The 41,462-nt window shown below is 43.3% G+C and carries 40 protein-coding genes; 17 read left to right on the top strand and 23 right to left on the bottom strand.

What is annotated here, in order from left to right:
• Window positions 1-117: 117 nt before the first annotated feature.
• Window positions 118-369 (bottom strand): hypothetical protein, encoded by a 252-nt coding sequence (locus OU792_RS14720; RefSeq protein ID WP_026948008.1) that lies wholly within the window; start codon window positions 367-369, stop codon window positions 118-120.
• Between the two features lie 105 nt (window positions 370-474).
• Window positions 475-1,437 (bottom strand): sugar-transfer associated ATP-grasp domain-containing protein, encoded by a 963-nt coding sequence (locus OU792_RS14715; RefSeq protein ID WP_274670568.1) that lies wholly within the window; start codon window positions 1,435-1,437, stop codon window positions 475-477.
• Window positions 1,438-1,810: 373 nt separating this feature from the next.
• Here OU792_RS14715 and OU792_RS14710 point away from each other — a divergent pair, with 373 nt between their 5' ends.
• Entirely contained in the window at window positions 1,811-2,302 is a 492-nt protein-coding gene (locus OU792_RS14710) for a thermonuclease family protein (protein WP_274670567.1), read from the top strand.
• An 84-nt stretch (window positions 2,303-2,386) separates the two neighbouring features.
• On the opposite strand, the gene leuB is transcribed toward OU792_RS14710, so the two are convergent.
• The 9 genes from leuB to ilvD form a co-directional block, all read right to left on the bottom strand.
• Complete coding sequence (leuB, locus tag OU792_RS14705) at window positions 2,387-3,454, bottom strand: 3-isopropylmalate dehydrogenase (RefSeq protein WP_026948005.1); 1,068 nt, start codon at window positions 3,452-3,454, stop codon at window positions 2,387-2,389.
• Complete coding sequence (locus OU792_RS14700) at window positions 3,423-5,009, bottom strand: alpha-isopropylmalate synthase regulatory domain-containing protein (protein WP_274670566.1); 1,587 nt, start codon at window positions 5,007-5,009, stop codon at window positions 3,423-3,425. Before OU792_RS14700 ends, leuB begins: the two co-directional genes overlap by 32 nt.
• A gap of 8 nt (window positions 5,010-5,017) precedes the next feature.
• Window positions 5,018-5,608, bottom strand: coding sequence for a 3-isopropylmalate dehydratase small subunit (gene leuD / locus OU792_RS14695; RefSeq protein ID WP_026948003.1), 591 nt, complete (start codon window positions 5,606-5,608; stop codon window positions 5,018-5,020).
• Between the two features lie 106 nt (window positions 5,609-5,714).
• Window positions 5,715-7,121, bottom strand: coding sequence for a 3-isopropylmalate dehydratase large subunit (leuC, locus tag OU792_RS14690; RefSeq protein ID WP_134201463.1), 1,407 nt, complete (start codon window positions 7,119-7,121; stop codon window positions 5,715-5,717).
• Between the two features lie 2 nt (window positions 7,122-7,123).
• Window positions 7,124-8,632, bottom strand: coding sequence for a 2-isopropylmalate synthase (locus OU792_RS14685; protein WP_134201462.1), 1,509 nt, complete (start codon window positions 8,630-8,632; stop codon window positions 7,124-7,126).
• Between the two features lie 24 nt (window positions 8,633-8,656).
• Window positions 8,657-9,700: a ketol-acid reductoisomerase gene (ilvC, locus tag OU792_RS14680; RefSeq protein ID WP_274670565.1), complete on the bottom strand. Its 1,044-nt coding sequence runs from the start codon at window positions 9,698-9,700 to the stop codon at window positions 8,657-8,659.
• 39 nt (window positions 9,701-9,739) lie between these two features.
• Window positions 9,740-10,240, bottom strand: coding sequence for an acetolactate synthase small subunit (gene ilvN, locus OU792_RS14675; RefSeq protein ID WP_026947999.1), 501 nt, complete (start codon window positions 10,238-10,240; stop codon window positions 9,740-9,742).
• Between the two features lie 12 nt (window positions 10,241-10,252).
• Window positions 10,253-11,935, bottom strand: coding sequence for a biosynthetic-type acetolactate synthase large subunit (gene ilvB, locus OU792_RS14670; RefSeq protein WP_134201606.1), 1,683 nt, complete (start codon window positions 11,933-11,935; stop codon window positions 10,253-10,255).
• A 20-nt stretch (window positions 11,936-11,955) separates the two neighbouring features.
• Window positions 11,956-13,638 carry a dihydroxy-acid dehydratase gene (ilvD, locus tag OU792_RS14665; RefSeq protein WP_134201461.1) on the bottom strand — a complete coding sequence of 561 codons (1,683 nt, stop codon included), beginning with the start codon at window positions 13,636-13,638 and terminating at the stop codon, window positions 11,956-11,958.
• 510 nt (window positions 13,639-14,148) lie between these two features.
• Between ilvD and ispE the strand changes: the two genes are divergently transcribed.
• From ispE to OU792_RS14650, 3 genes are read left to right on the top strand one after another with little or no spacing between them, the layout of a single operon-like run.
• On the top strand, window positions 14,149-14,955 hold the full coding sequence (gene ispE / locus OU792_RS14660; protein ID WP_134201605.1) for a 4-(cytidine 5'-diphospho)-2-C-methyl-D-erythritol kinase: 807 nt from the start codon (window positions 14,149-14,151) through the stop codon (window positions 14,953-14,955).
• Between the two features lie 41 nt (window positions 14,956-14,996).
• On the top strand, window positions 14,997-15,242 hold the full coding sequence (locus OU792_RS14655; RefSeq protein ID WP_026947995.1) for a ribbon-helix-helix domain-containing protein: 246 nt from the start codon (window positions 14,997-14,999) through the stop codon (window positions 15,240-15,242).
• The gene (locus OU792_RS14650; RefSeq protein WP_134201460.1) at window positions 15,229-15,561 is read left to right on the top strand and encodes a type II toxin-antitoxin system PemK/MazF family toxin; all 333 of its coding nucleotides are present in this window, start codon (window positions 15,229-15,231) and stop codon (window positions 15,559-15,561) included. The genes OU792_RS14655 and OU792_RS14650 overlap by 14 nt, the downstream gene beginning before the upstream one ends.
• On the opposite strand, the gene OU792_RS14645 is transcribed toward OU792_RS14650, so the two are convergent.
• From OU792_RS14645 to tgt, 3 genes are read right to left on the bottom strand one after another with little or no spacing between them, the layout of a single operon-like run.
• Window positions 15,558-16,469 carry a DMT family transporter gene (locus OU792_RS14645; RefSeq protein ID WP_134201459.1) on the bottom strand — a complete coding sequence of 304 codons (912 nt, stop codon included), beginning with the start codon at window positions 16,467-16,469 and terminating at the stop codon, window positions 15,558-15,560. The two genes, OU792_RS14650 and OU792_RS14645, sit on opposite strands and share 4 nt — an antisense overlap.
• The gene (locus tag OU792_RS14640; protein ID WP_134201458.1) at window positions 16,470-17,543 is read right to left on the bottom strand and encodes an LptF/LptG family permease; all 1,074 of its coding nucleotides are present in this window, start codon (window positions 17,541-17,543) and stop codon (window positions 16,470-16,472) included.
• Window position 17,544: 1 nt separating this feature from the next.
• A complete protein-coding gene (gene tgt, locus OU792_RS14635) occupies window positions 17,545-18,675 on the bottom strand; it encodes a tRNA guanosine(34) transglycosylase Tgt (RefSeq protein WP_134201457.1) in 1,131 nt (376 codons plus the stop codon).
• Between the two features lie 109 nt (window positions 18,676-18,784).
• On the opposite strand from tgt, the gene OU792_RS14630 reads away from it, so the two are divergent.
• The 8 genes from OU792_RS14630 (at window position 18,785) to OU792_RS14595 (ending at window position 29,189) form a co-directional block, all read left to right on the top strand.
• On the top strand, window positions 18,785-19,918 hold the full coding sequence (locus OU792_RS14630) for a glycosyltransferase (RefSeq protein ID WP_134201456.1): 1,134 nt from the start codon (window positions 18,785-18,787) through the stop codon (window positions 19,916-19,918).
• Window positions 19,909-20,520: a sigma-70 family RNA polymerase sigma factor gene (locus tag OU792_RS14625; RefSeq protein ID WP_026947989.1), complete on the top strand. Its 612-nt coding sequence runs from the start codon at window positions 19,909-19,911 to the stop codon at window positions 20,518-20,520. The genes OU792_RS14630 and OU792_RS14625 overlap by 10 nt, the downstream gene beginning before the upstream one ends.
• A complete protein-coding gene (gene rsmG / locus OU792_RS14620) occupies window positions 20,520-21,164 on the top strand; it encodes a 16S rRNA (guanine(527)-N(7))-methyltransferase RsmG (protein ID WP_274670564.1) in 645 nt (214 codons plus the stop codon). The genes OU792_RS14625 and rsmG overlap by 1 nt, the downstream gene beginning before the upstream one ends.
• 198 nt (window positions 21,165-21,362) lie before the next feature.
• Complete coding sequence (dnaE, locus tag OU792_RS14615) at window positions 21,363-25,655, top strand: DNA polymerase III subunit alpha (RefSeq protein WP_274670563.1); 4,293 nt, start codon at window positions 21,363-21,365, stop codon at window positions 25,653-25,655.
• A gap of 119 nt (window positions 25,656-25,774) precedes the next feature.
• Window positions 25,775-26,095, top strand: coding sequence for a thioredoxin (trxA, locus tag OU792_RS14610; RefSeq protein ID WP_026947986.1), 321 nt, complete (start codon window positions 25,775-25,777; stop codon window positions 26,093-26,095).
• A gap of 68 nt (window positions 26,096-26,163) precedes the next feature.
• Window positions 26,164-27,198 (top strand): tRNA 2-selenouridine(34) synthase MnmH, encoded by a 1,035-nt coding sequence (gene mnmH / locus OU792_RS14605; RefSeq protein ID WP_274670562.1) that lies wholly within the window; start codon window positions 26,164-26,166, stop codon window positions 27,196-27,198.
• Window positions 27,191-28,231, top strand: coding sequence for a selenide, water dikinase SelD (selD, locus tag OU792_RS14600; RefSeq protein WP_274670561.1), 1,041 nt, complete (start codon window positions 27,191-27,193; stop codon window positions 28,229-28,231). Before mnmH ends, selD begins: the two co-directional genes overlap by 8 nt.
• Before the next feature lie 46 nt (window positions 28,232-28,277).
• On the top strand, window positions 28,278-29,189 hold the full coding sequence (locus OU792_RS14595) for a TolB family protein (protein WP_274670560.1): 912 nt from the start codon (window positions 28,278-28,280) through the stop codon (window positions 29,187-29,189).
• Here the strand turns inward: OU792_RS14595 and OU792_RS14590 are convergent, their stop codons facing one another.
• The 9 genes from OU792_RS14590 to cmk form a co-directional block, all read right to left on the bottom strand.
• Window positions 29,190-29,744 carry a DUF502 domain-containing protein gene (locus tag OU792_RS14590; RefSeq protein ID WP_274670559.1) on the bottom strand — a complete coding sequence of 185 codons (555 nt, stop codon included), beginning with the start codon at window positions 29,742-29,744 and terminating at the stop codon, window positions 29,190-29,192. It lies immediately after the preceding gene.
• A gap of 169 nt (window positions 29,745-29,913) precedes the next feature.
• Window positions 29,914-30,534, bottom strand: coding sequence for a 3-keto-disaccharide hydrolase (locus tag OU792_RS14585; protein WP_274670558.1), 621 nt, complete (start codon window positions 30,532-30,534; stop codon window positions 29,914-29,916).
• A 206-nt stretch (window positions 30,535-30,740) separates the two neighbouring features.
• A complete protein-coding gene (nqrE, locus tag OU792_RS14580) occupies window positions 30,741-31,352 on the bottom strand; it encodes an NADH:ubiquinone reductase (Na(+)-transporting) subunit E (RefSeq protein WP_026947981.1) in 612 nt (203 codons plus the stop codon).
• Between the two features lie 15 nt (window positions 31,353-31,367).
• Entirely contained in the window at window positions 31,368-32,051 is a 684-nt protein-coding gene (locus OU792_RS14575) for an NADH:ubiquinone reductase (Na(+)-transporting) subunit D (RefSeq protein WP_026947980.1), read from the bottom strand.
• A 29-nt stretch (window positions 32,052-32,080) separates the two neighbouring features.
• Complete coding sequence (gene nqrC / locus OU792_RS14570) at window positions 32,081-32,848, bottom strand: NADH:ubiquinone reductase (Na(+)-transporting) subunit C (protein WP_274670557.1); 768 nt, start codon at window positions 32,846-32,848, stop codon at window positions 32,081-32,083.
• Complete coding sequence (locus OU792_RS14565) at window positions 32,835-34,034, bottom strand: NADH:ubiquinone reductase (Na(+)-transporting) subunit B (RefSeq protein ID WP_026947978.1); 1,200 nt, start codon at window positions 34,032-34,034, stop codon at window positions 32,835-32,837. Before OU792_RS14565 ends, nqrC begins: the two co-directional genes overlap by 14 nt.
• Before the next feature lie 3 nt (window positions 34,035-34,037).
• A complete protein-coding gene (locus OU792_RS14560) occupies window positions 34,038-35,390 on the bottom strand; it encodes a Na(+)-translocating NADH-quinone reductase subunit A (RefSeq protein ID WP_274670556.1) in 1,353 nt (450 codons plus the stop codon).
• 132 nt (window positions 35,391-35,522) lie between these two features.
• Window positions 35,523-36,419, bottom strand: coding sequence for a 4-hydroxy-3-methylbut-2-enyl diphosphate reductase (locus OU792_RS14555; RefSeq protein ID WP_026947976.1), 897 nt, complete (start codon window positions 36,417-36,419; stop codon window positions 35,523-35,525).
• Window positions 36,400-37,107: a (d)CMP kinase gene (gene cmk / locus OU792_RS14550; RefSeq protein WP_274670555.1), complete on the bottom strand. Its 708-nt coding sequence runs from the start codon at window positions 37,105-37,107 to the stop codon at window positions 36,400-36,402. The genes OU792_RS14555 and cmk overlap by 20 nt, the downstream gene beginning before the upstream one ends.
• A 119-nt stretch (window positions 37,108-37,226) precedes the next feature.
• Here cmk and ade point away from each other — a divergent pair, with 119 nt between their 5' ends.
• The 5 genes from ade to OU792_RS14525 form a co-directional block, all read left to right on the top strand.
• Window positions 37,227-38,855, top strand: coding sequence for an adenine deaminase (gene ade / locus OU792_RS14545; protein WP_274670554.1), 1,629 nt, complete (start codon window positions 37,227-37,229; stop codon window positions 38,853-38,855).
• 146 nt (window positions 38,856-39,001) lie between these two features.
• On the top strand, window positions 39,002-39,241 hold the full coding sequence (locus tag OU792_RS14540; RefSeq protein ID WP_134201445.1) for a hypothetical protein: 240 nt from the start codon (window positions 39,002-39,004) through the stop codon (window positions 39,239-39,241).
• A gap of 62 nt (window positions 39,242-39,303) precedes the next feature.
• A complete protein-coding gene (locus tag OU792_RS14535) occupies window positions 39,304-40,488 on the top strand; it encodes a DUF4221 family protein (protein ID WP_274670553.1) in 1,185 nt (394 codons plus the stop codon).
• Between the two features lie 255 nt (window positions 40,489-40,743).
• On the top strand, window positions 40,744-40,941 hold the full coding sequence (locus tag OU792_RS14530) for a hypothetical protein (RefSeq protein WP_274670552.1): 198 nt from the start codon (window positions 40,744-40,746) through the stop codon (window positions 40,939-40,941).
• Window positions 40,942-41,015: 74 nt separating this feature from the next.
• The coding region (locus OU792_RS14525; RefSeq protein WP_274670551.1) for a hypothetical protein at window positions 41,016-41,462 on the top strand (447 nt) is incomplete at its 3' end.

Raw genomic sequence — 41,462 nt, 5'->3', positions numbered from 1 at the left:
CGGAAAGATATTAGCTCTGATTTTCCCAAATAATTCTCCATTGCAAACCTAAAGGCGGAAGGCAGGCTCGATTTCATATCGGCAGAAAGGCGGATAATCATAGAAAAAGTCAACTGATCATAAAACTCTCGACTCTGAAAACAGGTCATAAGCAGCTACCAGCAATTGCCTTTCAGGCGAGGTCCCATATCGTGAATAGGAATGTATCTGTGATCGCTCCTCTACATATATTGGCACATAGGTATTTTCGATTTCATCCCAAATTACTAGTAAATAGGCATACGGAATCGGCTTTTCCCGGCCGATTTCAAGCCATTGCTCGAAGAGGTCTTCAGAAAGTGATTGGGGATATTCGGGACTATCAAACATGAATTTTATTCTAAAAGCTGATTAAGAATATTTTATCAGGAAACTTTTTCAAAACCTAAAAGCCCCCTATAGGAGAGCTGTCATCTAGGTGAGGCAAATACAGCATCACATCTTTTTCCAGAGATTTTCCCAGCCTAAGCCCTTGAAATGAGGCCCTGTACTTGCTTCTGAATAGATAATTCCGGGATAATCTGTATTCCACTCCATAATTTTGATTTCTCCGGTATCAGTTACCGCAACATCCCAGGCGATCAATTGAAGGTGTGGAATTTTATCGTGTAGTTTTTCGCAGCATTCAACCATTTTCCTGTAGTATGGAACCGCACTGTCTGAAAAAGGAAGTCCACTTTCGGGATGTGAGGAATAGCTTTCCCAACCTGAAGTGATCCCCACTCCAATAAACTCACCATTCTCCAAATTAATAGGAACTCGAATGGAGTCTTTACTATCGATGACATCTACCCCTTTTTGCCCTACTCTCAGACCAGATAGTATATTCCGGGCAGGATTTGCATTGCGCTTAAGCGTCGTAATGCGAATGGTGGCAACAGCACTTGGACTCAATTCCTGCAAAAAGGAATGCTGGATAATGGGTGCTTGGATTACCGAATTTCCAAAGGTCTTAAAATCAAAAGCATCAAACTCTTTCGACGTTAATTTAATAACTCCCTGTCCCTGAAAAGAGAGATCTTGCTTGATAAAAATATAGGGATAATCTTTGAAGCAGGCTGCCTTAATTTCTTCTAAAGAGACCTGTTCTCCAGAAAGCAAAACCCAAGTTCCATTGACAAAATAGGCTAAGTCAGGAATTAAGTCTGTTTCTATGATGCGTTTGGATAAGGTTTTATAAAGCGAAATACTCCTGAGGTCACCATTCACCATCCGGGGAATGATCCTACCCATGTAATTATCAGGAATCCACCCTTCTAGAAATTCCCCGCGAAAAGAAGTGTAAACCTGAAGCCAGGGAGAAAAGGATTTCGATCCTAGAACATCTTGGGAGTACTCATCACATTGTCTCACCAGGTCATCGGAAAGTCCTTTACCCTGCTTAGCCAGTGAATCCAAGGCAAGTTTTGCTTTCTTATTAATTTTCTTGTCGAAAAGAGCATTCCATCTCTTTTGCCTTGACTTTCTATATTCTCTCTTTATGAGCTGTATGAGTTTCAAAATCAAATGCCTTTAGGTTGGATCTGAAGATTTCTTATTCTTTCTCAAACATAGAGAAAATCTAATTTATCACATCTCTAAATCTTTTGATTGGACTTATTACTCTCGATTGATTCATTTGAAGAAAACAACACTATCCAGATGACAACTATCAATACAAACCTTATTTCATCTATCGACACTCATCTTTAGTTTGGCTTGATTGTATGACATTTAATGACCAATTCCAGGGAAAATTTTTATTCAAAAACCCAGATTAGTAATTTTCAGCATGCAAGAAAACCGACGAAAATTTCACCTTCTCTACCTCCTACTTTTTATAGGTTTATTCTTTTCAAATGAGTTAAACGCCCAGCAAAAAACCGGTCTACTACGGGTGAGCAAGGTAGTTGACGGAGATACTTTTTGGCTAATCAATGCCCGGGGAGAGGAAGAGAAAATCAGGCTCATCGGAGTGGATAGCCCTGAGGCTAGGAATACAGGTCGGGTAAAAAAAGAATATTTCGGTGCCGAAAGCTCTGCCTTTGCCAAGCGGATGCTAGATGGAAAAAGGGTCCGACTGGAATATGACGCCCAACGCAAAGACCGCTATCAGCGCACTTTAGCCTATGTCTATCTGGAGGACGGCACTTTCTTCAATGCCCTACTCGTCCGGGAAGGCTATGCGACAGTAGCCACCTTCCCTCCCAATGTGAAATATGAGAAGCTATTTATCCGCCTACAACGGGAAGCTCGATCGAAAAGAAAGGGGCTTTGGAAGTGATAAAACCACCCCGTTTCGGAGGTGGTTTTCAATGAGACTCGAGACAGCAAATTTCGAACAGCTACACTATTGCAAGAATTGGAATTACCCCAAAATCTTCGCTGCCAGCCAGTCGCCCACTTGGGAGGTTTTGTAGGCAGTCCCTCCGTCAGCAATATCCTCGGTCACATAGCCTTCAGCCAAGGAAAGATTGACCACATCAGATATGGCATCTGCCTCAGCTTTCATATCAAAGGCATACTCAAACATCATCGCAGCAGACAAGACTGTAGCCAATGGATTAGCGATGTCTTTTCCGGCAGCCTGAGGATAGGAACCGTGAATCGGTTCAAACAATTTCACCTTGGATCCCAAAGAAGCCGATGGCATCAAGCCCATAGAACCGGAAATCACCGAAGCTTCGTCAGTCAAAATATCTCCAAATAAGTTTTCTGTAATCAAGACATCATAGGCTTTGGGCCACTGAATCAGGCGCATTGCCACCGCATCTACAAATTCATATTCCACTTTCACATCAGGATACTCAGCTGCCAATTCTTGCACGGTTTCCCTCCACAATCTGGAAGTGGCCATGACATTGGCTTTGTCCACACAGGTCAGCAATTTTCTCCGTTTTTGTGCAGCTTCAAAACCCATTCTGGCCAAGCGTACAATCTCTTCTTTGCTATATACATTGGTATCGAAAGCCTTGGTGCCCTGCTCATTGCGACCTCTAGGCTCACCGAAGTAAACCCCACCAGTCAATTCTCTGAAGAAAACAAAATCCACTCCGTCCACCCGCTCCAATTTCAATGGAGACTTATGAACCAAGGAAGGAAAAGTAAAGGTCGGTCGTACATTGGCAAAAAGCCCTAATTTCTGTCTCATTCGAAGCAAGCCTTGCTCTGGACGAACCTTTGCTTTTGGGTCATTGTCATATTTCGGATCGCCGATGGCTCCGAAAAGTACGGCATCTGATGCTGCGCAAATCTCATGTGTGGCATCTGGATATGGGTCTCCTGTCGCATCGATAGCGCAGGCGCCTACCAGACCTTCCTTGAAGGTGATTTGATGTCCAAATTTTTGGCCAACAGCCTTCACAACTTTGACAGCCTGAGCAATCACCTCAGGTCCGATGCCGTCACCCGGCAACAGCGCGATATTCATTTCCATAATAAGTGGATTCTTCTTTATTGGGTTGGTAATTCATGTTTTCGATGATGTTGAGCATTTTTTCAGTAGCCATCATCGCCGCTACGGTTTGGTCAGGGTCAAGTCCCTTGGTCTTAAATATTTTTCCATAATCCCAGGTGACTACCGTCTCCACAAAGGCGTCGGTCTTTCCTCCCGGAGGAATAGAAACATGGTAGTCGATCAATCTTGGAAGTTCACGACCAAGAGATTTATAGATTTTTTTGAGTGCCTTCATGAATGAGTCATACTGCCCATCTCCTGTGGCACTTTCATCATAAAACTTCCCGTGGACATTCATCCGAAGTTGCACCGTGGGCTTTAATCCCTTCGAATGAGTCATGTGATAGCCCTCGATACTGATGTGCTTGGAAATGGAGTTGTTTTGTAGGACATCCGAAATGATATAAGGCAAATCCTCCGTGGTCACTCGCTCCTTTTTGTCGCCGAGTTCAATAATTCGCTGAGTTACTTTGGTGAGTTCATCTTTCTCTAAAGAGATACCCAGCTCCTCCAGATTCTTCAGAATATTAGCCTTCCCGGAAGTTTTACCCAAGGCATATTTCCGTTGCCTGCCAAATCGCTCTGGCATCAAATCGTTAAAATAGAGGTTCTTTTTATTATCTCCGTCTGCGTGGATTCCCGCGGTTTGGGTGAAGACATTTTCACCCACGACAGGCTTATTTGCAGGAATATGCTGCCCAGAAAACTGCTCCACTAGTTTCGAGACACGGAAAATCTTCTGCTCCTGAATACCGATTTCTAATTCAGTAAAATCCTTGATAACAGCCACTACAGACTCCAAAGGTGCATTTCCTGCTCTTTCCCCTAATCCATTGACCGTCGTGTGAATTCCCGCTGCACCATGAAGAATCGCCTCCATGACATTGGCCACAGAAAGATCGTAATCGTTGTGTGCATGAAAGTCAAAATGAGCCTTGGGAAAGCGGGAAACGATCAGCTGAAAGTAATCTTTGACCTCTTCCGGAGAAAGCAATCCCAAGGTATCAGGAAGCATGATTCGCTTCACCGGCTGATGATCAAGAAAATCGATCAGATCTAAGGTGTATTCCTGGGAATTCCGCATCCCATTTGACCAGTCCTCGAGGTATACATTGACAGCAATCCCCTTCTCCTGGGCATAGTTAATACAATCTTCGATTTCTGAAAAATGCTGCTCAGGAGTCTTTTTCAGCTGATGAACCAAATGATTGAGTGATCCTTTCGTGAGTAAATTCAGCACTTTGGCGCCAGCCTCCTCGATCCAATCTACTGAAACCGGTGTATCTACAAAGCCCAAAACTTCCACCTGATGGAGATATCCTTTTTGACCAGCCCATTGAGTGATTTTTTGCACTCCTTCCAACTCACCTTCAGAAACTCTGGCAGAAGCGACTTCAATCCGATCTACTTTGAGTTCTTCCAACAGCAACTTGGCTATTTGGAGTTTTTCCGAAGGCAAAAAGGAAACCCCTGAGGTCTGTTCGCCATCCCTCAGCGTGGTATCCATGATCTCTATTCGTCGATTTGCCTTCATAGGTACAATTATCTTGAAGCTTCGAATGCTTCGATTTCGGAAGACATATTTAGCAAGTAATCGATATCATCAAAGCCATTCTGCATGTTGGCTTTCTTGTATTCATTGATGTCGAAGGACTCAGATTCTCCTGTGGAAAGCAACGTGATTTTTTGCTCAGGCAGGCTGACTTCGATCTCGGTCTTGGGATCTGCCTCAATCGCATTGAATAGTTTATCAGCAAATTCGGGCGAAATTGTAACCGGGAGGACTCCAATATTCAGACAGTTATTTTTGAAGATATCTGCGAAAAAGCTGGAAACCACACAGCGAAAGCCATAGTCATATAGTGCCCAAACGGCATGCTCCCGGCTGGAACCGGAGCCGAAGTTTTTACCAGCAACCAGAATTTTACCTGAATAGGTAGGATCATTGAGTACAAAATCCTTTTTGGGATTTCCCTCCACATCATATCGCCAGTCGCGGAAAAGATTGTCTCCAAACCCCTCTCGTTCAGTTGCTTTCAAAAAGCGAGCAGGGATGATTTGGTCGGTATCCACGTTTTCGGTCGGCAAGGGAACTGCCGTATCGCGGAGTATGGTGAATTTATCGTAAGCCATTTTTTGATAGTTCAAAGGTGATAAAGTTGGAAGGTGGAAAGGTTAGCTCAGGCTTTAGGTAAAACCTTAGCTCAATCCCGTATTTCGTTTTTCCAACCTCGTATTTTCAATTTGTAAATACTTCCCGGGGATCAGTAATTCGGCCAGTAACCGCTACAGCCGCTACGGTCAACGGAGAGGCTAGCATCGTTCGCGCACCTGGCCCTTGACGACCTTCGAAGTTTCGATTAGATGTAGAAACCGCATATTTTCCGGCAGGAATCTTATCATCGTTCATGGCTAGGCAGGCAGAGCATCCCGGCTGACGAAGTTCGAAACCAGCTTCTTCCAAGATTTTCACCAAACCTTCTTCATGAGCGAGCTTTTCCACTTCTCTGGAGCCCGGAACAATCCAAGCGGTGATATTATCCGCTTTTTTCTTGCCCTTGACGAATTGTGCTACTGCGCGGATATCTTCGATTCGTCCATTGGTACAGGATCCGACAAATACATAATCGACTTGCTTTCCTTTGACTGGTTCACCCGGCTGGAAGCCCATGTAATCCAGAGATTTGAGGTAGGACTTTTTATTGGAGCCTTCCATCCCATCTGTAGTCGGAATAGAGTCTTTGACCTTGATCCCCATTCCCGGATTGGTTCCGTAGGTGATCATCGGCTCAATATCTGCTGCATCAAAGGTCAGTTCCTTGTCAAAAACCGCTCCTTCATCCGTTTTGAGTGTTTTCCAATGAGCGACAGCCTTGTCCCAATCTTCTCCTTTAGGGGCGTATTGTTTCCCTTTCAGAAAAGCAAAAGTGGTCTCATCCGGAGCAATCAAACCTCCTCGAGCACCCATTTCGATGGACATGTTGCAAATGGTCATCCGGGCTTCCATGGATAGGTTTCGGATCGCCGAACCAGCATATTCCACAAAGTAACCGGTGGCCCCAGCTGCAGAGATTTTAGAAATGATATAGAGGATAATGTCTTTGGAGGTCACTCCTTTTCCAAGTTCTCCTTCTACAGAGATTCGCATTTTCTTGGGCTTGGACTGCATGATGCACTGGGTAGCAAGTACCATTTCCACTTCTGAAGTACCGATACCAAAGGCAATCGCCCCAAAGGCCCCATGCGTGGAAGTATGTGAGTCTCCACAAACGATAGTCATCCCGGGTTGAGTAACTCCCAGTTCCGGTCCGATTACATGGACAATTCCATGATGAGCAGATCCCAAATCATGAAGCTCAATGCCATATTTTGCACAATTCTGGCGAAGCTTCTCCACCTGCATGCGAGAAAGCTTATCCTTGATCGTCTGATCCTGATCTATTGTCGGGACATTATGATCGGGGGTGGCAATCGTCCGATGCGGATATTTTACCCCGATCCCTCTTTTTTCCAAATTCAAGAAAGCTACAGGGGAGGTCACTTCATGGATAAAATGCTTATCAATGAAGAATACATCTGGCCCGGCTGGCACCGATTTGACCACATGGGAATCCCAGATTTTATCAAATAATGTTGTCTTTTCCATAATTAGGCAGTCACGTATTCTTTGACTGGTATTTTGTTTAATGCATCCACAAACGCTTGAGCAGATGCCAATACAATGTCCTGGTTTGAAGCAAAGCCGTAGTAAGGCTTGTCGGATTTGATGACCCGCATGTGAACTTTTGCCACGTCATTGGAGCCATGGGTCATGGCTTGAATCAGGAATTCTTCCAAATCAACCTGTGGCTGAACTACCTTCTCGATAGCAGTCAATACAGCATCTACAGGACCAACTCCGCTTGCTGAAGCTTCATGGGATTCATTACCGATTTTCACTTTTACTTGAGCATTGATCTCACCATTGGAGGAATAAGTTACCTCTTCCAATTCGATGAAATTGGATTCATCCATATACTTTCCAACAAGCTCGAGTAAGTCCTTTCTTCCAATGTCACGTTTGGAATCTGCCAATAGCAAAAACTCTTCGTACACTTTGCGAAGCTCTTCTCCTTCCAGTTCTACTCCCAATGCATCTAGATGATGCTTCAAGGCAGCTCTTCCGGATCTGGCAGTCAAGACAATCGAAGACTCTTCCACCCCGACCTCTTTTGGATCGATGATTTCGTAGTTTTCACGGTGCTTCAAGACACCGTCCTGATGAATCCCTGAAGAGTGAGCAAAGGCATTTCTACCCACAATCGCCTTATTCGGCTGAACAGGCATATTCATCAGTTTGGATACCAATCGGCTGGTTTGGTAGATTTTCTGGGTCACGATATCCGTGTGAACAGGAATGGACTGATGACATTTGATAGCCATGACCACCTCTTCCATGGAAGTATTTCCAGCACGCTCGCCAATTCCGTTGATCGTCACTTCGACCTGCCGAGCACCATTTTGGACACCGGCCACAGTATTGGCCGTAGCCATTCCCAAATCATTGTGACAATGGGTGGCTATGATAGCCTTGTCGATATTGGGTACCCGATTTTTGAGATTTGCAATGAAACCCCCATACTGCTCTGGCAAACAATATCCAGTGGTATCCGGAATATTCACCACAGTGGCTCCGGCTTTGATGACCTCTTCTATGATTTTACAAAGAAAATCAGGCTCCGAACGCCCGGCATCTTCTGCGTAAAACTCCACATCCTCCACAAACTGCTTGGCAAATTTCACAGCTGCCACTCCACGGCGGATGATCTCCTCCGGAGTGGAGCGGAGCTTGTACTGAATATGATAGGGAGAAACCCCAATACCCGTGTGAATTCGGCCTTTTTTGGCATACTTGAGTGCCGCTGCAGCTACTTCGATATCCTTTTCTACAGCACGTGAGAGGGCACAAATGATCGGATTGGAAACAGCTTTCGAAATCTCCTGTACAGAATTGAAATCACCTGGGCTAGAGATGGGAAATCCTGCCTCAATTATATCAACTCCTAGTTCTTCTAGGGCCTTTGCCACGATAATTTTCTCCTGGGTATTCAGCTGACACCCTGGCACTTGCTCCCCGTCTCGCAGGGTTGTATCAAATATCCACAGCTTCTCACTCATGATCTTTGGGTTTAAATTTGGGGTTTAATTATTTTCTGGTCTCAACTGTCGGACGACCGCACCGGCCTGCCACATTTCAGACTCGCGCAATTCTTTCAATTCAGCCTCCAACTTTTCTCTATAATCTGACTTCGAATTAGAGTCGATGGATTTTTGAGCTTCTTTACCTGTTTTGACAGAATCATACAATGCCTCAAAAACAGGCTTGGTAGCATCCCGGAAAGGCTTCCACCAATCCAATGCACCTCGTTGAGCCGTGGTGGAGCAGTTGGCATACATCCAGTCCATTCCATTTTCTGCTACCAAAGGCATCAAAGACTGTGTCAACTCCTCTACTGTCTCATTGAAAGCTTCGGAAGGAGTATGACCATTTGCTCTCAAGACTTCATATTGGGCTGCGAAAATCCCTTGAATCGCTCCCATCAAAGTTCCTCTTTCACCCGTGAGGTCAGAAGTTACTTCACGGTAAAAATCTGTTTCGAAAAGGTAGCCTGATCCTACCCCAATACCTAAGGCTACGACACGATCCTTAGCCTTGCCAGTTGCATCTTGGAATATTGCATAGGAAGAGTTCAATCCACGACCTTCTACAAACATCCTTCTCAAAGACGTTCCGGATCCTTTTGGAGCAACCAAAATCACGTCTACATCTGCAGGAGGTATGATCCCTGTTTTATCCTTATAAGTCACACCAAATCCATGCGAGAAGTATAATGCCTTTCCAGGAGTCAGGTGTTTTTTAACTGTTGGCCAAAGGGCAATTTGTCCTGCATCTGACAGCAAAAACTGAATGATCGTACCTTTTTCACAGGCTTCTTCGATCTCAAAAAGCGTCTCACCAGGAACCCATCCGTCCGACACGGCTTTATCCCAAGTTTTGGAATTTTTACGCTGACCTACGATGACGTTGAATCCATTGTCTTTAAGGTTCAAAGCCTGTCCTGGGCCTTGGACACCATAGCCAATGACTGCGATCACCTCATCCTTGAGTACTTCTCTGGCTTTCTCCAGTGGGAATTCCTCGCGGGTCACCACATTTTCTTCAACATTGCCGAATTTTAATTTCATGATTCTAAAATTAGGTTTAATAGATTGATTTTTAATGTTTTATGATAAATACTGATCAATTGTTCGCATTCGTTTCGCGACAGCAACTCTACCCGATCTTGCAAATTCGAGGAGGCCATAGCCCTTCAGAATTTCCAGCAACTCCTGGGTTTGTTCTTTATGTCCAGCTACTTCCAGCACGACGAATTCCTGCTCTGCCGAAATGATTTTTGCATGATGCTGTCGAATGATTTTCTCTAAGCTTCCATCCAAGCGAGCAACAGGGATCTTGTAAAGTGCAATCTCCTGATAGACCACGCCGGAATCTTCATGATAAAATGCCTTGATGACATCGATGATTTTCTCGATTTGATTGACGAGATGAACTACCATTTCTTCGGAGGTAGTCACTTCAATCGTAATCCGATGAATCCCATCCACACTGCTTTCAGAAGCAGTCAAGGCATCGATATTGATCCCTCTTCGAGTGAAGATGATAGTGATCCGATTGAGAATTCCGATGAAATTCTCCGTAATGACGAAAATAGTATAGCGTTTCATAGGGGGATTCTTTTAAGAAAGTCGGACTTCTTCTACCGAGCATCCGGTAGCGATCATCGGGAATACATTATCTTCTTTCTCCACCACAACTTCCAAGAAATAGGGGCCGTCATGAATCAACATATCTTCAATAGATTCCGTGAGTGTATTTCTTTCGGTTACCTTTTGAGCTTTAATGCCGTAGGCTTCTGCCAGTTTGATGAAATCCGGATTGTCCAATTCAGTGAATGAGTAGCGCTTGTCAAAAAACATCTGCTGCCACTGCCGGACCATTCCTAGGTAATTATTATTGAGCAGGACAATTTTGACGGGTGCCTTGGTCTGCATGATAGCACCCAACTCCTGAATGGTCATCTGAATACCTCCATCACCAACCACACAGATTACCTGTCTGGAATAGTCATGAAGCTGTGCTCCTAAAGCCGCTGGAAGTGCAAAACCCATAGTCCCTAAACCTCCTGAAGTAATCTGGGTCCGTGTCTTCTTATAGTGAAAATAGCGCCAAGCAATCATTTGGTGCTGTCCCACATCGGTTACCAAAACAGCATCATCTGCCTTGTAGCGATTGATTTGACTGATTACCTCACCCATGGTAAGGCCCACTTTGGTCGGTGTGATATCATGCTGCATCACAGCTTCCTTTTCCATCTGCTCCAACTCACGAAACTTCCCCAGCCATTCCGGATGGGACCCTTGCTCTACTGCTTCGGTTAGCATGGAAAGACTTTCCTTACAATCTCCTAATACTCCTACTTCCACTTTGACGTTTTTATTAATCTCAGCGGCGTCCAATTCCAGATGAATGACTTTTGCCTGTTTGGCATAGCGCTTCAGGTCTCCGGTTACCCGATCGTCAAATCGCATCCCGACCGCAATGAGAACATCACATTGATTGGTCAGGAGGTTGGGAGCATAATTTCCGTGCATACCCAGCTTGCCCACGTAATTTGGATGATCCTCAGAAAGTGCCCCTGATCCCAAAAGGGTAGATGCAGCAGGAATACCTGTCTTATCCAAGAAAAACTTTAACTCTGTCTCAGCTTTTCCCAAAACCACGCCCTGTCCAAAAAGCAAATAGGGCCGCTTAGCCTGTTTGATCAATTCTGCAGCTTTCTGAATTGCATTTGGGTCTATTGGCTGATGAACTTTGTAAGACCTGAAGCCCAAGCAAGGAGTGTAATTCATCTGCCCGAAGTCTACTTGAGCATTTTTTGTAATATCAATCAATACCGGACCAGGACGTCCAGACCGAGCTATATAAAATCCTTTTGCAATCGCAGGTGCAATATCCTCCACTCTTCTCACCTGAATATTCCATTTCGTCCCCGGCATGGAAATACCGACCACATCTGTCTCCTGAAAGGCATCTGTACCCAAAAGATGTGCGGCAACTTGCCCAGTAATACAAACCAAGGGTGTGCTGTCGATCTGCGCATCAGCCAGCCCCGTGATCAAATTAGTCGCTCCGGGGCCTGAAGTAGCCAAGCAGACTCCTACTTTTCCAGAAACCCGGGCATAGCCTTGTGCTGCGTGAATAGCTCCCTGTTCATGACGAGTCAAGACGTGCTTGATCTGCTCATGATAATCGTACAGGGCATCGTATACAGGCATGATTGCGCCTCCAGGATACCCAAAGATAATTTCTGCTTGCTCTGCGATTAGGGACTGCACAACTATGTCTGCCCCACGAATCATGGATTCTTCCTTCATAGACTTTAGAATTTATCGGTTACGCAGCCTTCTGATGCAGTTGCCACGAGTTGATTATATTTTTTCAGGGTACCCTGCAAACCCTCAATTTTCTTGGGTGACCAGGATTTTTTGCGCTCCGCAAACTCCTCTTCACTGACTTGAACTGAAAGCTCAAAATTATTGGCATCGATTGTGATGACATCTCCGTCTTTCAAGAGTCCAATGGGACCTCCGCACCAAGCCTCAGGGGTAACGTGTCCCACTACAAAGCCATGCGTTCCGCCAGAAAATCTTCCGTCAGTAATTAGAGCTACATCTGAGCCCAAGCCTGCTCCAATAATCATGGAGGTTGGCTTAAGCATCTCTGGCATTCCAGGAGCTCCTTTTGGACCGACATTTCGAACTACCACTACATCTCCAGCCTGCACCTTGTGATCCCGTATGGCATTATTGGCCTCCAATTCAGAATCGAAAACTTTGGCTGGACCTGTGAATGAAACCCCTTCCTTTCCAGTGATCTTCGAAACTGCCCCTTCAGGAGCAAGATTTCCTTTAAGAATGCATAGATGACCTGTTTTCTTAATGGGCTGATCGATTGGCCGAATACAATTGACCAAGGATGGTATGATAGGGTCGATATTTTCCAGATTTTCGGCTAAAGTCTTCCCGGTGACGGTCATACAATCTCCATGGAGCATTCCTTGATCTAGCATGAATTTCATGAAAGCTGGAAGCCCACCTTGTTCATGCAAATCTTCCATCAGGAATTTTCCGGAAGGTTTGAAGTCACCTAACAATGGGGTGATATCATTTACAGCTTTAAAGTCTTCAAGTGTAAAGTCTACTCCAGCCGTACGCGCAATCGCCAGGATATGCATCACTGCATTGGTACTGCCTCCTAGCGCTACGATAACCCTTACAGCATTTTCAATGCTTTTTCGAGTGACGATATCTTTGGGCTTAATGTCTTTTTCAAGTAGGATTTTGATGTATTTGCTGACCTCTCTACACTCTCGGAGTTTCTCAGGGGAGTTGGCAGGATAAGAAGCAGAATAAGGAAGAGACATTCCCATAGCTTCTGCAGCGGATGACATGGTGTTGGCGGTATACATCCCTCCACAGGCACCTGCACCGGGGCAGGCATTTCGGATCACTCCATCATAGTCTTGTTCTGAGATGGTTCCTTGAATCTTTTTCCCAAATGCCTCAAATGCAGATACGATGTTCAGTTTCTCACCTTTATAATTGCCCGAGGCAATTGTCCCACCATAAACCATAATCGATGGGCGGTTGATGCGAAGCATTCCCATGATCGCCCCGGGCATATTTTTATCACATCCTGCTACTGCCACACAGGCATCAAAGGAGTGACCTAAAATGAATGACTCAATCGAATCTGCAATGATCTCTCTGGAAACCAAGGAATAACGCATTCCCAGCGTCCCCATGGAAGTACCATCCGAAATCCCAATGGTATTGAAAACCAAACCGGTCAAATCATGCTCTTGAGTAGTTGATTTGATCTCGGCAGCAAAGTCATTGAGGTGCATGTTGCAGGGATTGCTTTCATAGCCACAGCTTGCAATTCCTACAAAAGGCTGCATTAACTTCTTATCAGATAGACCAGTGGCATACAGCATTGCTTTGCCTGCCGGATGCTCGGGATTATCAGAGATTTCCCAACTATATTTTTTAAGGTTTTTCATAGGGATATAAAAAAAGTGCCTTCATGTAATGAGGCACTTACAGATTTTTTATTTTGATATAGTCTAGTGCCTCACCTTAGTATCCTAGGAGAATAATAATGCTAAGCAAAAAGACCACTCGATTCATAGATTTTTGGGTTGAGCTGCTGTGAATTCGAAATTTTGTCAAATTTAAGTTTCATGAAGGAGACTAACAATATTTAATTCGCTTAAAAATCTTTAACGCAGAATATAAATTATCGTATTATGAATTTTTATAAAATTTTATTCTTATATAAGAACTTTTTATGCTTATTATTCTATTTGAAATATATTTTTTTTCAAAAAACAGAATTTTATACTGAATTGACTTTTTTTTAATAAAAAGTGAAAAAGATTCCATTTTTATCAACCGAAGGGATCAATCACCTTATTTTTCCTAATCTTTCCAAGATTAACTTAAAAATATTCAAAGATCGAATTGTAAACTTTTCAGTCCAAAATCCACTTAATTTGCGGAAAGCTCTCGACATGATCACTTTCCCTAATGCAAAAATTAACCTCGGACTGCATATCCTAGGAAAAAGAAAGGATGGATACCACGAAATCGAAACTTGCATGGTTCCAATCCCACTTCTGGATGCCTTAGAAATCATCTTGGATAAAAAAGGCGGCTGGGAAAGCACCGGAATCCAAATCCCAGGTGAGGCCAAAGACAATTTGATTCTAAAGGCTGAGAAGCTTCTTCGAAAGGACTTTCAAGGACTCCCCAATCTCAAAATCCACCTTCATAAAAATATACCAATGGGTGCTGGTCTTGGAGGGGGTTCGGCTGACGGGGCTTTTGCTTTGAAATTGATGAATAATCTTTTTGACCTCCATCTCGATGACTACTTTCTAGAAGAATATGCCGCACAGCTTGGAAGCGATTGTCCTTTTTTTATCGAGAATACACCAAAAATCGCCCGTGGTCGGGGTGAAATCCTCAGTCCCGCAGAGGTATCTCTTACAGGAAGCTATCTAGTCTTAATCAATCCGGGAATCCACATCGGCACCAAAGAGGCTTACTCAGGAGTCAATCCTGCTACTCCCAAAGTGAAAATAGAGGAAGTATTAGCAGACCGAAGTAGATGGAAAGAAGAATTGGTCAATGATTTTGAACAAAGTATTTTTAGAAATCACCCTGAAATAGCTGCCATCAAAAGCCAACTGTATCAAGCTGGTGCCTACTACGCAGCTATGTCCGGTTCCGGTTCCAGTGTTTTTGGTCTTTTCGAAACAAAGCCAAGTGAAATTGATTTTCCAGAGCATTATTTTTGTTTTGAAAAAGAACTTTAAAAACGTATTTATTATTATATTTACAATAAACTTCAAATAAAATGGCTACGTTCACAAGTTCTCTCCCAGACGATCTCCTTGAAAAAATTTCTTCAGAAGCTTCAAAACTATCAATTCCAAAAAATAAGCTGATCGAAAAAGCCTTACGGGCATATTTGGATTATTTGAAGCGTATTGAATATGCTAAATCTTACAAAATGGCTTCTAAAGATCCAGATATTCTAGAAATGGCAGAAGAAGACATGGGGGAATACTTCAAGCAAATAGAAGAAGATGAGGCAAGGTGAAATCTGGTATGCAAGATTAGACCCTGTAATTGGATCAGAACAAGCCGGGTATCGACCTGTGGTCATTTTGAGTGGAAACCTTTTAAACACTCATCTCCAAGTCGTTTTGGCAGCGCCTTTAACAAGTAAAATCAAAGGATTCAAAGGGAACCCAATTTTACAACCCACTGAAAAAAATGGATTAAAAGTAGATTCAGAGATTATGATTTTTCATTTAAGGTCAATATCCAAACAAAGACTCGAGACAAAAATTGGAGAGGTTGAAAAAAAAGAAATCAAACTTGCTATTGAGACTTTAAATGATATCCTCCATTTCTAACCCAAAGTCCTGACAGCCTTCCTTCGCTTATTCCAGTAATTCAGCACAGGATAAATCAAAACCGAAACCAGAATAATCAAAGTACCAAGGTAAAACTCAGGGGTCATTTTTTCCTTTTCTCCAAAGATCAATACTGCCAAAATAATCCCATAGACGGGTTCCAAATTAATCGTCAAATTGATGGAGAATACGGTCAGTCGCTTCATCAAATCCACCGAAACGGAAAAGGCATAAACAGTACACACCCCTCCTAAAACCAGCAACCAAAACCAATCCATCCCCTGCCAAGTCCATTGAATACCTGCTCCATCAGTCAGCCAAATCGAATAAAAAGGCATGAATAATAAAATTGCCAAACAGGCTCCCGTCATCTCATAAAAGGTGATTTGATAGGGATCGTGTCGCTTGGTCAGTCGGCCATTAATCACAGAAAAGCAAGCCGCCAAAAAGGCCGAAGCCAAAGCCATGGATAGCCCAAGCCAATAGCCTGTTTCAAATTTGAAAATAACTAAGAGGCCTGATATCACTAGTAAACCCAAAGCTACCTCGTACCATTTGATTTTCGCTTTATTAAAGAACGGCTCAACAAACGCCGTCCAAAGCGAGGTCGTAGCCATTCCAGCTAAGCAAACGGAAACTGTGGAAACTCTTGCTGACCAAAAAAACAGAATCCAATGCAAGGCGATCAATACCCCGGTACCCAATACCTTCCACATTTGATGAGGGGGAATCCAAATATTTTTCTTTTTCCAGGCAAAAAGCAGAGCAACGCCAATTGAGGCGATGAGCGTTCGGTAAAAAACGAGTTCAAGAGCCGGTAGAGAAATTAAAATTCCCAGAATAGCTGTAAAACCCCATATCAAGACAATGAGGTGGAGTAAAAGATAATCTTTCAGGGAAGCCTGCATTTATCGCGGGACGGTTTTATAAAGCACTAGACCTACCGAAGCAAAAATGATATTGGGAAGCCAAACCGCAAAAATAGGGTACTCCGAACCATTTTCGGCAAAGGTTCTAGATAGAATAAACAAGAGAATGTAGATAAATGCCATCAAGAAACCCATAGCAATCTGAAAGCCTGAACCACCCCGAGTCTTCCGAGCCGACATAATTACTCCAATGAAAGTCAAAATCAAGGCAGCAAAGGGAGACATAAACCGGACATAGCGCTCGATTTTGTAATAAGCAACATTATCAGCTCCCCGATCCTCCAAAATTCGGATCTGTCGGCTGAGTTGGGGCAACTTGAGCGTCTCGTGATGATTCTCCGGTACGCCAAAGTCTTCTGGAACGATCGAAAGCACTGTATCCAATTCGGTACCTACCGACCACTTCTCCCCCTCCTCCTTCAATTCTCGGAGCCTCCAATTTTTCAAAGTCCAAGCATTCTTTGCGGTATCCCATTCTATCCGGTCAGATGAAAGCTTGGCTAGCATCTCCCCATCTTGGATGGTCTCAAGTGTAAAATTATAGCCGGTATTATTGGTTTTATAGAATCGACTGAGATAAGCATAGCTATCCTCCCCTACTTTGATGTGAATATTTTGCTCACTTTGAGCGGCACCCTTTTCAAGATAGACCAAGCGAAAAACGGTCAGATTCTCAGTGGCCGTGGGGAGCACCCAGCCATTCAGAAGAAAACTGGCTCCGCCAATCAGCGCTGCAGAAAATAGAAAAGGAAATAGTAACCTGACAAAACTAACTCCACTCCCTAAAATGGCGATAATTTCTGTACGCCCAGCCATTTTGGAGGTAATGAAAATCACCGAAATAAAGACCGTAATGGGTGTCAGGAGATTATTCAAATAGAGCCCATAGTTTCCCATGTATCTGAGTATCTCCCCGGTTGGCACTTGATTTTGGATGTATTTGTCATTTTTTTCCGTAAAATCCAGTACCAAAACCACCAAAATCAACATCAAGACCACAAAGAAATAGGTCTTCAAAAAATCTTTGATGATGAGTCGATCGATCAGTTTCATGTCAGAGGCGAGTGCTTACTTTTTTGACCATCTGGGTTTTCCAGCTAGCAAAATCACCGGCTAAAATATGATTTCTTGCCTCTTTTACTAACCACAGATAGAAGGCCAAGTTATGTACGCTGGCGATTTGTGCAGCCAAAATTTCCTTAGAAATTGTTAAATGGCGCAAATAAGCCTTGGAATAAAAAGTACTCGCATAATTTCCTATGGCAGGATCGATAGGAGTGAAATCATCTTTCCACTTTTCATTTCGAATATTGATGATCCCTTCTGAGGTAAAAAGCATCCCGTTTCGGGCATTTCGGGTGGGCATGACGCAGTCGAACATATCAACCCCAAGTGCGATGCATTCCAGAATATTCGCCGGAGTTCCCACCCCCATCAGGTAGCGGGGTTTATCCCTCGGCAAAAGGTCTGTGACGATCTCGGTCATTTCGTACATCATTTCAACAGGTTCTCCTACAGAAAGACCACCTATTGCATTTCCTTCACGACCTTGCTCGGCGATAAATTCTGCACTTTGCTTTCGCAAATCCTTGTAAACAGATCCCTGTACGATTGGAAAAAGCGTTTGGCTGTAGCCATATTTCCCCTCTGTAGAATCAAATCTTTCCGTGCATCGCTTCAGCCATCGATGAGTCATTTCCATGGACTTGCGAGCATAGCCATACTCGCAAGGATAGGGCGTGCATTCATCAAAAGCCATGATGATATCCGCTCCGATAGTCCGCTGAATATCCATCACATTTTCTGGTGTGAAATTGTGCTTTGATCCATCAATATGAGACTTGAAGGTCACGCCTTCTTCCTTAATCTTTCGTGTCCCGGCAAGCGAAAAAACCTGATACCCTCCAGAGTCTGTCAAAATCGGCCGATCCCAACCATTGAATTGGTGAAGTCCGCCGGCCTTTTCCAAAATATCCAATCCCGGACGCAGATAAAGATGATAGGTGTTTCCTAGAATAATCTGAGCTTGAATATCCTCTTTGAGTTCCCGCTGATGGACTGCCTTGACAGTACCAGCAGTTCCAACTGGCATAAAAATGGGTGTCTCGATCTTTCCATGGTCTGTTTCCACCAGTCCTGCCCTGGCTTTGGATTGAGGATCTTCCTGTGCTAAAGTGAACTTCATCGAAGGATTATTTTGATTCGTCGGCCAAAAAAGAGCCGAGACAAAATTATCTCTTTATTCCTAAACGAATGCTGAAATTGATTTTATATTTGCCGAGCACAACTAAACTATGGCCCTTCTTTTACTCTGGATTCTATTTGGACTTGGCATTTTTATTCAGCTGATTTATTTGTTACCCATATTTGGGAAGGTCGCTTTCTTCAAGTCAAAACCAGAAAGTAATTCTGAAAATACCGAAGGTGTTACCGTTGTGATCGCCGCTCATAATGAGTTCAAAAACCTAAAACGGCTCATCCCCATACTATTTGAGCAGGATTATCCAAACTATGATGTATTGGTGATCAATGATCGAAGTAGGGATAGAACAGGGCGTCTTTTGGAAGACCTGATGAGTCAGTATCCCAAACTCCGTACGGTGACAGTAAAGTATACTCCCGATCATGTCACCTCTAAAAAATATGCGCTTACTCTCGGTATCAAAGTGGCCAAAAACGACGTCATCCTATTGACTGACGCAGATTGCATACCTGCCTCTGATCAGTGGATTCGTAAAATGACCCAGCCCGTTAGAAATCAAAATATGACCTTTTCGATTGGGTATGCCGGCTATGAGCAGCAAAAGGGATTCCTAAACCGATGGATACAATTCGAAACGCTCAAAACTGCGCTTTTGTATCTATCCTTTGCCAAGTGGAAAAGCCCCTTTATGGGAGTAGGGAGAAATCTTTGCTACCGGCGTAGTTTTTTCATGGAAATCAAAGCTTTCAAGGACCTTTGGCATCTCGAAGGCGGTGACGATGACCTGTTGATCAACCGTTATGCCACCGGAAAAAACACCCGTGCGGTTTTAGATGCTGATGCAAGGACTATTTCTATTCCCAAAGAGAACTGGAAGGATTACTTTTCTCAGAAAAAAAGACATTTAAATATCGGAAAGCACTATTTGACGCAAGACAAGCTAAAAATCGGTTGGTATGCCTTTTCCCACCTTTTATTCTGGGTTGGGGCCATAGGTTTATTTATTTATTTGGCTTTGGAGCAGAAATGGGAACAAATTGCGATCGTTTTCGGTATATTTCTCATGAGGCTTCTGTTACTCGCTTGGGTATTCTCCAAGGCCAACAGAAATCTCAATGGTCAAAAAAATCCATCAAACACCTTAATCAATGACTTTTTGTATTTAGGTTATTTTTGGATTTTGGGACCAATATCCCATCAGTCAAAGGACATCAAATGGAACTAAACCAACGTGGATTTTCTAAGAAAGCGCTCGAAGACTTCGATCTAATCGATCAAGCCGTAGAGGAAAAGGATCAGCAAGCTTATGCAGCTTTGATGAAGCGGTACAAGAAGGCTGTTTACTTCATGATCCTCAAGATGATCCGAGATGCCGATGATGCTGAAGATTTGACCATGGAGGCATTTGCCAAAGCCTTCAAAAACCTACATCGATTTAAGAAAGACTACACTTTTTCCACCTGGCTTTTCAGGATTGCCACCAATAATGCCATCGATTTTATCCGTAAGAAAAAGCTCAAAACCATGAGCCTCAATACCACCATGTCCGATGACAGCGGCAACTCTGTGACGATCGATGTGGAAGATGATGACAACAATCCTCAAGACGAATTCATCAAGTCTCAGCGGATCGAAATGGTCAGGATTTTTGTCGATAAGCTTCCAGCTAAATACCGCAAATTGGTACAACTTCGGTACTTTGATGAGCTTTCCTATGAAGAGATCGCCCAAGAACTCGAAAAGCCACTCGGAACGGTCAAGGCACAATTGCACCGCTCCCGGGAATTACTATATGAAATCGCCTCTGGCAAGCAAAAACACATCTAATGAACTCCGGCACCCAGCTGATTCTTTCCTACTTTCCTAATCTGACCGAAAAGCAAATCGAACAATTCGATCGCTTACAGGAGCTATATGAAGATTGGAATTCCAAAATCAATGTAATCAGCCGAAAGGATATGGATCAGTTCTATATTCATCATGTCCTACACTCATTGGGGATTGCTAAAGTGATGGGATTTCAGCCAGGCACCAAAGTTCTGGACATCGGTACGGGAGGAGGATTTCCGGGAATCCCATTAGCCATTCTTTTTCCAGAAACTCACTTTCACCTAGTAGATTCGATTGGAAAAAAAATTACGGTTGTGAAAGAGGTAGCCAAAGCCCTTAAGCTTAGCAATGTAGAAGCCCAACAAGCCCGGGCGGAGACATTAGTACGGAAATATGATTTTGTGATCAGCAGAGCCGTGACCCGCATGATCAATTTTTATCCCTGGGTCAAAGGAAAAATCAAACGCGAGGATTTTAATGAATTTCCCAATGGTATCCTTTACCTCAAAGGAGGCGATGTGGATGAGGAAATGGAGGAAACAGGCAAATCCTATGTGACCTACCACTTAAGTGACTATTTCAAGGAAGATTTTTTTGAGACCAAAAAGGTGGTCTATATGCCTTGGGAGGATAAAAGGTAGGTTTATGTATTGTTGAAAGTTTATAAAACAGACCCAGCTTTTGCTTCTTAAGTACACATGAATTTTCTCAAATTCCGATTAGAAAGTAAGTTTTGATTCCCTGTCTATTTATTACAATATTTCCCTGACAATTCCCGCCGCATCACTTTTTTGCATCCTTCAAATGACCTAATTTGAAGCCTCAATTCTCTGTGCTGTATGTATATTATTTTCGATACCGAAACCACCGGTTTACCCCGCGATTACAATGCTCCCATGTCCGATTTGGACAACTGGCCCCGCCTGGTCCAGTTGGCTTGGCAACTGCATGATGCTAAGGGTAAACTGATATCCAATCACAATTACATTGTCAAGCCAGAGGGCTTTACTATACCTTATAATGCTGAGAAAGTTCACGGGATTTCGACCAAGCGAGCTCTCGCTGAAGGACATGACCTGAAAGAGGTTTTGGCGATTTTTGAGAAGGATGTAGCTGAGGCCAAGCATCTGGTCGGTCATAATATCGAATTTGATATTAACGTGGTCGGGTCTGAATTTATCCGAGCAGAATTGGGAATGCCACTAACGGCCAATCCACTCGATACCAAAGATATTTCTACCGAATTCTGTGCGATTCCTGGAGGTAAAGGCGGAAAATTCAAATGGCCTACCCTCACTGAGTTGCATCAAAAACTCTTTGGAAAAGGCTTTGGAGACGCACACGACGCAGCCTATGATGTAGATGCTACGGCACGCTGTTTCTTTGGCTTGATAACCCATGGAGTACAAAAGCCCGAGGAGGGAATTGCTATTGCAGAGGTGATTTATGAAGCACCCGATCTGGCCGAAGCCAATTTTGCTCAGGCTAAAGACGAACAGAAAGTTGCAGCCAAAGAGATACTCAAGCAAGCAGGAAAAGCGGATATCTCTGAATTGGTCGATGTACCTTTTACGCATCTCCATGTTCATACCCAGTATTCGGTTCTACAGGCTACGTCAGAAATCCCCGCATTGATAGCCAAGGCAAAATCCATGAATATGCCTGCCATCGCTATGACTGATCACGGCAATATGATGGGAGCCTTCAATTTTGTGAAATCTGCCATGGCCGCAGATATCAAACCCATCATCGGCTGTGAATTCAACCTATGTCGGGATCGAAAAAACAAATCCAACAAGGATGATGGATACCAAACGGTCCTACTAGCTAAAAATAAGGCTGGTTATCACAATCTCGCCAAACTAGCCTCCTACGCCAATATTGAGGGTTTTTATTACCTCCCAAGAATTGACAAAGAAGTACTTGTGCAGTACAAAGGCGATCTCATCGCGACCACTGGCGGTCTCTGGGGAGAGATTCCTTTTTTGATTTTGAATGTGGGCGAGACGCAGGCTGAGGAAGCTTTCATCTGGTGGAAAGAGCAGTTTGGAGAGGATTTCTACGTCGAGCTCAACCGACACGGGATTCCTGAGGAGGAAAAAGTCAATGAAGTACTTTTAGAATTTGCCCGGAAATACAATGTGAAGTATTTCGCAGCAAACAACACCTATTACAATGACAAAGCAGATGCTAAAGCGCATGACATTTTGCTTTGTGTGAAAGACGGTGAATTGGTTGAAAAGCCGAAGAAATACATCGGAAAGCGAGGAAGGGAATATCGATATGGACTTCCCAACGATGAATTTTACCTTAAGTCTCCTGAGGAGATGAAAAAGCTTTTCGCCGATCTTCCAGAAGCCATCGAATGTACGCACGAGATTGTTGAAAAAATAGAAGCATACAAGCTTGCCCGAGAAGTACTGCTTCCAAAATTTGACATCCCTGAGGAATTCAAAGACCCTCAGGATGAAGTGGACGGTGGCAAGCGAGGAGAAAATGCTTTTCTTCGTCACCTGACATATGAAGGAGCTAAAAAACGATATAGTGAAATCACGCCGGAAATTCAAGAGCGCTTGGATTTCGAATTGGAGACTATCGAGCGAACAGGCTATCCGGGTTACTTTTTGATTGTGCAGGACTTTACCCGAGCAGCTCGGGATATGGGCGTATCAGTCGGTCCAGGTCGGGGTTCGGCAGCAGGATCAGCTGTTGCTTATTGTATTGGAATCACGAATGTGGATCCCATCGAGTATGATCTCCTTTTTGAGAGATTCCTCAATCCGGATCGGGTTTCACTACCCGATATTGATATTGACTTTGACGATGAAGGTCGTGGACGGGTCATTGACTATGTGATCAAAAAATACGGTTCCAATCAGGTAGCCCAAATCATCACCTACGGCACCATGGCCGCCAAATCAGCCATCCGAGACACCGCGAGAGTTTTGAACTTGCCTCTCCAGGAAGCAGGCCGACTGGCGAACTTAGTCCCTGACTTGAAATTGAAAGTGCTTTTTGATCTGGCTAAAAATAAATCTGCCTTGGCGGATAAATTGAAGGGCCAGGCCGAACTGATCCAAAAAGCCGAAGAACTGCTGAGAGTCGCTCAGGGACAAGATGATTCTGCCAAAACAGTGAATCAAGCTACCGTTTTGGAAGGCTCTGTTCGAAATGTAGGAATTCACGCCTGTGGTGTCATCATCACGCCGGACGACATCACCAATTTTGTCCCGGTAGCCTTGGCCAAGGATTCTGAGATGGTTTGTACCCAGTTTGACAACTCCGTAGTAGAGTCAGCTGGCTTGCTCAAAATGGACTTTTTGGGACTCAAAACTCTCACGCTGATCAAGGATGCGATCAAAATCGTGAAGGAACGGCATGGGATTCAGCTTGATGCAGATGCTTTTCCGATAGACGACCAGAAGACTTATGAGCTTTTTCAGCGGGGTGAAACAGTCGGGATTTTCCAGTACGAATCCGCTGGTATGCAAAAGTATATGCGGGAACTGAAACCAACTGCATTTGCCGATTTGATCGCGATGAACGCCCTCTATCGTCCCGGACCTTTGGCCTACATTCCCGAATTTATCGATCGAAAGCATGGCAAAAAAGAAATCAGCTATGACCTTGATGATATGCAAGAGTATCTCGAGGAGACCTACGGAATTACAGTCTACCAAGAGCAAGTGATGTTGCTTTCGCAAAAATTGGCTGATTTCACCAAAGGTGAGGCCGACGTACTTCGAAAGGCCATGGGTAAGAAGCAAAAAGACGTCCTCGATAAAATGAAGCCTAAATTTATCGAGCAGGCAGCTGCAAAAGGCCATGAACCTAAAAAGTTGGAGAAAATCTGGACAGACTGGGAAGCTTTTGCCTCCTATGCCTTTAATAAATCCCACTCGACCTGCTATGCTTGGGTAGCCTATCAGACGGCCTATCTCAAGGCGCACTATCCGGCCGAATACATGGCTTCTGTCCTCAGCAACAACATGAACGATATCACGCAGGTGACTTTCTTCATGGAGGAGTGTAAGCGGATGGGAATTCCTGTTTTGGGACCAGATGTCAACGAATCCAAAGGTGGCTTTACGGTAAACAAAGATGGAGAAATCCGATTTGGAATGGCTGCGATCAAGGGGGCTGGTGGTGCTGCGGTAGAAGAAATCATCCTTGAGCGTGAAAAAAATGGACTTTACACTTCCTTCTTTGAATTTGCGAAGCGAGTAAACCCAAAAGTGCTCAACAAGAAAACGATGGAAGCTTTGGCAATGGCAGGAAGCTTTGACTGCTTTCCGGAGTACCATCGCCGCCAATACCTCGAGGCGCCTGAAGGCGACATCACCCTGATCGAGAAAGCAACCAAGTATGCCCAACGCCTACAACAGGAAAAAGAAAGCTCGCAAGTAAGTCTTTTCGGCGGAGCAGGCGGAGGAATGGATGTGCCAGTACCTTCGGTTTCTCCGATGGAGCCTTTCTCCCAGCTTCAGCAGCTGAATATCGAAAAAGAAGTGGTCGGGCTTTACATTTCAGGTCACCCACTCGATCAGTACAAATTGGAGATTGAGTCTTTCACCAACTGTAGTCTGTCGGAACTCAACGATCTCCCTGCTTTGCAAAGCAAAAAAGACATCAACCTTGCCGGTGCAGTCACTGACTTTGCCCATCGTACTACCAAAAATGGGAAGCCTTTTGGGACACTAACCTTGGAAGACTATCAGGGAGGCTTTACTTTCTATCTGTTCGGGGAAGATTACGTGAAGTTCAAAGAGTATTTCATGAAAGGCTGGTACCTCTTTGTGAAGGGCGGAGTCAGTCCGAAGAAGTGGAATCCCGACGAATTGGAGTTTAAGATTTCATCCGTCATGTTACTCTCTGAGGTTCGGTCCAAAATGGTCAAAGGGCTTCGCGTCAACATTGACTTGGATGACCTGAATTATGATCTAATGGAAAAGCTGGAATCCATTACCCAAAAGTACAAAGGGGAAGCAAAGCTTTATTTCAACGTCATTGACCGTCGGGAAAATATCAGTCTTGAACTCTTTTCGAAGCGCTTCCTAATCGACCCAAGTGAAGAGCTGATAAAGGAACTGCAAACGATCCCTGACATCGTCTATAAGATCATGAGTGAGTAATTGTAAAAGTCTGACTATGACTCATAGAGAATTTTTTAAACACAATTTGAACTTATTGAAGATACATAGACTTTCTCTGATATATTTGAAAGATTGAACCGAACTAAACACATCAAATAATGGCAAAAGCAATAGAAATTACTGACGCAAATTTTGAAGAAGTCATCAAATCAGAAAAACCAATCCTAGTGGATTTTTGGGCAGAATGGTGCGGACCTTGTAAAATGATCGGACCTATCGTAGAAGAGCTCGCAGGAGACTACGAAGGCAAAGCTGTTATTGGAAAAGTGGATGTAGATTCCAATCCAAGCGTAGCACAGGCATTTGGCATTCGCTCTATTCCTACCCTTCTATTCTTCAAAGACGGGCAGATTGTAGACAAGCAAGTAGGCGCAGTACCTAAAGCTATCCTTAGTCAGAAATTAGAAGCTCAACTCTAATTTCTACTTCAAGTATTTGAGATGCCACCGGAGTGATTCGGTGGCATTTTTTTTATCTTCGTAGGTCTATGAACGAAACGCTGATTACGCTTTCTGATTTTTTTGAGCTTCGCAAAAGCCTACCCATTGTCGATGCTAGAAGCGAGGGGGAGTTTGCGCAAAGCCATATTCCCAGAGCTATCAATCTACCCATTCTGAATGATCAAGAACGAAAAATAGTCGGAACACTTTACAAGGAAAAAGGCAGTGAGGCCGCGACGCTCAAAGGGTTTGAGTTGGTAGGACCTCGATTTCATGAGATTCAAAAAGCTGCGATTGAAAAATTTCCCGAAAGAAAGGTAATCCTTTACTGTTGGCGGGGTGGAATGCGCAGTCAGATTTTAGCCTGGCTCTTAGGAATGGTCGGGTTTGAAATATTCCGTATCAAAGGAGGATACAAAACCTACCGGATTTTTACTTTCGAAGAAGTCCGAAAAAGCAGAAAGCTCATCGTTTTGGGTGGAAAAACCGGAACGGCAAAAACCCTTTTACTTCAATTGCTCAAATCATCTCAAGAGCAAGTAGTCGACTTGGAGGACTTGGCCAATCATAAAGGTTCTTCCTTTGGCGGAATCGGACAGCCTCCCCAGCCTACCGTAGAGCAATTTGAAAATTTACTGGCTGAAGAACTCCTGCCTTTTGTTGGGGAAAAAGCCATTTGGGTAGAAAACGAAAGCCGTCGGATTGGTCGGATTATCCTACCGGATGCTTTTTTCGAACAGATGAAAAGCAGCCCCCACATCGATATTCAGAAATCTTTGGAGGAGCGTATCGCTCACATTGCTAGTGAGTACGCAGAGCTTCCTCAGGATTCCCTGAAAAAGGCTGTCCTGAGACTGCAAAAGAAACTGGGAGGACTACGAACGCAGGAAGCTTTGGATGCAATAGATGCAGGAGAACACACAAAATGGATCCAAAATCTTTTGATCTACTATGACAAAACCTACGAATTTGAGTTGGATAAGCACCCGAAGGATCGAACGGTTTCTCTGGATCTCTCCGGCCTAAGCTTGGACCAACAGTGCAAACTTTTACTAAAAGCAAAAGAAAAATTCTATGAATGATACCCCTATCAGATTGACCGAATGGAGTGAAGGCTCTGGCTGCGGCTGCAAAATCGCCCCTGCTATCCTGGATCAAATACTTACATCCAGCAACTCATTTAGCCAAAGCGATTCAAACTTGCTAGTGGGCAATTCGGGTAAAGATGATGCTGCGGTGTATCAAGTGAGTGAGGATATTGCGCTAGTCAACACCGTAGATTTTTTCACTCCAATTGTGGACGACCCTTCTGATTTTGGACAGATCGCCGCTGCTAATGCGATCTCGGATGTCTATGCCATGGGTGGAAAACCCCTATTTGCGAATGCGATTCTGAGTTGGCCGGTGGAAAAACTTGCACCCGAACTGGCAGCCAAAGTCATGGAAGGGGCAAAAAGTATCTGTAGCAAGGCTGGTATCGAACTCGCAGGAGGTCATAGCATCGCTGCCAAGGACCCGATTTTCGGACTTTCAGTGAATGGGATCATACATCCCCGTAAGATCAAAACCAATCAGGGAGCTAAAGAAGGTGACCTGATTTTTCTGACCAAGCCGCTCGGAATCGGGGTATTGGCTACGGCATTGAAACGTCAAAAAATCCAAGACCAGGATTATGAGAAGCTGGTAAATACAGCCTGCCAATTAAATAAAATCGGGGCTGTCTTAGGAAATCATGAGGAAGTGCATGCCATGACAGATGTGACGGGATTTGGGCTTCTGGGACACTTGATCGAAATGGCAGAGGGAGCTGGACTTTCAGCAGAAATACAAATGGGGAGTTTGCCTTTAATCGAGGGAATTCAGGGCTATATCGATCAGTTTATTTTTCCAGATAATACCTACCGCAATTGGAACGCTTACAATACCAAAACAGAAGGAGTCAAGGGTATGGATCTGGTCAAACTCTGTGACCCACAGACCAGCGGAGGACTATTGATAGCGGTTTCGCCAGAAAATAAAACATGGTTTGAGGACACGCTTAAACAAGCCAATCAAGAAGCTTGGCAAATAGGATCTTTTACTCCAAAGCAAGAATTTACAGTAAAGGTAAGCTAGGTCAGGATTGGGTTTTGTAAATTAAAAGCAACAAACCTAGCCTAAAATGAACCTAAGAATCAGCAATTTCCTGTTTTCACTAGCCCTTTTCTTTACTTACTTATCAGCCATGGCCCAAGTTCCAGCATCTATCGAAAGTGAATTAGTCATTTTGAATGTAGAAACGCTGGAGGAAAAAGTGATTTTGAAAGAAAAGCGACACTTCGAAGCACCAAACTGGACTCGGGACGGAGATTATCTTTTGATCAATGCCGCTGGAAAACTCGAAAAAATTGATTTGCAAGGGAATAATTTGGGGCCGATTTTCCCAGATCAAATCACTCGGATCAACAATGATCATGGCTTAAGTTTTGATGGGAAAACCATCGTTTTCAGCAAAAATGAAGAAGGAATGGGTTCGCGTATTTACACCATTCCCACAGCAGGCGGAACCGCCAAACTCATCACCCCTAAGTATCCCAGCTATTGGCATGGAATCAGTCCGGATGGAAAGACGCTGGTATATTGTGCAGAAAGAGATGGTACTTGGGATGTCTGGGCGATTTCGACCCAAGGGGGCGAGGAAGTTCGATTGACCGACGCGGAAGGATTGGACGACGGCCCGGAGTATTCTTATGATGGAAAATGGATCTACTTCAACAGCCACCGAACCGGCAGGATGCAAGCTTATCGGATGAAAACCGATGGAAGCGGGCAAGAGCAACTGACTTTTGATGACTTGGACAATTGGTTTCCCCACCCATCGCCGGATAGTAAAAGTGCCGTGATTATTTCTTACTTGGAAGATCAAAAAGGTGCCCATCCCTTCGGAAAAGACGTGAAGCTTCGACTACTCGATGTAGAAACCAAAGAAATCAGAGACCTTACCGATGTTTTTTATGGAGGCCAGGGTACGATCAATGTGCATTCTTGGTCTCCGGATGGAGATTGGATTGCTTTTGTGAGGTATTATAGATAATTACCTCAAACTCGACACTCCTCCCGAAACCATAAACTTCATCACATCGGTACTTTTGACTCCTTTGAGTGGTTTGATTTTGTCTTTGGGTACCAGAAAAACATTACCGGAGACATTGTAGCTATGTGGAAAATACACAGCCACTAATTCAGGCTCACCGATATTGGACATGTCTTCCTGTGTGATAAAGCCCAATCGGGATAAGTTCTCCGAGATTTGTACAATCACCGGACTGCTAAACTTCTTCTTTTCACCCACAAAGGCTCCCATCAGGTCCTTGATCGAGGTATAGAGCAAATTCACCAAAGGAATCTTAAACACTCCCCGCTCAAACCACTCAAAAAAGGGCTTGGTAAAGAACAAACTCGCCAGATAGCCGATAAAAGTAATCAAGGCCAGAACCATCAGAATCCCTATTCCGGGAATCGGCACAGGAATCAGACCATCCAAAAAGATAAAAATTGCATAGATCACATAGACTGTCACTGCCAATGGAGTCAGAAACAGTAAGCCTCTCAGAAAGTAGGATAGGATTCTTTTGTAAGTGAATGACATAGTAGGTAAAATTCTGAAAGAGAAGTTATGGCTAGATACTCATAAAAGAAGTTACTTTTCCTAGCAGGTTGGAAGCTGGAAGCATGAAGATCGAAGCATTCTAACTCTGAATCTTGGCATATGACCTTACAAACTTCATACTAGTAAAAAAGTAACTAGTCAAGAAAAATTAATCCAAAACCCTAACCTTCACACTTCGGTAATAAATCACCGATTCAGGATCATGGGCTTGCAAAGCGATTGTCCCCGAGCTGAGTTTTTTGGTTCCCAAATCACCGCTTCGCACCTCCGACTCATCATACTCATTGATAGTCTCTCCGTTGATTTTCACTGTGATTTGATCACCTTGGACGATCACATGCTCCGTGTACCATTCCCCATCCTCCACGTAGACTTCACGTACGTCTTGAAAGGAGTACACACTCCCGGTTTTTCTCCAGTCGGAATGAGATTGATTGACCTGAATTTCATAACCTACATTTGGCCAGCCATTTTCTTGGTATTCTGTATGAATAAATATCCCTGAATTGGCCTTGGGCATGGTTTTCACTTCCACCATCAGCTCAAAATTCTTAAAATCATGATTTCCTACCGGCCCTACATAAAAAGCATGGGCACGCGGACCATCCACTTTGATCACTCCATCTAATACCTGGAATGAATCTGGATTTTCGGAAACCTTCCAACCTTCCAGATTTTCTCCATTAAACAACTCAATCCATTCTCCGGATTGAGCAAAAGAAAGCTGGGAAATGAGAAAGAGGATTAAAAATGATATAGGCGTTTGCATAGCGTGAGATAAGGTTTGAAACAGTAAGATACTACCTGTAGCGGTAGCATTCCAAACCTCTGAAAAATAAATAGTCCTCGGGATGTAAATAAAAAATTCGTCATTGCGAACGAAGTGAAGCAATCTAAATTTAATTATTAAGATCGCTTCGTTTCTCTCGCGATGACGAATCAATAATGTGTATCCTATAAAAGGAATTCTAATCCTTAAAGGTCAATGCCCATAAAGGACATAAATGCGATTCCCATCAAACCGGTCAAAAGCATGGTAATACCCAAACCTTTCAAACCATTAGGAACTGCAGAATATTTTAATTTCTCACGAATAGCAGCCAAAGCTACAATGGCCAAGAAGAATCCTGTACCGGAACCGAATCCGTAGACAGCAGATTCCGCCAAGGTATAGTCTCGCTGAGCCATGAAAAGAGATCCACCCAAGATCGCACAGTTTACAGCGATCAAAGGCAAGAAGATCCCCAATGCACCGTAAAGTGCCGGAGCAAACTTCTCTACGACCATTTCCACCAACTGAACCATCGCAGCAATAATGGCGATAAACATGATAAATCGAAGGAAAGTCAAATCAACAGAAGCCAAATCTGCAGTAACCCATGTCAATGCACCTTCTTTCAAGACATACTCATTCAAAAGCCAGTTGACTGGAACAGTCACGGTCAATACGAAAATAACCGCAGCTCCTAGTCCAAGGGCAGTACTTACTTTTTTGGATACAGCAAGGAAAGAACACATGCCGAGGAAGTAAGCGAAAACCATGTTGTCGATAAAGATCGACCGAATACCTAAATTGAATAATTCCATTTCTTCTACCGGGTTTTAGTGTTCTACATAGCCTGTCTTGGTACGCTGTACCCAGATGATCAATCCAAGGATGACGAAAGCTCCCACCGGAGAAACCATCAGACCATTGGTGGCTAATTTGAAATCAGGACCAAAGATGCTAGAAACATAATCGAAAATAGGAAGTCCAAATACAGAACCTGAACCCCACAACTCTCTAAAGAATGCTACTGTCAAAATGATCCAAGAGTATCCAAGAGCAGAACCAAAGCCATCCAATACAGAATCGTAAGGCTTGTTACCAAGTGCAAATGCCTCTAGACGACCCATTACAATACAGTTGGTAATGATCAGACCTACGAAAACTGAAAGCTCCTTGTACATATCAAAAGCAAAAGCTTTCAGCACCTCATTAACAAGAGTAACTAGGGATGCTACTACTGCCAGCTGTACGATGATTCGTACTCGGCTAGGGATGGTATTTCTCATCAATGAGATGACCAAGTTGGACATCACCATTACGAATATTACCGAGATAGCCATTACCAATGTTGGCTTCATCTGGGTCGTCACTGCCAAGGCAGAACAGATTCCCAATACCTGAATGGTGATTGGATTATCATCCACTAATGGGTCACTAATCAGTCTTTTTCTACGCTTCGAAAGTAAAGCCTCAGCCGGCTTTTTTTCGATTGCTTTTTCTACAGTTTCTGTACTCATATCAATTAGATTCAGTGAAGTGGAGAATATTAATTTACGACCGCTAGGGTTGTAGATGATTTTTTAGAATCGATGAATGCTTTGTAATGGCCTAAGTAATTACTCAACATATCGTTGACACCATTTGCAGTAATGGTTGCTCCAGACATTCCATCTACTTTGTGAGGCTCACCGGTATAATCTTTTCCTTCTCCCTTTTGCATACTTACAGCCACAAGCTCGCCTTGCTCATTAAAGATTTCTTTGCCTACAAATCGCTGCTGTACACCAGACTCGGTGATTCTAGCTCCCAAGCCTGGAGTCTCTCCAGCATGGGCGAAAGTCACACCACCAATGGTATTCATATCAGTATCTAGGGCGACGAAACCCCAAATAGCATCCCAAAGTCCAGCTCCATAAACAGGGAAGATGTAAGATTGTACCGCTTCCGCATTTCCTTCTTCATGGAAGATGAATACTGGATAGAGTCTTTCTTCTACTGGCTTCTTGTAGTTTTTTCCGATATCCACGCTCTCAGCGGTAACAGGAGTTCCACCCTGTTCGGTTACTTCATTTCCCTCGATATCAACTACTACAGTAGCGATATGAGAGTTGTAGAAAGCATTGATTTCCTCAGCTTTCATAGAGCCAATTTCCTCTGCGGAAATTACAGCACCTAGAATTTGCTTCTTCTTATCCAAAGCCTCTGCTTCTTTCTGAAGTGGACCCAGGACTTGGGAAGTCCCAGATAGAAGAAGACCCAATACAACGGTCAAAATGACCGAAAATGTGATGATATATGCGTTAGACTGTTGCACGTTGTAACCTCCTTGTTTTGTTTGCTTTCACTACGTAATAGTCAATCAATGGTGCGAAGACGTTCATCAAAAGAACGGCTAGCATAATTCCTTCTGGATAAGCTGGATTGGTCACTCGGATGATAATGGTCAAAGCACCAATCAAGAATCCATAAATCCATTTACCAGTTTCAGTTTGTGATGCCGATACGGGGTCTGTAGCCATGAATACTACACCAAATGCCAAACCACCCATCACCAAGTGCAAGTGTGGAGCCATTGCCATAAATTCATTAGCTGCAAAGAGATTCATTACTAATCCCATTACATAAGCACCCCCAAATCCGGATACGATGATTTTCCAGCTAGCTACACCTGTACCGATCAGAATCACAGCTCCGATCAAAGCCATCAGAGTAGAAGTCTCACCAATTGATCCTGGAATCCAGCCCATGAACATATTCATGAAGCTAAAGTCGGCTCCGATCGATGCATTGTGCTGTGCCAAAGCCTGACCTGCGTCTACCCCTTCCACACCGGCATTGTATGCAACTGCCAAAGCTGTCGCTCCAGAGTAACCATCAACAGCAGTCTTGTCTGCCAAGTAAGTCCAAACTTGATCTCCGGAGATTTGGGCAGGATAAGCAAAGTACAAGAATGCTCGCGCAGTCATGGCGACGTTCAAAATATTCATGCCTGTACCACCAAACACTTCCTTACCAATCACTACAGCGAAAATTGTCGCTAGCGCTACTTGCCAAAGCGGAATGTATGGAGGCATGACTAGGGCAATCAACATTCCTGTAACCAAGTAACCCTCTGAGATAGGGTGGTTTCGGATGACACAAAACGTGAATTCTGTCAAAAGTCCTACTGCGTAGGAAACAATCAGAATAGGAAGAACTGAAATTGCGCCAAATACTGCTTTATCGATCCAAGTAGCTGCTTCACCACTCGCCAGAAAATGCTGGTGTCCGATATTCAGGATACCAAAAAGCAAAGCTGGAACCATAGCGATTACTACGGTGATCATCACTCGCTTTAGGTCGGTCGCATCTTTGATCTGAGCACCTTTGGCCTTGGTAGTCAAGTCCGGTGCAAAGGCAATCGTGCGGTGACCTTCATAAAGCGTGTAAAACTTTTCCCATTTGCCGCCCTTTTCAAAGTTCGGCTTAATACTATCGAAGAGATTTTGTAATGCCTTCATATTTTAGCTGTACATTAATAATTCTATCCCACTTCTTACCAACTCCTGCAAATCATTCTTAGAAGGATCTACAAATTCACATAAAGCCACATCTTCCTCTATGATCTCATAAAGACCAAGTTGCTCCATCTCGTCAAAGTCCTCCGCGTGGATTGCTTTGAATAGGTAGGTTGGAAGAATGTCCATTGGAAGCACTTTTTCAAATACACCGGAAACTACAAAAGGTCGCTCCTCACCATGCGTATTGGTGTCTACTTTGAACTCTCCTTTGTTGAGGAAAGAAAGCATCCCGATCGCCTTGTGGAAGCTGAGTTTGGAAGTGGTAGGTTTCAGCCAACCCAAAAACTCTTCATAATCGCCTTCTGGAATGACGGTGATTTGATTGTGATAATATCCCAAATAACCTTCCATGGAGATTTTCTCACCGGTAAGAACGTTTCCGGAAATCACACGGATATGACCGCTTTGCAGATTTCCTTTCACATAATTAGTAACGGCTGAGCCAGAAATTGTTTTCACATAACCTCGCTTGGATAGTTCAGACCCGGTAAGGACGATAATTTTGGAGGCATCATACTTTCCTTCCAAAACCAACTTACCAATCTGAGCTACTCCCACTGGATTGACTGTCCAAACCAAATCACCTTTATTGATTGGGTCAAGGTGATGGATCTGCACCCCTACGTTTCCAGCAGGATGAGGGCCTGAGAATCGGTTGATTTCTACATTTTTTGCTTGTGAAAATAATGAAGAACCCTGCTCGTCGCCATTAATATTCAGGTGAACCTTTCCACTAGTCAATTTGGTCAATGCATCTAGACCAGCCTGGAAGTAAGCTTCTTGTCCTTGAAGAACGAAAGCCATATCAGGAGACAAGGGGTTGGTATCGAAAGCCGATACATAAATCGCCTTTGGCTCATCAGCAGGATTGGCAATCACTCCGAAAGGACGCTGAATGATATGAGGCCAAACCCCTCCCTGGGTTAAGCGGTCCAATAAGGCCTCGCGATCAATTTTGCTTAGATCAATTTTGCCCAAATCCTCGTAGGCAACTTCCTTGTCAGCCAGAATTCTGATTTCTAGAAGTTTGCGCTTTTCACCTCGCTTGATCTCGATGATCTCACCGGATACCGGGGCTACAAACTTCACCTGTTCCATGGCTTTGTCGAAGAAGATGGGTGTCCCCGCTTTCACGGTATCTCCTTCATTGACCAATACTTTCGGGCGCTGTAGGCCTACAAAGTCTGTTGGCTTTAGGGCAAAGGTTTGAGCTGGAGCGAATTCAACCATTTCTTTGGCTGCCTTCCCTACCAGATTGATATCAAAGCCTTTCCTCAGCTTGACGGTTTTTGACATATCTTATTGTAAAATGGGCTTTTGAAAAACGCCCCAAATCTAATAAATAACCTTTTTATTTTGAGGTTAATTGGGTTATAATCTTGCAACTTTATGACAGATGGTGCAGAAAAGCTACTTATAGCTTGGCTATCAGGCCATCAGGGCATTTTCTTCTAAGGATTCGAGGTGCTCTTTGACCTGCTCCATTAGCCACATAGGCGTAGAAGTAGCTCCGCAGATCCCTACTCTATCAGTAGTTTCAAACCACTCTGGTTGAATTTCTGTTTGGTTTTCTACGAAAAAACTTCTTGGATTTTCTTCGAGACATACCTGATAAAGTGCTTTTCCATTGCTGCTTTTCTTCCCAGAGACGAAAACAATCACTTCGTTTTCCTGCGCAAATTTGCGCAATTGAGGCTCTCGGTTTGACACTTGCCGACAAATGGAGTCATTGGCATTGAAGTCTACTTCAGTAAGTTCACCCTTAGATGCCTTGATTCGCTCCTCGATTTTCTGAGAAAGCTCATAAAAGCCTTTGGTACTTTTGGTGGTCTGACTGAATAGTGTCACCGGACGATTGAAATCAATTTTCTCCAAATCAGCATCCTCCATCACCACAATAGCCTTCTCTAGCGTCTGCCCGGTCAATCCAATCACCTCGGCATGACCTTTTTTGCCATAAATAACGATTTGACCGTCTTCCCTCTCCATTTTATCAAAAGCCGTCTTGACTCGATGCTGAAGCTTCAGCACTACCGGACAGGAAGCATCGATGAGCTCGATGTTATTTTCGATGGCGGTTTTGTAGGTCTCGGGTGGCTCTCCATGTGCACGAATGAGGACCTTACAGTCACTTAATTCGGAAAGCTGATCCCGGTCGATGACGACCAATCCTTTTTCGGCTAGCCGCTTGACCTCCATATCATTGTGTACGATATCGCCCAGGCAATAGAGCTTATCCGACTGCTCCATCTCGTCTTCTGCCATTTTGATGGCAAACTCTACCCCAAAGCAATAGCCTGAATTCTTATCGATGGTTACTTGCATAATCTTCCGTCTGTTTGATTCTTTGCTCTGCCAGGCGCACGATCTGTGCCACTTGCTCCGCAAAAGTCAAATTACTTGTATCTATTTCCACTGCATCCGCCACTTTCATTAATGGGCTTTCTTTGCGGTTGCTGTCAATTTCATCACGCTGACCAAGATTGGCTTTGATATCCTCTAGGTCAACCAATTCACCCCTTTCGATCAACTCCTGCTGCCTACGAAAGGCTCTCGTATCCAGATTGGCTGTCATAAATACCTTCAACTCAGCATCTGGAAAAACCACCGATCCGATGTCTCTCCCATCCATGACCACGCCTTTTTTCCTCCCTAAACGTTGCTGCTGCGCTACAAGTTCTTCCCGGATTTCTTTCACCTTCGCAAAGTCACTTACCCGCTCCGAAACTCGCATGCTACGAATCTCTTTCTCCACATTCAAGCCGTTGAGATAGGTCTCCTGCTGTCCTGAATCTGGATTGGGTTGAAACGTTATTTCAAGATCTTGAAGTCCGGATTTGACGTCCTTGGGATTAGTTGGAGACAGATGGCGATTCAGAAAGTGTAGGGTTGCCGCCCGATACATGGCTCCGGAGTCTATATAAGTATAGCCTAAATCCCGGGCCACAGCTTTCGCCGTAGAACTCTTTCCGCAGCCGGAATATCCATCAATTGCAATGACTATTTTACCCATCCAAAAAGTAAGCTTCCCCCTTTTAGTTTTCTGGGGCAAATATAGTAGTTTTAACACAAATGACAGGGAGATTCGAAGGAATTCCTGTTTCTTGTGATTGAAGTTAAAAACTGATTTTCATGACTATCCAAGCCCAACTCGTCGATATCCATCACCGTCAAATCCGTTCGGTAAAGCTTACCACAAAGGATGGTCAAATCTCAAGAATCGAGGAAACAGCCCCTGATTCCTCCCTTCCCTATTTGATGCCGGGATTTATCGATGCCCACGTCCATGTGGAATCCTCCATGCTGGTACCTTCGGAATTTGCGCGCTTAGCTGTCGTTCATGGAACTGTTGCCACCATCTCCGATCCGCACGAGATCGCCAATGTCTGCGGAATCGAAGGGGTCGACTACATGATAGCAAATGGCAAGCAGGTACCCTTTCACTTTTTCTTCGGTGCGCCGAGTTGTGTGCCAGCTACCCCATTCGAAACTGCCGGAGCGGAGATCGATGTACAGGGAATCGAGGAACTCATGAGTCGTCCTGAGATTCTCTACCTCGCCGAGATGATGAATTGGCCTGGAGCAGTCAATAGGGATCCGATTGTGATGGAGAAGATTGAGATTTCCAAAAAATATGGCAAACCCATCGATGGACATGCACCGGGTCTGATGGGGGAATTGGCCGAAAAGTATGTATCCGCAGGGCCCAGCACGGATCATGAGTGCTTCACCTATGAAGAAGGGCTAGGCAAAATCAAACTCGGAATGAAAATCGCCATCCGGGAAGGTTCGGCTGCCAAAAACTTTGAAGCGCTGATCGATCTGATCGATGAATACCCGGAAATGATCATGTTCTGCTCCGACGACAAGCATCCTGACAATCTGGCCATTTCACATATTAATGAACTCGCCGCCCGAGCCGTGGCCAAGGGAAAAGATCTTTTTGATGTGCTACAGGCTGCCTGTCTGAATCCCATCGAACATTATTCCTTACCCGTAGGTCAGCTACGTGAAGGAGATTTAGCAGATTTTATCCTGGTGAAGGATCTGGAAAAGTTTGAAGTGCTCGCCACCTATCTCAAAGGACAAAAAGTAGCCGAATCCGGAAAGACACTGATTCCAAGAGTCAATAATGAGGTCATTAATAATTTCAACACTTCGCTGAAAAAGCTGGAAGATTTTCGAATTCCTGCCTCCGGCACTAAAGTCCAAGTCATCGAAGCCTTGGATGGGCAATTAATCACCCCTGAGATCGAGGGGGAAATTTTGATCCGGTATGGCTTTGCAGAATCCAATCTGGAAAAGGATATTTTGAAAATCACTGTGGTCAATCGCTACGAGGATGCTCCCCCTGCTGTGGCATTTATCAAAAACTTCGGATTAAAAACCGGAGCCATTGCTTCTTCAGTCGGACATGACTCTCATAATATCATTGCTGTGGGAATCGATGACGAATCTATCTGCAGATCGGTGAATCTCCTGATCGAAGCAAAGGGCGGAATTTCGGCAGTTTCAGGAAAAAAGGAAGAAATCCTTCCACTGCCCGTAGGAGGCATTATGTCTCCCGAAGACGGCTATCAGGTGGCCGAAGCTTACACCCGAATTGACCGAATGGCCAAGGGAATGGGCTCCACCCTAAATTCTCCCTTCATGACACTAAGCTTTATGGCTTTGCTGGTGATTCCGAACTTGAAACTAAGCGATAAAGGCTTGTTTGATGGGCGGAAATTTGAGTTTTGTGATCTGTTTTATGATTTGTAATTAATTTTTTAAAATATTTTATCCGATTAGTTGGTTTTTTTTAGGACCTATTACTTTGGTAGAAATCTTTTAGGCCAAAAGATCAAATCTGGGAAATTCTAGGCATTCCCAAAACCAAAATTAATTTTCAAATTTAAACTTTAACAATGATGAGAAAACTGTTTTCATTAGTAACCATTATAGCATTTGGTTACTCGTTAGCCCAAGCAGGAGAAATTAGGAGAGTTTGCACTACTTCTTCTCAAGCTTCCCAAAATATGGGTAAATGCAGAGTTTCACCCTACAATGATGGCGACATGTGCTTCTTTGACAATGGCACTGGAACTCCCTGCAATGGAACCTTAGCAGCTGAAAAAAAAGATCCTCCACCAAGTATGGGTGGTTAATTTAGAAAACTAACAAACCCCTCATCTTGAGATGAGGGGTTCATGTAAATTAAATTGAATCGATGAAAAGACTGATCTATCTATTCTTATTTATTTTGATTTCCTGTGATCTAAAAGTAAAAGATATAAGCAATTATCAAGAAAAAAATGGAAGAGATTACACAAAAATTTTTGAATTTGATACCGTCAAGCAGTTGAAGTTTAAGCTGGAACCTCCCATGCGCTATTCGACCAATTCCATCTCATCTTCAATAATTGATGGGGAAGAAATCATCAGCTATTTGGATTCGGATAATCAATCGATACTAACATTTAGTAGCAATTCCGGTGAATTATTGAAAAATATTCCCCTTGAAATTGAAGGCCCAAATGGTGTTGGGAATATTGGATATATATCCGCCCACTATTACCTTAATAATGATTCAATTTTCCTTTACAATAGACAAGTTAGCCCTCTCTATTTGATAAATAGTAAAGGTGAGATCAGAAGGAAATATAAAGTTACTGACTATTCAGGAGCCTCAAACTTTCCGGTCCCTAATAGTTCTACGATGAGTCCCATTCATTTTTGGAATAATAGCCTTCTCTTCTCTTGTGGAATTCAAAATTATGAAGAAGATTTTACAGGATATCCAAGTCTATTGCAGTTGGATTTGAATGATGGTGAAATAGATTATCTATCTACATTCCCTGAGATTTATTCAAAGGCTTTTTGGGGTGCTTACTTCAAATATGATCCTAGCATCGCATTAAATACCAGAAAGAAAGAGGTGATTATTAGTTATCCGATTGATCATAATGTCCACGTTTTTAACCTAGAAAGCGGTTTAGTTAAGCAGTATTATGTTGGTTCGGAATTTTTCGAGGAAATACCTCCATATAAAAATGATCCGTCATTTTTTTTGAAAAGAAACCCAAGTGAAAGAGATGAAAATGAGACTAATCATGCTTTCTCAAGTTCTGAATACCGGGGAATTATCTATGATGAATGGAGGGAGCTATTTTATAGGGTTGCCTTGATCAGACCCTCTATCGAAACCGTGATTTCAGGTGATAGAAGATTTTCATTTTCAATAATTATTTTCAACGAAAACTATGAAAAGGTAGGCGAAACCAAATTGCCTAATGATAAATATGATCCTTCGTCCATTTTCCTTACCAGGGAAGGATTAGCAGTCTTCAGAAAAGACCTTTACTCAGAAAATGAAGACATGCTTGTCTTTGATGTGCTAGTTCCAGAGGACTAAATTGAAGAAATATGGCTTTGCTGGTGATTCCGAACTTGAAACTAAGCGATAAAGGCTTGTTTGATGGGCGGAAATTTGAGTTTTGTGATCTGTTTTATGACTTCTAATTAATTTTTTAAAATATTTTATCCAATTAGTTGGTTTTTTTTTCGGACCTATTACTTTGGTAGAAATCTTTTAGGCCGAAAGATTAAATCGGGAAATTTTAGGCATTCCCAAAGCAAAAACAATTTTCAAACTTAAATTTAAAAAATCATGAAAAAGTTAAAACTCGTAGCTATTACCTTATGTGTATTTGGCTTGACAACCGCGTTGTTTACCGAGAAAAGTAATGCTCAAGAAGAAACTCCGTGCATTATATGTGGTGATGAAGATGAACCTGAGTGCCAAAGAGTAATTAGAGGAAATAAAGTAGATATCTATTATGGCGTCGCCTCACCTTGTATAGGTTAAATTTCAATGAAGACTTTCTTATGGTTAAGAAAGTCTTCTTTTTTATCCCTTAGATTTAATACCAATCCAACTATATGAATTCAACAACCAAAAATTGTTTAAAAAAAACCCTTTATTTCTCTCTAATATGGTCGTCTTTATCTTGCAATAATCAAAAGAATGACCTAGAAAATCTTTATGGGTTTTCTACTACTGAAAAACTTAAATCAGAGATTTTAGAAAACGGGTCAAACGCAATAAATAAGGCGACAAACCTTTATTTATTTAATTCTTCTCTATTTATCGGAGATAGAGATTTAGAATATCACTTCAAGGTAATTGACATTAATGAGGACAGGCTAATATCAAGATTTGCGAAAGAAGGTGAAGGCCCCTGCGAAGTAACTTTCCCTGTGAGATTAAATTGGCTTGATTCGGATCAAGGACAAATAAGTTTATATGACAGACAAAGATTCAAAATTCACACTTATCTTCTTGATGATATCCTAAATAAGGAGAACCCACCTTGTTTAAGCATTTCT

The sequence above is a fragment of the Algoriphagus sp. NF genome (assembly GCF_028823735.1).
Lineage (GTDB): Bacteria > Bacteroidota > Bacteroidia > Cytophagales > Cyclobacteriaceae > Algoriphagus > Algoriphagus marincola.
Note: the sequence above shows the minus strand (reverse complement) of the source record. Positions and strands in the feature narration are given on the sequence as shown.

Bases quoted from the DNA above. Each gene is read 5' to 3' on its own strand.
- OU792_RS14700 (WP_274670566.1), bottom strand. From the start codon at position 5,009: ATGAAGGCAAATCGACGAATAGAGATCATGGATACCACGCTGAGGGAT.
- OU792_RS14565 (WP_026947978.1), bottom strand. From the start codon at position 34,034: ATGAAGGCATTACAAAATCTCTTCGATAGTATTAAGCCGAACTTTGAA.
- OU792_RS14645 (WP_134201459.1), bottom strand. From the start codon at position 16,469: ATGCAGGCTTCCCTGAAAGATTATCTTTTACTCCACCTCATTGTCTTG.
- cmk (WP_274670555.1), bottom strand. From the start codon at position 37,107: ATGGGTAAAATAGTCATTGCAATTGATGGATATTCCGGCTGCGGAAAG.
- leuB (WP_026948005.1), bottom strand. From the start codon at position 3,454: ATGGAAATGAATATCGCGCTGTTGCCGGGTGACGGCATCGGACCTGAG.
- selD (WP_274670561.1), top strand. From the start codon at position 27,191: ATGAATGATACCCCTATCAGATTGACCGAATGGAGTGAAGGCTCTGGC.
- OU792_RS14710 (WP_274670567.1), top strand. From the start codon at position 1,811: ATGCAAGAAAACCGACGAAAATTTCACCTTCTCTACCTCCTACTTTTT.
- OU792_RS14595 (WP_274670560.1), top strand. From the start codon at position 28,278: ATGAACCTAAGAATCAGCAATTTCCTGTTTTCACTAGCCCTTTTCTTT.
- dnaE (WP_274670563.1), top strand. From the start codon at position 21,363: ATGTATATTATTTTCGATACCGAAACCACCGGTTTACCCCGCGATTAC.
- OU792_RS14650 (WP_134201460.1), top strand. From the start codon at position 15,229: ATGAGGCAAGGTGAAATCTGGTATGCAAGATTAGACCCTGTAATTGGA.
- OU792_RS14575 (WP_026947980.1), bottom strand. From the start codon at position 32,051: ATGAGTACAGAAACTGTAGAAAAAGCAATCGAAAAAAAGCCGGCTGAG.
- ade (WP_274670554.1), top strand. From the start codon at position 37,227: ATGACTATCCAAGCCCAACTCGTCGATATCCATCACCGTCAAATCCGT.
- ispE (WP_134201605.1), top strand. From the start codon at position 14,149: ATGATCACTTTCCCTAATGCAAAAATTAACCTCGGACTGCATATCCTA.
- leuD (WP_026948003.1), bottom strand. From the start codon at position 5,608: ATGGCTTACGATAAATTCACCATACTCCGCGATACGGCAGTTCCCTTG.
- OU792_RS14540 (WP_134201445.1), top strand. From the start codon at position 39,002: ATGATGAGAAAACTGTTTTCATTAGTAACCATTATAGCATTTGGTTAC.
- ilvC (WP_274670565.1), bottom strand. From the start codon at position 9,700: ATGAAATTAAAATTCGGCAATGTTGAAGAAAATGTGGTGACCCGCGAG.
- OU792_RS14585 (WP_274670558.1), bottom strand. From the start codon at position 30,534: ATGCAAACGCCTATATCATTTTTAATCCTCTTTCTCATTTCCCAGCTT.
- OU792_RS14535 (WP_274670553.1), top strand. From the start codon at position 39,304: ATGAAAAGACTGATCTATCTATTCTTATTTATTTTGATTTCCTGTGAT.
- trxA (WP_026947986.1), top strand. From the start codon at position 25,775: ATGGCAAAAGCAATAGAAATTACTGACGCAAATTTTGAAGAAGTCATC.
- OU792_RS14530 (WP_274670552.1), top strand. From the start codon at position 40,744: ATGAAAAAGTTAAAACTCGTAGCTATTACCTTATGTGTATTTGGCTTG.
- ilvN (WP_026947999.1), bottom strand. From the start codon at position 10,240: ATGAAACGCTATACTATTTTCGTCATTACGGAGAATTTCATCGGAATT.
- ilvB (WP_134201606.1), bottom strand. From the start codon at position 11,935: ATGATTCGTGGGGCAGACATAGTTGTGCAGTCCCTAATCGCAGAGCAA.
- rsmG (WP_274670564.1), top strand. From the start codon at position 20,520: ATGAACTCCGGCACCCAGCTGATTCTTTCCTACTTTCCTAATCTGACC.
- OU792_RS14560 (WP_274670556.1), bottom strand. From the start codon at position 35,390: ATGTCAAAAACCGTCAAGCTGAGGAAAGGCTTTGATATCAATCTGGTA.
- OU792_RS14640 (WP_134201458.1), bottom strand. From the start codon at position 17,543: ATGAAACTGATCGATCGACTCATCATCAAAGATTTTTTGAAGACCTAT.
- OU792_RS14720 (WP_026948008.1), bottom strand. From the start codon at position 369: ATGTTTGATAGTCCCGAATATCCCCAATCACTTTCTGAAGACCTCTTC.
- OU792_RS14685 (WP_134201462.1), bottom strand. From the start codon at position 8,632: ATGAGTGAGAAGCTGTGGATATTTGATACAACCCTGCGAGACGGGGAG.
- OU792_RS14655 (WP_026947995.1), top strand. From the start codon at position 14,997: ATGGCTACGTTCACAAGTTCTCTCCCAGACGATCTCCTTGAAAAAATT.
- leuC (WP_134201463.1), bottom strand. From the start codon at position 7,121: ATGGAAAAGACAACATTATTTGATAAAATCTGGGATTCCCATGTGGTC.
- OU792_RS14625 (WP_026947989.1), top strand. From the start codon at position 19,909: ATGGAACTAAACCAACGTGGATTTTCTAAGAAAGCGCTCGAAGACTTC.
- OU792_RS14630 (WP_134201456.1), top strand. From the start codon at position 18,785: ATGGCCCTTCTTTTACTCTGGATTCTATTTGGACTTGGCATTTTTATT.
- nqrE (WP_026947981.1), bottom strand. From the start codon at position 31,352: ATGGAATTATTCAATTTAGGTATTCGGTCGATCTTTATCGACAACATG.
- ilvD (WP_134201461.1), bottom strand. From the start codon at position 13,638: ATGAAAAACCTTAAAAAATATAGTTGGGAAATCTCTGATAATCCCGAG.
- tgt (WP_134201457.1), bottom strand. From the start codon at position 18,675: ATGAAGTTCACTTTAGCACAGGAAGATCCTCAATCCAAAGCCAGGGCA.
- OU792_RS14590 (WP_274670559.1), bottom strand. From the start codon at position 29,744: ATGTCATTCACTTACAAAAGAATCCTATCCTACTTTCTGAGAGGCTTA.
- OU792_RS14555 (WP_026947976.1), bottom strand. From the start codon at position 36,419: ATGCAAGTAACCATCGATAAGAATTCAGGCTATTGCTTTGGGGTAGAG.
- mnmH (WP_274670562.1), top strand. From the start codon at position 26,164: ATGAACGAAACGCTGATTACGCTTTCTGATTTTTTTGAGCTTCGCAAA.